Here is a 56,713-nt window from a genome sequence, read left to right on the forward strand (position 1 = left end):
TCGAATTACTGGTCCAATCGCTGGACCCCTGCGTTTCCCATGAAGTCGAGGTTTACCATGCATGAAATGTCGCTCGCGGAAGGCGTGCTTCAGGTCATCGAAGACAGCGCCCGCGCCAATGGCTTCACCCACGTGAAGACAGTGTGGCTGGAAATCGGCGCACTGGCCGGAGTGGAGGTGGAAGCGATGCGCTTTTGCTTCGATGCGGTGGTCAAGGACACGCTGGCCGACGGCACGCGCCTGGAGATCATCGAAACCGAAGGACAGGGATGGTGCATGACCTGCAACAAGACCGTTCCGATCAGCCAGCGCTACGACCCCTGCCCCGATTGCGGCGGCTACCAGGTGCAGGCGACCGGCGGCATGGAATTGAAGGTCAGGGAACTGGAAGTCGAATAGGAGATTGCTCCGCCGTCTGGCTGATGCGCCGTGCAAGCGCATAACCGGCAAGGATGAGAGTCAGCACCAATGCGCCGAAGAGCAGTTCCTTGCCGTCGGCCCAGGCATCAAACACGTCGGAAGCCAGTTTCGACACGCCGAGCCCGGCCACCAGCAGCGCGCTGGCGGCGACCAGCAGCGAGAACAGGCGGCTGGCGTTCTGCACGAAGCGTTCGCTGCGCCGGATCAGGCTCGCGACCACCAATCCGTTGAGCGTGTCGGTCAGAATCATGCCTCCGACGAAGCACAGCGCGAGAATCAGCGTCGCGCTCATTCCGTCATGGCGGCTTCCCGCGAGGCCGAACCATGCTGCCAGCGACATCGCATCAAAGGACACGGCAAACAAGGCGCCGACCAGGATGCTGCCGAAAAAGCCCTCGGGCAAGGGCAAGCGCGCAATCAGGCGCGCCAGCGGCGACGCAACCGGCGTGCTGCGTTCCGCGCGCATGACATTGCACAGGTTGACGATGCCGATCGAGCCGAGAAAGACGATGGAGATCCACGCACCGAGCGGTTCGAGCCACTGCGGCATATGGCCGACGCCCGCCCGCACGAAAATCCATGCCGCGCCCAGCACCGTCATTCCGTGCCCGAGCGAGAACAGCAATCCCGCGCTGCGTGCCAGGCGCTTGTGTCCGCGCCGCGACTGCAGCCGCGCCAGGCCGTCGATGCTGGCGAGATGATCCGCATCGAAGCCGTGTTTCAGCCCGAATAGCAAGGCGAAGGCCATCAGGCTGCTGAACGCGAGTGAAGCTTCGGGCATGCGTGTCTCCGTGTATGCATGAGATTTTTTTGGTTCTCATACAAGAAACGTGCCACTGAACTTCATCTCGACCCAGCTTGCAGCGTACGGCGGTGATGCACGTAATTCGCGGCAAATAGGGGCATGAACGAGTTACATGCTCCGGGCCGGGCCGGGTGAGACGGACAGCGGGCTTGCATCTGGCATCCAGGCTGCAAACCTCGCTTCCAGCGGCCCTGTTTCACACTCCTGTCAGGCAACGGCCCTGGCGGAAGGCGTCCGCTCCAGAATGATCTTCTTCAGCTCGGGCACGCAGGATCCGCAATTCATTCCGCACTTCAGCTTCTGCTGCACGCTGGCCAGCACCGCGTTCGGCGTGCCGGCATTGATCCAGTCCTGCTTTGCCAGCGCATCCCCGATCTGGCTTTCGGCAACGTTGAAGCAATTGCAAACGATCTTGCCGCGCGCCTTGAAGCCCTGCGGCGCCTTGGTGGACGGCATCAGCAGCAGACGTCCAAGTGCGGCGACCGGCTGCTCGCTCTCCAGGTATTCCTTCAGCCAGCGCTCGGCCGAGATATCGCCGGACAGGGACACCGCCGCCAGCTTGCCGTCGCGCACGAGGATATGCCGCGCATTGCCGCGCTTGGCATCGTCGTAGCGCAGCACATCGGCGCCCGCGATGCCGAAGCGCGTCTCGATGTCCCTGACCAGTTCCGTCGCGGCCGGATAATCATCGGCGGCGCGAAACAGCACGCCTACCTTGTCGCGCCCGAACAAGGTGCAGGAGGCATAGGCAAACTGCCGCATCGACGGCCGCAGCGCGGATTGCAGCGTTGCGACCTGCGAGGGCGCTATCCATCCGAATACCAGGAAGCGCCACGGCAGTTCGGCTTTCAGGATCTTCACCGCCGCATGCTTGAGTTCCGGCTGCCTGGAACTCGGGCAAAGCGCCGGCAAGGTCAAGGCGTTCACGCCGTAGGTGCCGTCGCCGTCGCGGCCGCGTCCGGACACGAATTCCTCGCCCCAGTGCATGCCGATGAACGCCTGCCCCGGCCGCATGTCGTCGCTGGCCGCCGCGGGCAGAATCTGCGAGCCGCGCTTGCTGGTGACATGCACCAGGTCGCCGCTGGCGATCATGCGCCTGTCCATGTCTGCCTGCGCCATCAGCACCGCCGGTTCGGGCGCGTGCGCAAAAAGCTGCGCCACCGTGCCGGTGCGGCTCATGCCGTGCCACTGGTCGCGCAGGCGGCCGGTGTTCAGGCGAAACGGGAAACGCGCATCGACCGCCTCGGCCACCGGCCGGTACACGGTGTCGGCGAACTTCGCGCGGCCGTTGGCCGTCGGATAGATGCCGTCTTCATAGAGACGTTTCCTGCCTGTCGATGCGCCTTCGGGAAAGGGCCATTGCTGCGGCCCCTGCTCTTCCAGAATCTGGTAGGACAGGCCGGTGATGTCGAGATCGCGCCCGCGCGTCGATTCGCGATGTTCGTTCCAGATCTCCTCCACGGTCGCGTAGGGAAAGATGGTCTTGTCCTTGCCCATCAGTTTTTCGAGCCGGCGCGCGAAGTCGACGACGATCTCCCAGTCGTGACGCGTTTGCGCCGGCTTGGGCAACACCGGCTTGAATCGCGTGATGCGGCGCTCGGAGTTGGTGACCGTGCCTTCCTTTTCGCTCCAGGTGGTCGCCGGCAGCAACACGTCGGCGTAATCCACCGTGGCGGTCGTCTTGTAGGCCTCCTGCACGATCACCAGGTCGGCGTGCTTCAGTGCTTCGCGCACCAGCTTCTGCTCGGGCAGCGATTGGGCCGGGTTGGTGCAGGCGATCCAGACAATCCTGATCTCGCCGGAACGCAGCGCTTCAAACATTTCTACGGCAGTTTTCCCCGGCTTGGCGGGCACCTCGTCCACGCCCCACAATGTGGCCACTTGCGCGCGATGTTCGGGATTGCCCATGTCGCGATGCGCGGACAGCAGGTTGGCCATGCCGCCGACTTCGCGACCGCCCATCGCATTCGGCTGCCCCGTCAGCGAAAACGGGCCGGCACCGGGCTTGCCGATCTGGTGCGTCGCCAGATGCAGGTTGATCAGGGCCGCGTTCTTCGCGGTGCCGTGCGAGGACTGATTCAGCCCCTGGCAGTACAGCGAGAGCGCAGCCTTCGATGCACCGAACCAGCGCGCCGCCGTAGTCAGGTCTTCCTCGCTGATGCCGCAGGTGTCGGCCACGAATTTCGGCGTGTAGTCGCGTACCGTGCGTTTCAGTTCGACGAAACCGTCGGTATGCGCTTCGATGTACGCGTTGTCGATCAGGTCTTCCCACAGGCAGATATGCAGCATGCCGTTGAACAGCGCGACGTCGGTGCCGGGCAGAATCGGAAGGAACAGATCGACGTCGCGCGCGGTGTCGGTGCGGCGCGGATCGGCGACGATCATCTTCAGGCGCGGATTCTTCTTGCGCGCGTCTTCGATGCGGCGATAGAGAATGGGATGCGCGTAAGCGGTATTGGAGCCGACGATGAAGATCACATCCGCATGATCGATATCCTCGTAGCACGCCGGCGGCGCATCGGCGCCGAGCGTCTGCTTGTAACCGGCGACCGCGCTCGACATGCACAGGCGCGAATTGGTGTCGATATTGTTGGTGCCGATCAGCCCCTTCGACAGCTTGTTGAAGACGTAATAGTCTTCGGTCAGCAACTGGCCGGAGATATAGAAGCCGACGCTGTCGGGCCCGTGGTCGCGAATCGTGGCGGCGAATTTCTTCGCGATGAAATCCAGCGTGGCATCCCATGAGGCGCGTTCACGCGGCGCTTCCCGCGTGACGCGCATCTCCGGATGCAGCGCCCGCGTCTGCATCTGCACGAGCGGGTCAGCACTCAGGTGCAGCGTGCCGCCCTTGGTGCACAGCCGCCCGAAGTTGGCCGGATGGTCGGGGTCGCCCCGCACGCCGACCACCTTCTCGCCGTCGCTCTGGACGATGACGCCGCAGCCGACGCCGCAATAGCAGCAAGTCGCTTTTGATTCGCGTATTGCAGTCATGCGGCCTTGGCCTCGATCGCCAGCGTGTTCAATTCGTCGAGGTCGAGAAAGACCTTGCCGTCCTCGACCTTGACGCTGAATTTCTGCGTGCAACCCTCGTCCGGCGCAGTGGCGCAACCCGAATCCAGCTGGATGTTCCAGTTGTGCAGCGGGCAGGCGACGCGCTCGCCGAAGACAATGCCTTGCGACAGCGGGCCGCCCTTGTGCGGACAGCGGTCGAGCAGCGCGAAGATCTTGTCTTCACTGTTGCGGAAGATCGCGACGTCCGGTTTCGCGCTGCGTGTGACGACTCGCGCGCCGAGCATCGGCACATCATTGACATTGCAGACGGCTTTCCATTGTTTCGACATGGTGTTCCCTTGATGAAGTTGATCTGTGTGGACGGATGCTTACATGTTGATCGGCTCGAACTGCCTCTTATCGACCTGTGCCTTGTCCTTCTCGTGCCACGGATCAGGCTCGCCGTCGAGCGAGAACAGCAGGCGCTCATACAAGGCCTTGCGATTTTCCGCATCCTCCAGAATCTTCTTCTTCACATAATCGAGTCCCACCCGCGCGATGTAATGCACGGTGCGTTCGAGATACCAGCCCTCTTCGCGATACAGTTGCAGGAATGCGCCGGAGTACTCCAGGACTTCCTCGTGGGTTTTCAGCTTGACGAAGAACTGCGCCACCTCGGTCTTGATGCCGCCGTTGCCGCCGACATAGATTTCCCAGCCCGAGTCGACACCGATCACGCCGACATCCTTGATGCCTGATTCGGCGCAGTTGCGCGGGCAGCCGGAAACCGCGATCTTGACCTTGTGCGGCGCGTACATGCGCCACAGCGCGCGCTCCAGTTCCTGGCCCATGCGTGTCGAATCCTGCGTGCCGAAACGGCACCATTCGGAGCCGACGCAAGTCTTCACCGTGCGCAGCGCCTTCGCATAGGCATGGCCGGACGGCATGCCGAGGTCTTGCCACACCGCCGGCAAATCTTCCTTCTTCACGCCCAGCAAATCGATGCGCTGGCCGCCGGTCACCTTCACCGTCGGAATGTGGTACTTGTCGACCACATCGGCAATGCGGCGCAGCTCGGATGCATTGGTCTCGCCGCCCCACATGCGCGGGATCACCGAGTAGGTGCCGTCCTTCTGGATGTTGGCATGCGCGCGTTCGTTGATGAAGCGTGATTGCGGATCGTCCTTCGCTTCATGCGGCCAGGTGGAGATCAGGTAGTAGTTGAGCGCCGGGCGGCAAGTCGCACAGCCGTTCGGCGTGCGCCATTCCATGAACTGCATGGTATCGGCGATGGTCAGCAGCTTGTTGACCTTGATCGCATCGCGCACTTCCTGATGCGTGCGATCGGTGCAGGAGCACAAGGGCTTGGCCTTGTTGGCGGAAGAGTAATCGCCGCCGGCGGTTGCCATGATGATCTGCTCGACCAGACCGGTGCAGGAGCCGCAGGACGCGGATGCCTTGGTGTGCTTGCGCACGTCTTCCAGCGTGAACAAGCCCTTTTCCTTGATCGACTTGACGATGGTTCCCTTGCACACGCCGTTGCAGCCGCAGACTTCCGCATCGTCGGGCATGGACGCCGCCTTGGTAAAGCCTGCATGGCCGGTATCGCCCGGACGTCCGGTGTTGGATTCGCCAAACATCAGGGTATCGCGGATGTCGCTGATGTCCTTGCCTTCGCGCAGCAACTTGAAATACCAGCTGCCGTCGACCGTGTCGCCGTACAGGCAGGCGCCGACCAGCTTGTCTTCCTTGATCACCAGCTTCTTGTACACGCCGCCGATCGGGTCGGCCAGCACGATTTCTTCCGTGCCTTCGCCGCCCATGAATTCGCCGGCGGAGAACAGGTCGATGCCGGTCACCTTCAGCTTGGTCGAGGTGACCGAACCCTGATAGCGGCCGATGCCGAAGTTCGCCAGATGGTTGGCGCACACCTTTGCCATTTCAAACAGCGGCGCGACGAGGCCATAGGCGGTGCCGCGATGGTTGACGCATTCTCCGACCGCATAGATGCGCGGATCGTAGGTTTGCATGGTGTCGTTGACGACGATGCCGCGATTGCAATACAGGCCGGCGGATTCCGCCAGCGCGGTATTGGGGCGAATGCCGACCGCCATCACGACCAGCTCCGCCGGGACTTCGAGGCCGTCGGTGAAACGGATCGCCTTCACCTGCCCGTTTTCATCGCCGACGATTTCCCTGGTGTTCTTGTCGAGCAGGAATTTCAGGCCGCGGTCTTCCAGTGACTTCTGCAGCATCTTGCCCGCAGTCGGATCGAGCTGCCGCTCCATCAGCCAGGTGGGAAGATGCACAACGCTCACGTCCATGCCGCGCTGCTTCAGGCCATTGGCCGCTTCCAGGCCGAGCAGGCCGCCGCCGATCACGATCGCGTGCTTGCGCGTCTTCGCGGCTTCGATCATGGCGTTGGTGTCGTGGATGTCGCGATAGGAGATCACTCCTTTCAGATCCTTGCCCGGCACCGGCAGCATGAAGGGCGTGGAGCCGGTCGCCAGCAGCAGCCGGTCATATTCCGCGACGGTGCCGTCTTCCGCGATCACCTGGCGCTTGACGCGATCGATGCGGGCGATCTTCTTTCCCAGGTGAAGCGTGATGCGGTTTTGCGCATACCAGTCGACATCGTTGAGCATGATGTCATTGATGGTCTGCTCGCCAGCCAGCACCGGGGACAGCAGGATGCGGTTGTAGTTCGCGTACGGCTCGGCGCCGAACACCGTGATGTCGTAGATGTCGGGGGCGATCTTGAGCAACTCTTCGAGCGTGCGCACACCCGCCATGCCATTGCCGACCATGACCAACTTCAGCTTCTTCATTAAAGCTCCTTCTTTAATCGGCTTCGTCATCAAAGCCATGAAAACAGTCCTGTCGCCATATAAGCAAGAGAGGTGCCAAACCCTGAAGCGCCAAAACGCACCGAGATGAAGACGAAATTGCACCGCCGCAGTGCAGCAGGCCTGTTCGCGTGGTGCATTGCACATGGAAGAGCAGAAGCAGCTTAATGAATGCTAAAGAATTCGATGGCACAACGCTTGCATCAGAACGTGCAATTCCAACCCAAGGCACAAAGGAACATTGTGAAAAAATCCTCGTTCTGGAAGGCGGGTCACACGCCGACCCTGCTCGCTTCCTTCTTCTATTTCGACCTGAGCTTCATGGTCTGGGTGCTGCTCGGCCCGCTCGCGGTGCAGATATCGAAAGACCTCGGATTGACTCCGGCCCAGAAAGGATTGATGGTCGCGACGCCGCTGCTGGCAGGCGCGCTGTTGCGCATCGTGATGGGCGTGCTGGTCGATCACCTGAAGCCCAAGAAAGCCGGCGCCATCGGCCAGCTGATCGTGATCGCAGGTCTGATGTGGGCCTGGCTCGGCAGCCTGAAGACTTATGAATCGATGCTCACCCTCGGCATCCTGCTCGGCGTGGCGGGCGCGGCATTCGCCGTTGCATTGCCATTGGCGTCGCGCTGGTATCCGCCCGAGCACCAGGGCACGGCGCTCGGCATCGCGGGCGCAGGCAATTCGGGCACCGCGTTCGCCGCACTGTTCGCGCCGTCACTGGCGATCGCATTCGGCTGGCAGAACGTGTTCGGCCTGTGCCTGATTCCGCTCGGCGTCGCATTTCTGGTGTACATGATCTTTGCCAAGGATTCCCCGGCCGCGCCGCCGCCGAAAGCGATGATCGAATACCTGCATGTGCTGAAGGACAAGGACGCCTGGTGGTTCATGTTCTTCTACAGCGTCACCTTCGGCGGCTTCTCCGGGCTGGCGTCTTCGCTGACGATCTACTTCAACACGCAATACGGCCTGTCGCCTGTGACCGCCGGCTATTTCACCGCCGCATGCGTGTTCGCCGGCTCGCTGGTGCGCCCGATGGGCGGCATCATCGCCGACCGCATCGGCGGGATCAAGACCCTGTCCTTCATGTATATCGTCGCTGCGCTGTTCCTGTTCATCGCCAGCCTCGGCCTGCAGTCCTATGCCCTGGCACTGCCGGTATTCGTGGTGGCGATGCTGGCGCTGGGCACCGGAAACGGTGCGGTGTTCCAGCTGGTGCCGCAGCGCTTTCGCAAGGAGATCGGCGTGATGACCGGGCTGGTCGGCATGGCAGGCGGCATCGGCGGTTTTTATCTGGCATCCAGCCTCGGCTATTCGAAGCAGATCACCGGAAGCTACCAGTTCGGCCTCACCGTCTTCGCCTCCCTGGCCATCGCCGCACTGCTCGGCTTGAGCGCGGTCAAGGAACGCTGGCGTACTACCTGGGGCAGCGCCGCAATGACGACCGCCAGGATCTAAATCTGTTTAAAATCAGCTACGGCGGCTGCGACGAAAATTCGACGCAGCCGCCGTAGTCATATCCATCCCACATATCGGGTGACATCCACCATGCCCCTGTCCATCAGCATCGGTCATGCGACGCGCGCCGGCCCGCGCGAGCGCAACGAGGATTTCGTGGGCATGGTCACGCCCAATGAACCGGAACTGTCGACCAAGGGATTCATCGCGGCGATTGCCGATGGCGTGTCGGGCAACGATGGCGGACGCGAAGCCTCGGAATACACCGTGCGCGGCCTGCTCGCCGACTACTATGCGACACCCGATACCTGGCCGGTGACGCAATCGCTCGACCGCGTCATCAAGGCGATCAACAGCTGGGTGCAGAAGCAGGGATCGGCGCGCGCGGAATTGTCGGGCATGGCAACCACGCTCACGGCGGTGGTGCTGCGCGGCGGCTACTACTATTTTTCGCATATCGGCGACACGCGGCTGTACCTGCTGCGCGGCGGTGCCCTGACCCGCCTGACCACCGATCATGTGTGGGATCGCGCGGAAATGCGTCACGTCCTGACGCGCGCCATCGGCCTCGATTCCCATGTCGCGCTCGACCACGGCATGGGCGAGCTGCAGGAACGCGACGTGTTCCTGCTGGTGTCGGACGGTGTATGGGCGTGGACGACCGAATACGACATGACGCATCATCTGTCGCAGCTCGCACTGGGACAGCTCGACGCCGGCGACACGGCGGACATGCTCGTCGATAATGCGCTGGCCGCGGGCTCGGTCGACAACTGCAGCGCCCTGGTCCTGAGAATCGACGCCTTGCCTGAAGTGAACCTGCGCGATGCCCTGTCGGCGTCGCAGCAATTGCCGGTCCCGCCGAAGCTGAAACCGGGACAGAGCATCGACGGCCTGGAGGTGGAGGCCATCGTTCACTCCTCGCAGGCGACCGTGCTGTACCGCGTGTTCGACCCGAAATCGCAGCGCCAGCTGGTGCTGAAGACCTTGCAGGCCGACCGTGCCAGCGACCCGCACGAGCGATCCGCGTTTGCGCAGGAGGAATGGCTGGCCAAGCGCGTGGTCGCACGCTTCTTTCCGCAAGTGATCACACCGGAACACAAGAACTACCTGTATTACCTGACCACCTGGCACGACGGCCAGACGCTGCAGCAGGCACTGGACAAGGGCGCGCATTTCACCGCACCGGAAGCCGTGGCAATCGGCGAAAAACTGGCGCGCGCGGTCGGCGCCCTGCATCGCCGCAACATCATTCATCGCGATATCAAGCCGGCCAATGTGCATCTCGGCACGGACGGCGAGCTGCGGCTGCTCGATCTGGGCGTCGCTCTCTCCGGCGCCGAAGAAGACCATCCCATCGAAGCCCCGCAGGCGGGCACCCCGTCCTTCCTCGCGCCCGAACAGTTCGACGGCGCACCGCCTTCGCCCCAGACCGATATTTACGCGGCGGGCGTGACGCTGTATCGCATGCTCACGCGCCATTATCCCTATGGCGAGATCGAACCGTTCCAGCGGCCACGATTCGGCGAACCGACGCCGCCCGGGCGTTATCGTCCGGATGTTCCGATCTGGCTGGAAAACGTCTTGCTGAAGGCGGTGGCGCGCGATCCCGCCGACCGCTTCGAAACGGCCGAGGAATTGCTGGTTGCGCTCGGGCGCGGCGCCAGCAATCCACCGGCGCCGCGCGTCGCCGCACCGCTCGCCAAGCGCGATCCGGTTGCACTATGGCGAGCGGTGGCAGTGATCTCGATCGTGATCAATCTCTTGCTAATCTATCTGATCGCCGCACGCTAGCTGCCTCCCGACGTCAGGCCGCTGCCGGGTGCGCCTGCCGGTGATACAGGAACTCCAGCACCGAAGTACGGTACTCGATGTAAAGCGGATCAAGCGCCAGCGCAACGCGGTCGCGCGGGCGAGGCAGGCGCACCTGGACGATGTCGCCGATGGTCGCCGCAGGACCGTTGGTCATCATGACGATGCGGTCCGACAGCAGCACCGCTTCATCCACGTCATGCGTGACCATCACCACGGTTGATCCGGTCTTGCCGACGATCTTCATCAATTCGTCCTGGAGATGCGCGCGGGTCAGCGCATCGAGCGCGCCGAAGGGCTCGTCCATCAGCAAGACCTTCGGCTCCATCGACAGTGCACGCGCAATGCCGACGCGCTGCTTCATGCCGCCGGAGATTTCATGCGGGCGCTTCTGCGCGGCATGACTCAGGTCGACCAGCGCAAGCGCGGCCATGGTGCGTTGCTTCAGCTCCGCCCTGTTTTCGGTTGTGCCGAAAACGCGTTCGACCGCCAGATAGACATTTTCATAGCAGCTCAGCCAGGGCAGCAGCGAATGATTCTGGAACACGACAGCCCGTTCCGGCGACGGCCCGGCGATTTCCCGATTGGCGCAGATCAGCGTACCGCCCGTCGCGTCCAGCAGTCCGGCGATCAGGTTCAGCAGCGTCGACTTGCCGCAACCGGAGTGACCGATCAGCGTGACGAACTCGCCTTTTCTGACGCTCAGGTCGATGTCCTTCAAGGCCGGAAAGATCCCGTTCCTGGTGGAGAAGCTCATTTCCGCGTGTTGAATCTCGATGAATTTGCCTGCCTTGTCCATGATGCTTTCCTTTCCGATCAACTGCGCACCTCTTCGTAGGTAAATGCCCTGGCAAGCGCGACCAGCGCCTGCTCCAGCAACAAGCCAACGACACCGATCACGACGATGGCGATGATGATGTGCGGCACGTTCAGGTTGTTCCATTCGTCCCAGACCCAGAAGCCGATGCCCACGCCGCCGGTCAGCATTTCCGCGGCGACGATGACCAGCCAGGCAGTGCCGATCGCCAGGCGCACGCCGGTCAGCATGTACGGCAGCACCGAAGGGAACAGGATCTTGGTGACGATCTTCCACTCGGACAGGTTGAGCACCTTCGCCACGTTCATGTAGTCCTGCGGCACGCGCTGCACGCCGATGGCGGTGTTGATGATCATCGGCCAGATCGAGCAGATGAAGATGCCCCAGATCGCAGCCGGGTTGGCGGCCTGGAACACCAGCAGGCCTATCGGCAGCCATGCCAGCGGCGACACTGGCTTCAACAGGCTCACGATCGGACTGAACATGCCGGACAGGAAGCGAAAGCGCCCGATCAGAAAGCCGAGCGGGATGCCGACCGCGGCCGCCATGCCGAAGCCGGTCGCGACGCGCTTGAGCGAGGCCAGCAGGTTCCAGCCTATGCCCTGGTCGTTGGGTCCTCGCTGATAAAAGGGATCGGAGAAGACGACGATGGCTTCCCGCAGGGTGAGCAGCGGCGAGGGAAAGCCCTTGCTGCTCGCGGCCACGATTTCCCATGCCAGCACAAGGAGCGCCATGCCGAGAACGGGCGGCAATACGGCCAGGAAGAAGGGTTTCAGTGAAACCTGTTTCCTGGCAAGGGCTACCGTGCGCTTCCTGCTTCTTGTTGGGGCTTCCCTGGTGCCGGCTCTCTTCGATGCGGATCCTGCAAGCGGCTCAAATTCCTTTTCCAATACTGCGCTCATGATGCGTCCTTACGCTTTGATCTTGAATGAACCGGCATACAGCTTCGGATTCCTGCCGTCCCACACCGCGCCGTCGATGAGTTTCGACGAACGCATGACGTCCTTCGGCACGCTGACCTTCGCCATGCCCGCAGCGTCCTTGTACAGATCGATGCGATTGATCTGTCGCGCCACGGCGAGGTAATCGATGTCTTCCTTCAGCAAACCCCAGCGCCGATGCTGTGTCAGGAACCACATGCCGTCGGACAGATAGGGAAAGTTCACATAACCGTCGTTGTAGAACTTCATGTGGTTCGGATCGTCCCAGGTCTTGCCGAGGCCGTTCTGGTAGCGGCCGAGGATGCGCTGGTTGATCGCATCGACGCCGGTATTGACATAGGACTTGCCGGCGACCGTCTCCGCCATCTTCATCTTGTTCTGCAAGCCGGCATCGATCCACCTGCCGGCTTCCAGAACCGCCGCGGTCATGGCGCGCGCGGTGTTCGGATATTTCGCCACCCACTCGGCGGTGGTGCCGAGAATCTTTTCCGGATGATCCTTCCAGATATCCTGCGTGGTGACGGCCGTCATGCCGATGCCATCCATGATTGCGCGATGGCCCCAGGGCTCGCCGACGCAGAAGCCGTCCATGTTGCCGACGCGCATATTGGCCACCATTTGCGGCGGCGGCACGGTGACGATCTTCGCATCCTTCATGGGATCGATGCCGTTGGCGGCCAGCCAGTAATACAGCCACATCGCATGCGTGCCGGTGGGGAAGGTCTGCGCAAAGCTGTATTCGCGCTTGTCGGACTTCATCAGCTTCGCCAGCGATGCGCCGTCGACCGCGCCCTTGTCGGCCAGCTTCTTCGACAGCGTGATCGCCTGTCCGTTATGGTTGAGCGTCATCAGCATGGCCATGTCTTTTTTCGGACCGCTGATGCCGAGATGGACACCGTACACCAGGCCATACAGCACATGTGCCGCATCGAGTTCGCCGTTGACCAGCTTGTCGCGCACGCCGGCCCAGGACGCTTCCTTGCTCGGCACGATCTTGATGCCGTATTTCTTGTCGAAGCCGAGCACGGAGGCCATCACCACCGAAGCGCAGTCGGTCAGCGGAATGAAGCCGACCTTCACCTCCTCCTTTTCCGGCTTGTCCGAGCCGGCCGCCCACACACCTTGCGTGGCCAATCCGCCGAGAGTACCGGCAGCCGCGGCGGCGCCCGCCTTGATGATGCGGCGGCGGGTCAAGTTCGTTGTCGTGTCTTTTGCTGTCATGAGGTCCCCATGCTGAATATCGAAAAGGCCAAAAAGAAAGGCGTCCGAACCGCCCCGAGTTTCACTCAGGGGATTCGGACGCCTTTGTCCTGTTGTCCCGACCTGCACTGGTCAGAACGGCATTGCTGATCCTTGCGCCTTCATTGGCACTTGCCTGCTATTTGCAATTGGCATGCCAGCACGCTTTGCTTGCATTTGACCCGAAAATGAACCGGAAACGCGCACTGAATTTGTGCGGCTCCTCAAAAAAGGGCGCACTCACAGCAACAGATCGGCCACATCGATCATGCGCTGCGCCACTTCGGACAGCTTCAGGTTCTTGTCCATCGCGAGACGACGCAGCTTGCGATAGGCCTCGTCCTCGGAATAGTGATGGCGCTCCATCAGCAGGCCCTTCGCACGCTCGATGACCTTGCGTTCGGCCAGCCGGAGTTTCGTCTCGGACAGTTCATGACGCAGCTTCTGATCCACCTCGAAGCGCGCCAGCGCGACATCAAGCACCGCCTTCACGCGCTCGGCCGACAGGCCGGCGACAACATAGGCAGACACGCCTGCCTCGATCGCCGCATGCATCGAGTCCTTGTCCTTGTTCTCCGTAAAACACACGATCGGTCGCCGCTGGTTGGCGGTGGCGGCGACCACCTTCCTCAATGCGGCATCGGACTGTTCGTCCACGATGATCAGGTCCGGCTGCAATTGCGCAATCTGCTTTGCCAGATCCGCGTCCGGCGGCAACGCGGCCAGGATGTTGTAGCCGCCCTGCAGCAGGCCGATGCGCAGTGCGCGCGCCCGTTCCGCCTGCACCTGCGCCGCGCGATCGGCGCCCTCCGGCGCGACCAGGGAATTGATGACAACGATCTTGAGTTGTTTGGAATCGGTCATGATGATATAAGCGCTGATATAGGCGAATTGCGCTTTCCTTTAAAATGGAGCTTTGCAAAAAGCTTGCCATCATGATTGTTCTCGGCGTCGAATCCTCCTGCGATGAAACCGGCCTGGCCTTGTATGACACACAACACGGCCTGCTGGCGCATGCGCTCCACTCCCAGGTCGCGATGCACGAGGAATACGGCGGCGTGGTGCCGGAGCTCGCCTCGCGCGACCATATCCGGCGCGCGATTCCCTTGCTGGAACAGGTGTTGCACCAGGCCGGCGTGCCGCGTTCGGCCGTCGACGCCATCGCCTACACGCAGGGGCCGGGGCTGGCCGGTGCACTGCTGGTCGGCGCATCGATTGCCTGCGGGCTCGGACTGTCGCTCGACAAGCCGGTGCTGGGCGTGCATCACCTTGAAGGACATCTGTTGTCGCCGTTGCTGTCGCGCGACCCGCCGGTTTTTCCGTTTGTCGCCCTGCTCATCTCCGGCGGCCACACGCAACTGATGCGCGTGGACGGCGTCGGCCAGTACACCTTGCTGGGCGAAACGATGGACGACGCGGCGGGTGAAGCATTCGACAAGTCGGCCAAGCTGCTCGGCCTCGGCTATCCGGGCGGCCCGGCGATTTCCCGCCTGGCGGACTTCGGCGATCCCGGCGTCTATGAATTGCCGCGTCCGATGCTGCATTCCAAGGACCTGAACTTCAGCTTTTCCGGTTTGAAGACGGCGGTACTGACGCTGGTGAAGAATCGCATTGCCAACATTTGCGAACAGGACAAGGCGAACGTCGCGCGTGCCTTCGTCGATGCAATTGTCGATGTGCTGGTGGCGAAATGCCTCACCGCGCTCAAGCAGACCGGCATGAAGCGACTGGTGATCGCGGGCGGCGTCGGCGCCAACCGGCAGTTGCGCGACGCGCTCAACGCGGCGGCGCAGAAGCGACGCTTTCGCGTGTACTACCCGGAACTGGAATTCTGCACCGACAACGGCGCAATGATCGCGTTCGCCGGTGCAATGCGCCTGCAAATCAATCCCGATGCAGCAAAGCGCGACTACGCGTTCAATGTGCGGCCGCGCTGGCCGCTGGATGAAATCAAGACGATCTGACGCAAACGCGTTGAGCGCGGCGCGGGAACCTTGGAGCGGGTTGCCGTACTAAAGAAGCGAGCGGGAGCTTGAATGAAAGCAATTTCATCAACAAGCCCGCGCCCTCTCCTTGAGCGTCCAACAACATGCATTGCAAACCTCCGCTCATCAGATTGCTTTTCACCCGATCGCTCCTGGCGCTGGCCGTCGCGTGCGGGCTGTCGCCTGTCCTGTGCCACGCCGGCGACCTCGATCATGACGAAGATGACATCGCGCAGAGTCTGCCGGAACTGCCTGGCGGCGATCATGCGGCGCCCGGCTATTTCGATCTGGCCAGGGAAAGCGCCGCTGTCGGATATGAAACGCGCTTCGAAACACTGAACGCGACGCTCGACCAGTACTTCGGCCTTGCGCCTTCCGTCACGCTCGATTACGGCCTGCAGCTCGCCGACAAGGTCGGCGCGGGCGGTATCTATCGACGCGACAGCACGCAATCGGAGCTGGTACTCAACGGAATCTATGCGCCCAAGCGCAATCTCCGCTTCCGGCTCACCGGCGCGCAATTGCGCAGCGTCGGCCAATCCTTCGACGGCGAATCGGAAACGGTCTTTCAAACCAGTTACCTGGTCGGCGCAAAAAAATACTGGAACAGCTACCGCTATCTTTCCGACATCGGCATCGCGACCTATGTCGTCAGGGCGAATGCCGCGCCAGAGCCGATAACGACCGATGCGGAGTCGATCGATGGCAGCGACATGCCGGCCGGCCCTCTCCCGCTCGGCGATCTGCGTGGCTACCGGCTGGATCTCGGCATGCAGCCCGGCCCACAGTCACGCATCGAATGGCGTCGCGAAATCGGACGCCTGACTTACTTTTCCGACGGCGACCGGATCGATGCATCGATCGTCTCCAATCGTGTCCGGTATTCGCATCACCTCGGCGATTGCACGAAACTGCAAGGCGCGTACAACACGAATTCCGCTGCGGATCACATGGATCTGAAGCTCGCCAGGAATAGCTGGTCGCTGGGCGTTTCGCAGGAGATGGAAGGCGCGCGCGCTACCGCGATCAGCTTCAGCTATGCGATACCGCTCGGCACCTCCGCACATCATCAGGACAATTGCAACGATGCCGTCGAGGGCCCGCCACGCTTCGCTCCCCTGCTGGATGCTGCGATACAGCGGCCGCCGCAATTGCCGGAAGAACCCTTGACGACCATCGTCGCGCCTTGATGCTGGGAATTTAGTCGACGTCCGGCTGCGACAACATGAACGACAGTGGTTGCATGCCGGAGGCATCGTCGCCTTGCTCGATCACATCGAGCAAGGCCTGCAAACCCTTGTCCAGTTCCGACAACCCGCCCTGGTCGAGTTTGCCCAAGGCTTCGGCCAGCAGGCCGCGCGCCGGCTTCGGCGCTTTTGTGAGCAAGTCGCCGCCCTTCTTCGACAGCATCAGCTTGACCACCCGTTGATCCTGCGGGTCGCGCGTCTTTTGCACGTATCCGTTCTTCACGAGGACATCCAGCAGATTGCTGGCAGTGGTCTGGTGGATCGCGAGCTTGCCTGCAATTTCACCAACGCGCAGCCCCGGAGAATCATGCAATTCCTGCAACATCCAAAGCTGCGCGCCGCTGATACCGCATTGTTTTTCTATCCATGCCGAATGCCTCTGTGCGGCACGAATGACAATGCGCAGCTTTTTCAATACTTGCATATGCGTCATCTCCGCATTTTCGGATGTTGTGGCGCAAGTTTTACTCTTTGTATTTCTTGTTGCCATTCGGACTGCTCCAGATGTATATTTCCCCGGGTATATATTTGGGGAAATATATTAACTGGATCGATTGTAATGTTTTTATGGAATGTCGACTTGGCGGCCAGACAGCTGGTTCCTGACGACGGCACCTCCACCCTCAAGGCAAGTGCTCCCATTTCATTTCTTTCGCTTGCCGCAACGCGGCAGGCTCGATTCATTCTCAACCATTTCAACAATCCGATAAGGGGAATTGCATGCATCACATCAAATTGAAAGCATTGATCGCATTTGGCACTATCGCACTGGCAGCCTGCTCGTCGACTCCGGTCAACACGCCTGCCGACAGCAGCGCAGCAAAGCCGGCAGCCGCCGCACAAGCCGACACGCGCCAGGTGGCGACCGTTGATGCTACCAAGGATCCTTTGAACGACCCGAACGGCCCCTTGGCAAAGCGCAGCGTGTATTTCGACTATGACAGCTACCTGCTGAAAGACAACGCCAAGCCGGTCGTCGAAACGCACGCGAAGTATTTGAGCTCGAACAAGGCACGCAAGGTTGTCATCCAGGGCAATACCGATGAACGCGGTGGCGCCGAGTACAATCTGGCCCTGGGCCAGAAGCGTGCGGAAGCCGTTCGCAAGTCCCTCGGCGTGCTGGGCGTGCCGGATTCGCAGATGGAAGCCGTTTCCTTCGGCAAGGAAAAGCCCAAGGCAGCTGGCCACGATGAAGCTTCGTGGGCCGAGAACCGCCGCGCAGACATCGTCTACCGTTAATCGCGGCATCGTCGACGCCGGCCGGCGTCGGCAAGTGTCGTGACCGTCCGGATTGCTGCACGCATTACATCGTCAATGAGGTAAGCATGGGAAGCAGTCTTCACGCCGCCGCGTTCGCGCGGCATGTCGCACGAGGGTCACGACACTGTTGCATGGCCGTCGCACTGGTATTGCTCAGTGCCTGCGCCACGCGACAACCCATCCCAAGGACTGCACCAAAGCCAGTCAGCCCACCGGTTGCCACGCCGACACAACCCGTTCCCGCAGCACCGCCTGCTGCACCTGTTGCACCTGCCGTACCTGCGACGCCGCCTGTATTATCAGCACCCCAACCCGCATTGCCCCCTGCCGCAGCACCGTCACCGGCGCCGCCCGACAAGGCCGTCGCATTGCAAGCCTGGGTCGATCAACAAGAGCGCCTCTATCGCGTAGCCGGCCCTTTGCTGATCAACAATACCGAGCTGTGCCCGCGTCATGTCCGCAATCTGCTCGGCTTTACCGCGAAAAACCAGTATTCATACACGGATGATCTGACCGCTGTCGCCCATTCCGCACTCGGCCTCGATGCGCGCTTGCGCGTGATGAGCGTGCTGCCCGGCAGCGGTGCCGAACAAGCCGGCCTGCGCAAGGGAGACATCCTGCTTGCCAGCGGGGTCGACCCCTTGCCGGAAGGACCGAACGCGGAACATGAAGCAGCCTCGCTCATCCGCGCGGAAATGCAGGGCCGTTCCAGCATCGACCTGAGCATCCTGCGAGACGGCGAACGGGTGGCGCTGGAAGTGCCGCTGACCTCCGCCTGCGCCATGTCAGTCGATACCGGCAATTCCGGCCAGGTCAACAGCTATGCGGACGGCAATCGCGTGCTGGTCACGCAAGGCATGCTGAAGTTCGTGCTGTCCGATGAAGATCTGGCGTATGTGCTGGCAAAGGAAATCGCGCACAACATCCTGGATCCCTTGGAGCGGGCGGATATGGCGGCGGTCATCGACCGCTTGAAGGTGCCGGCATTCGACGGCGCAAGCCCGCCTGTTGTGAATGAAGTCCGCCCCTATCCGGCGACGCTCGATGCCGACGCCGACAGACTGGCGCTTTATCTGCTCGCGCGCGCGGGAGTCGACATCGAGCATGCGCCGGCATTCTGGAAGCGGCTTGCAGACACCTATCCGGAAACCGTTTCCGGCAGCTACACCGCGCTGCATCCCGCAACGGCCGAGCGCCTGTCGGTCATGACGGAAACCATCCGGGCCATCAAGGACAAGCAGGCGCAGAACCTTCCCTTGCTGCCGGCAGACGCGGAATCCGGCGCCACATCCGGAGTTACGCAGCGCTGAGAGCGCGGCGGTGCTTGTCCACCCAGTAGGCCCACAGCACCAGCAGCCACTGCGCCTGGCCAACCCAGGCAATTGCCATTGCGCTCGGCGGAGGATCGCCGAACAGATTGCCGGCGTGGATGGCCAGCATGAACAGCACCAGCGACCACAGCGCCCACTTGCCAGTCGCATCGATCGCCCTGGTCTTGCGCGCGTAGAGCCAGACGCCGATAGCAAAAAGCGGCATTTCGACGGCGAGCGTTTTCGGCAGAGAAGCCCAGAGATTCATGCCCACCATCGTCGCGCTTCCCGGAAACAGCGGGAGATCCGGCCGATGGACGATGGCGTCGAGCAACCAGTGGCTCAGAACAAGCATCGCTATCACTAGCGCGCTGCGGGTTTCCCGCCGTATCAGCCAGTAGATCAATGCGACGCCGACAGCCCATGCCGATGCGCCGAGCAGGCTGTGCGAGATCGGGTAGTGCTCGAATACGAGCGGGGTCAAGCCTTGTTCGTGCGGCGCGATGCGCACCGTTTCCAGGCCGAGCAGCAACAGTGTCGGCCACAGCAGATCGAGAAACTGCGCGGCGAGAAACAGCGCGCCAAGCGAGATGCGGGGCGCAGCCGCCTTGGCGCCGAAGCCGACACCAAAGTGACCGATGAACATTATTTCTTCTTGCTGCCGATGCGGCTTTCCTTGCCGGCCATCAGATTCGCGATGTTCTGGCGGTGGCGGAAAATCAGCAGGCCGCTCATCACCAGGATCGCCAGCAGAATGGCGTCAAAGCCGAACAGCAAGCCGTAATAAAACGGTGCGAAGATGCTGGCGATCAGCGCGGCCAACGACGAATAGCGGAAGGCATAGGCGATCACCAGCCAGGTGATCATGCTTGCCAGGCCCAGCCAGCCGTTGATGCCGAGGAGTACGCCGAGCATGGTCGCCACGCCCTTGCCGCCAACGAACCTGAAGAACACCGGCCACAGGTGGCCGAGAAACGCCGCCACCGCGACGAGTGCAAGGCCGGTATCGTCCACGCCGAATTGCGGCCCGTAGTGCTGCGCAATCCACACGGCGAACCAGCCTTTCGCGCCATCGCCCAGCAGCGTCAATGCCGCAGCCGCCTTCTTGCCGCTGCGCAGGACGTTGGTGGCACCCGGATTCTTGGACCCATAGGTGCGCGGGTCGGACAGGCCGAACAACTTGCTGACCACGACAGCAAAGGAAATCGACCCGATCAGATAGGCGCCGATCACAAACAACACTGTATTCATTCTCTCCCTCTCACAATTTGCGCGGCTGCACCCGCGTGTCAGTCTTCCAACGCGCAGTTGACCGGCTTGGCGGGCAAGACCCTGGGCAGGATCGCCGGGTCGATGCCGACCAGGAATCCTCGCCGGCCGCCGTTGATATAGATCTTGTCGAGCGCAAGGATACTCTCTTCGACATACACCGGCATCGCCTTCCGGGTCCCGAAAGGCGAGGTGCCGCCGACCAGATAGCCGGAATGCCGGTTTGCCACTTCCGGTTTGCAGGGCTCGACCGACTTGCAGCCGATCTGCCGCGCCAGGTTCTTGGTCGACACCTTGCGATCGCCGTGCATCAGCACGATCAGCGGCTTGGCCGCCTCATCCTGCATGACCAGGGTCTTGACCACATGATGCTCGTCAACACCCAGTTCGCGCGCGGAAACGGCGGTGCCGCCGTGCTCCTCGTAGGTGTACGGATGCTCGGAAAACGCAATGCCGTGCTTGCGCAAAAACTGCGTCGCCGGCGTTTCGGAAACGTGCTCTTTCTTTGCCATTGCTTCACTCGAAAATTGCTGCACATTATGCAGCAAGATGGCTTGTTTCGGAGAGCTTGCAGTGGGTGTTGTGGACAAATCAAGCCGCCGGCAATATCGACGGCCGCCGCAGCAATTCGGCGAACTCCTCCGCCGTCACCGGCTTGCTGTAGTAATAACCTTGCGCCAGCACGCATTGATTGGCGCGCAGGAAAGCCGCCTGCTCTGCCGTCTCCACGCCTTCCGCGATGACGTTCAGGTTCAGGCTGCGCGCCATCGCGATGATGGCGCTGATGATGGCTGAGTCGTTCTGCCCGTGGCCGATGCCGCGCACGAATGATTGATCGATTTTCAATGCGTCGATCGGGAAACGCTTCAGGTAGGACAGGCTGGAATACCCCGTGCCGAAATCGTCCACCCACAACTGCACGCCCATGTCGCTCAGGAGCGTCAGCGGCGCGAGATTTTCCTCGCTCGGCTGCATCAGCATGCTTTCGGTAATCTCGAGTTCGAGCGCGGTCGGCGGCACGCCGGATTCCTCCAGCGCGCGCGCGACCATGTCCGCAAAGCCCGGCTGCAGCAACTGGCGTGCCGACAGATTGACGGCGATGCCCAGATCCACACATCCCGCATCGCGCCAGCGCCGCAACTGCGCGCAGGCTTCGCGCAGGACCCACTCGCCGATCGGCTGGATCAGCCCTGTCTCTTCGGCGATCGGAATGAATTCAATCGGAGGAATCGTGCCGCGCTCCGGCTGATGCCAGCGCAGCAAGGCCTCGGCCGAGCAAATCACGCCGCGCTCCATGTCGACCTGCGGCTGAAAGGCCAGGCTGAATTCGCCGCGCGCGATGGCCTGGCGCAGCTGGTTGGCGATGATCAGGCGATGCTGTACCGCCGCGTTCAGGCTCTCGGTGTAGAACTGATAATTGCCGCGCCCTTTCGCCTTGGCGTGATACATCGCGGTGTCGGCGGCGCGCATCAGGCCGTCGGCATCCTCGCCATCGGTCGGATACAGGCTGATGCCGATGCTGGCGCTCACATGCAGTTCGTGAACACCCACATGGAAGTCCGTCTTCAGTTCGTCCAGGATCTTTTGCGCCACGACTGCGGCCGCATGATCGTTCTCCGTATCCGGCAGAATCAGCAGAAACTCGTCGCCGCCCAGGCGCGCCAGGCTGTCGCCCTTGCGCAGGCATGCTTGCAGTCGCTCGGCGACCATCTGCAGCAATTGATCGCCGATCTGGTGGCCGAGCGAATCGTTGATGTGCTTGAAATAGTCGAGGTCGATGAACATCACCGCGACCGACTTGCCGGTGCGCTGGACCTGCACCACGGACTGTTTCAGGCGGTCCTGCAGCAATGCACGATTGGGCAGGCCGGTGAGTGCGTCGTGATGCGCCATGTAGCTGATGCGTTCTTCGGCCTGCTTGCGCTCGATTGCAATGCCGGCGATGCGGGCGGCGATATCGGCCAGGCGCAATTCCGCCGGCGCCGGCTCCGACACGACCGGGTAGTACATGCCGAACGCGCCGAGCACCGTTCCGTTCTGCGACACGATGGGCGTCGACCAACAGGCACGCAGGCCGTGGCTCAATGCCAGGGCGCAATAATCCTTCCACAGCGGATCGTTTTCGATGTCGGTGACGATGACGCGCTCGCGGCGGTACATCGCCGTGCCGCAGGAGCCGACCTGCGGACCGATCGCCAGCCCCTCTAGGCTCGCGGAATAGCTCTCCGGCAGACTCGGCGCGGCGCCCATGCGCACATGCACGCCATCCTCGTCGAGCAGCATGATGAAGCCGCGCATGTCTTCCGCCTGCGACTCGATCATCAGCACCAGGCTGGCGAGCACATCGCACAGCGGCGCACCGGTGGCAATCATTTCCAGCACACGAGCCTGTCCGACATGCAGGGCTTCCGCCTGCTTGCGCTCCGTGATTTCCTTGCCGGTGCCGCGATAGCCCTTGAATACGCCATCCTCGTCGAACACCGGTTCGCCGCTGACGCTGTGCCAATGCCAGCGCCCGTCCGAGGCGCGCACCTTGTACTCCATGTTGAAGAAAGGCTGGTGCGCGTTGAGGGTCTGCGCATGCGTCTCCCGCAGCGCGGAATCCATGGACGACAACTCCGTCAGCAAGTCCTGGCGCCTCTTTCCGATCACGTATTCCGGCGCGATGCCGCCGACCCGCCGCACGCCTTCCGACAACATGGTGTAACGGAAATTCTCGTCCTGCTCCCAGTACCAGTCCGACGACAGGCTGGTCAGGCTGCGGAAGCGCTCCTCGCTCTTGACCAGCGCCTGCTCGGCGCGCTTGCGCTCGATGAACTGGCCGATCTGGCTGCCGAGGATCAGCATCATGTCGATGGTTTCCGGATCGGGGCCGCGCACCTGCCTGGTGAAAAACGCCATCATGCTGTTCACCTTGCCGCCGGTCAGGATGGGAAACGCGAAATTGCCGCGCAAGCCGATCTCGACCGCTTCCCGCGCGCGCCGGAAACCGGGTTCGCCGGTGACGTCGGATACCCAGATCGGACGCCGCGTCTGCATCACGCGACCGGGCAATCCGGTCGAGGGCGACACCAGCTTCTTCCATCCCGCGGCGACAAATTTCGACGGTGCCACCGACGGCACTTCCCAGCATTCCGCCAGCCGCAACACGTCGGCTTTCTCGTGTACCTGCCACACCTCTCCGATCTCCCAGCCGAACTGCTCGCAAATCACTTGCAGAACTTGCGCCGCCGCGTCGTTGAACGAGGCAGCGTCGGCCAGTACGCGCGTGACGGCGAACTGCAAGGCCTGGCGCTGCTCGCTTCGTTTGCGGTCGGTAATGTCGCGGATATTGCACTGCACGACCCGCACCTCATCCACGCTGTAGGCGCTGCAAACGAATTCGGCATCGATCACGCGCCCGCCCCGGGTGCTGAGCGGCAGCGAGTCGCAACGCACCGCGTCCTTGCTCTGCATTTCGCCGAACACCGCGCGGTAGACCGTCAGCTCCGCGAAGGAGCCGATCTCCCACAGTTTCTTGCCGACGAATTCTTCGTAGCGATAGCCCAGCATGTCCAGCAGATACGAATTCGCATCCGTGACGACGCCCGAGTCGGAACGCAACAGCAGGATGCCGTCCTTCGCCGTTTCGAACAGGCGGCGGTAGTGCGCCTCCGACAGTTGCAGCTCATGCTCCATGCGGCGGCGCACGGCATTTTCATCCTGAAGGCTGGCATAGAGACGGGCATTCTCGAGCGAGATGGCGGCCTGCGCCGACAGCAGTTCAAGCACGCCGAGCGCATCGGGCGAAAAGGCGCCGGCAAGCAAGCTGTTTTCCAGGTACAGCAAGCCGACCAGTTCCGCCTGCTTGAAAATCGGCTGGCACAGCACTGACTTCGGCTGATGCTGGGCAAGGTAGGGATCGGATGCGAAACGGGTATCGGCGGCCAGGTTCTCGAGCAGCAGTGTCTGGCGTGTGCGCCAGACATAATGGACCACCGAGATCGGCAGCAGACCGGATGAGGCGATCTCGTGGTAATGCAGCCGCTTGACTTCCACCGCGCCGTTCGCATCGAGCTGCGCCTCTGCCTCGATCGCCAAGCGATCTTCATGCTGGAGAAGAACAAAGCCTTTTTGCGCGCCGGCCTGCTCCATCACGGTCTGCAGCAGCTTGCCCAGCAGCCTGTCGAAAGTGATTTCGCCGGACAATGCCTGCGACGCCTTGATCACCGCCAGCGCATCCAGTTGCACGCTGCTCTTCAATGAAGTCTGATCGGCTGCGCCTCCATCCCGTACCTGCAGATGCGGATACAGCGATTCCAGCTGCCTGACCTTGCCCATCGCTCCCCAGCGCATGTAGCAGGCATGGGCATGACGCAGATAGGTTTCTGCGCTGCGGCCGGAGCCGCGTGCGCGATAGAAATAGGACGCCAGTTCGTTGGCCAGCGCCTCGTCATGCACAAAACCGTTCTTGCCGGCGAGCCGGATCGCGTCCTCGTATTGCCGCATCGCCTCCGTATCGCGGCCCTCGATGCGGGCAAGCTCCGCTGCGATCAGCAGGTAGCGGTCCTGGAAATTTGCCGGGCAGTTCTCCGCCCACTGTTTGAAATTCGCCAGATGCGCCTTCAGCGTCTGCCGGAACTTCAACTGCTGCTCGGCCGTCACTTGCGTGAACAAGGCGGTCAGCGTCAGCGCATGATAGAAGTGGTGCGTGACCTCGATCGGCATGGATACCATCACATCCAGCATCAATGCCGCCTGGTTCGCCGCGTCCATCGCGTCGCCATAGCGGCGATAGATGAATGAAGACGACTGCTTCATGACATGGTAGAACGCGATGCCCGAACGAAAGCGCGCATGCTTGAACACTTCGAAGCATTCCGTCTCGTCGAAGTCCTCGCTGCTGAAGCTGGACTGGTCCTGCGTGGCACCTTGCAGGCTGGCGATGAATTGCTGCTCAAGCCGAATGGTGCGCGAGGCGATGTCGTTGCGCCCCTGCTGTGCGAACGCCGCGAAGCGCTGCGCGGCCTTTTGCACTTCCGGCAGCGAATCACCTTTTTCCAGCAATTGCCATACGCAGCGGTATGCCGCGTAACCGGCCCAGGACAGGTCGCCGACTTCGAGGCAGGCCCTGAACGCCGCTTCCATGACTGGTATGTTCACGGCGAACGGCTGACGCCAGAAATTGAAATAGTTGCCGTGCATGAAAAGCACCGGTCCCTTCATCCGGGGATCGTTGAACTTGTCATTGAGCCGCAGCGCGAGCCGGGAAAACGCGTGTCCGGTTTCGGGCTGGCCGAGCCGCGACGTCAGCAGCATCGCGTAGCCACTGTAGGCGATGCTGGACTTCTCGGTATTGCCATGCTCGATGGAGAGGTTGATCGCTTTGTACATGAAGAGCTGGTACAGCTCGGTGCGCGCAACGAAGGTACACGGCAGCAGGTCGACCAGCAGGCCGATGCTCGCCATGATGATCGGATCACTGGCCGGCGGCGCATCGCAGAGATCCTCCGGCTGGCGCTTGCCCAGTGCGGCCAGGACGCGGTTGTGTTCTTGCCGCTCCATCTCGGCGATCCCGGCGGCCGTCTGCGGGAAGTGCATGCCGAACCGGGCCAGCCCCTCCAGCCCGGCGTTCACCCCATCGAAAAACCGGCCCGAGGTCTGGCACAGATTGATGCGCATGCCGTAGACCCTGGCGCGATCCAGGTTCGAGCGGGCCTTTTCCAGGATCAACTGGAACAATTGTTCGGCTCTTTCCGGATGGCCGAGCAGGTGTTCGCATTCCGACAAGGCCACATGCAGCGCCAGGGTGTCGTCGTAATCCGATTCCCATGCATCCGATCCGGACAATGTCAGGGCACGGGTGAAATAATTGCGCGCCGCCGCGTACGCGGTTGCGGCCTTCGCTCGCATGCCGGCGCGGAAGTTGAGACGACGTGCCCGGCCTTTCTCGTCCGTGTCGCTGATCAGGTCAAGGCCCTGGTTGATCTGGTTGACGACGTCGAACACCTGTTCTTCCAGATCCTCAACGGACATGCGGTCCATCAGGCGCCGCCCGATCCGCAGATGCTCGGCCGGCCGCGAGGCGGGGGTCACCAGCGAATAGGCAGCTTCCTGAACGCGGTCATGCATGAACTTGTAACGCTCGCCGAGGCGAAATACCACGCCTGCGCGCACCGCTTCCGCCATTGCCGCGTGGGTATCGTTTTCCGAGCGGTCCAGCGCCAGGGCGAGCAGTGCGGTCTTCGCGCTTGCCCCGAGGCAGGCCAATTGCTGCACGGCCTGCAACGCGTTGGCGGGGAGCCGCTTCAGCCGTTCGATCATGAAGTCGGCGACATTGTCGGTGAAGCCGTGCGCGCGGATGCGCTCGATGTCCCAGTCCCATCCCGGTATGCCGCGATCGAAATGCAGCAGATTCTGGTCATGCAACTCGGACAGGAACTGAATGGCAAAAAACGGGTTGCCGTCGGTCTTGTCTTTCACCAGTTCGACCAGCGGCACCACGTCGTAACGGCTGCGGTACAAGGCGTCGCTGATGAGCGCATTCAGCGCGTCGTCGGACAGCGGACCGAGCACCACGTTCGACACCGGCGTGCCGTACTTGCGCATCGTATCCAGGCCGAGATGGAAAGGATGACCGGCGTCCACCTCGTTGTCGCGATAGGCGCAAATCGGCAGGAAATAGCGCGACTCGGGATCGGTCAGCAGCAGTTCCAGCAGAGCCAGGCTGGCCGCATCCGCCCATTGCAGATCGTCGAGGAACAACACCAGCGGATGCTCGCGTTGCGCGAACACGGTGATGAAGTTGCGGAACACCATGCTGAAGCGGTTGCGCGCTTCGCTGGCCGGCACTTCCGGCACCGGCGCTTGCGGCCCGATGATCAGCTCGACCGGCGGGATCACTTCCACGATCAGCTGCGCATTCATTCCCAGGGCCTGCAGCAGCTTTTCGCGCCACACGGCGATGCGCTCCTCGCTTTCGGCGAGCAGTTCCAGCACCAATTCGGTCAAGGCTTGCACAATGGTCGCATGCGGAATGTCGTGCTTGTACTGATCGAACTTGCCGGCAGCGAAGAAGCCGCGCTCATGGATGATCGGCTTGTACAGTTCGTTGACCAGCGACGATTTGCCGATGCCGGAATAACCGGACACCAGCACCAGTTCCGGCTTGCCGGTGTGAAGCACGCGATCGAAGGCTTCGCGCAACAGAGCGATTTCCTGTTCCCGGCCATATAATTTCTGCGGCAACAGGAAATGTTCCGGCACATCGCTGCGCGCCAGGCCGAAGCTGTTGATCGAGCCATGCGCGCGCCATTGGGCGAGGCATTTCCGCAAGTCGCGCAGCAAGCCGTCCGCGCTCTGGTAACGGTCCTCGGGCTCCTTCGACAGCAGCTTCATGACCAGCTCGGACAAGATCGACGGCAGCGCGGCTTCCAGTACTGCGGGAGGCACGGGCTGACGCGCGATATGGCAATAGGTCCATTCCAGCGCATCCGAGGCTTCGAATGGCAGTTTGCCGGTCAGCATGCGGTAGAAAATCACGCCGAGCGAATACAGATCGCTGCGCCGGTCCGGCGCGCGGTTCATGCGCCCGGTCTGTTCGGGCGAGATATAGGGTCGCGCGTCTTCCATGTCGAGCGCGCTGCCGATGTCCTGCTGCGCACTCGGCAACAAGGTGGCGCTGCCGAAGTCGGCAATGCGCACCTCGTCATTGGCGCGGTCGAGCAGGATGCAGCCGGGATCGAGCGCCTGATGCGCGACATTGCAACGATGGATGTCGGACAGCGCAGACGTAATGCGGATCGCGAGTTCCAGGAAGCGATCGACCGCAAGAGGGCCGTCAAGCTGATGCTCCAGCGGCACGCCGGAAAAGTCTTCCATTACAAGGGCCGGGCGGCCCTGGCAGGCGTCCAGCGCCAGCAGGCGCGACACGGCGTCGAGATCGAGCGAGGTGCAGATATGAAAGTCATTGCGCAAGCGCTCCACGTGTGCCGCGCGGTATTGCTCGGGCACGACCTTGAGCAATACCGGCAGTCCGTCGGCACTGCGCACGCCGCGACATAACATTCCTCTGCTACCGGTATGCAGTATTTCACTGACTGTGTACATCCCGTTCCCGATGAGTGTTTCGCCCGCGCTGCGTTGCCGCGCCCTCGCCTCTTCACATATGTTGTCGCTTCCGCAACGCGCTATCAATGCGCGTCCGGCTATATTTCATTGCTTATCGGCACTTTACGACAAGAAAATTAGATTGCGACATATTTTTCGTGTCGATACCTCGGTTTTTCTCCGATTGAGCGAGATCAATGAACTTATCGTTCGTCCTTGGCTCCCAAGCTAAGCGGCGAAGGCTTATGTTAAAAACAAGACAGCGCCAAAGTCGGCATGCAAAGCCGATGGTGCCGCTTCACCAGTAGTCCCCGTCCGGAGCAGATGCTTGATTGCACCCAAACATCGCAGCCCTTATGCCAACAGATTTTCAAGGTGTTTTGTGCACCGCACAAAATATCTCTTGACTTCACTAATTTCATCTGTAGAATTGAAATTGTTGCAGCGCACAATACGCTGCGCTCACTGATCGACATCACGCATTTATTCCAAGGAGCAATTCATGTTTAACATTCCCGAACAGTTTTCCAGCGTCGCCAAGGCCAACCTGGAAGCGCAACTGTCACTGATTACCAGCCTGACCACCAAGGCTTTCGAAAGCATAGAAAAGGTCGTGGATCTGAACCTGAATGTGGCCAAGGCCTCGCTGGAAGATTCATCGATCGCCGCCAAACAACTGTTGTCGGCGAAGGATCCGCAGGAATTCTTCTCGCTGAGCGCAGCGCAGGCGCAACCGACCGCAGCCAAGGCAATTGCCTATGGCCGTCACCTGGCTGGAATCGCCACCAGTGCGCAAGCGGAACTGACCCGCGCCACCGAAGAGCAGATTGCTGAAGCCGGCCGCAAGGTATCGGCCCTCGTCGAAGACGTTTCGAAGAATGCGCCTGCCGGTTCGGAAAACGTGATCGCGATCGTCAAGTCGGCCATCGGCAATGCCAACGCAGGCTACGAGCAATTCACACGCAGCACCAAGCAGGCAGTGGAAGTCATGGAAGCCAACATGAACTCGGCGGTCAGCCAGTTCACCCAGGCTGCCGAAAAGACCGCCAACCGCGCACGGAAGTAATTCCTCGCCGGGTTGGGAAGAACGGGCCGCATGCGGCCCGTTTTTTTTCGACCATATTTCCCGCGAAGACCTTAGTTCGGTGCAATCCGAATGCAATTACGTCCCGCATTCTTTGCCTCATACAGCGCCGTGTCGGCGCGGTTGAGCACCTGCCCGGTGGATTCCCCCCATCGCCACGCGGCGACTCCGGCTGATACCGTCACCGCCAGCCCCGGCGCGATGCGCTGCCAGTCGTGCCTCTCGACCGCTTCGCGCATGCGCTCCATCGCCACCGGCAAGGCATTCTCGTTGTAATCCACAAGCACGAAGGTAAATTCCTCGCCGCCGAATCGCGCCACCCGATCCGTCGCGCGCATCGAGTTCTGCAACAGCGCGGCAAGCGCCTTCAACACGACATCGCCGACGCCATGACCAAAGCGGTCGTTGACTGTCTTGAAGTGATCGACGTCGACAATCGCAACGCAAAATCCCGATCCGGTCCGCTCGGCGCGCATGCGCTCTTCCTGCAACAAATCCATGAACTTGCGCCGATTCCAGATCCCCGTCAGCTCGTCGTGCGTGGCAAGCTCGGCCAGCCTTGCGGTAGCGTCGGCCAGATTCTTGTTCTTGACATGCAGCCGCTCGCGCAGGCGCGAAACTTCCGCATTGATGGCGATGAACCGCGCGAACACCAGCACCAGCGAGCCCATCAGGATGGTCTGTTCGGCTCTTGTGGAAACGGCAATACCGACCTCTGCCCCGAGCAGCCACAGTACGCTGCACCAGGCGACGGACAGCAGTACCCAGGCGACCAGGAACGCACGCCGGCTGAAGTGCAGCACTGCATAGGCCAGCGGCACGAAAATATTGGCGATGAACATGTATGTCACCTGCGGCGCCATCAGGACGCCGACCAGGTTGATGCCGCAGGCGGCCGTCACCTGCATGCCGGTGAGCGAGGGGTCGCGGCAATGGCGCGTGCTGCCGGAAGCGATTGCTGCGAGAAAGATCGTGTTGAAAATGAGGCCGGCCAGCAGAATCTTCAGCGGCACGGCATAGGAGATGGTGCCTACCGCCGCATAGGCGAACAGGCTCAGTATGCCGACGACGTAGTCAATCCCCGCCAGGGCGGTCGTGCGAAGTCGGATGCGTGTCTTGGGATCTAACACGTTACACGCCGGTATGTGAGTACGCAGGACGAAAGCGAACGCTTTCGCCTCCCTTTGCAGACAGCAACGTACAAGGAAAGCAACTGCGGAACTTCAGTCACGCACGAGCGGAATGCGACCCCCATCTACATATTGGAAACCCAATAGGTCGCCGCGAAGGTCGCAATCACCAGAACAATATAAGAAATCGTACGCAAGGTTTCCATGACGCCCATCTTGAAAAAACACGCTACATGCAATGTAGCAAGAGATGTCCCGGCCAAAATTGAGATTAAGCAGGTGTTTACTGCCTTGATTTTCATCAAGGAAATAATTTCCTTATATTTCATGGACATACGGAAGCTTATCCCGCCTTATCCACAGAATTGACCACAGCTTTTGTGGGTAAGATGCGCTACTTCACCATTGCGGCGGCGCCACAACCGTCTCGTAGTGGGCGGAAGTCGCATCGAAGCGCGACAGCACCGCCCGCGCCTTCGGCGGAACCACGGCGAGTTCGTAGTGATCCCCGGCAAACGCTTTCACCGCATCGATCGAATCGAACCACATGAGGGTCGCGAACTCAACCTCGTTGTCCAGCTCGCGCCTGACCAGCGAAATGCCGCGGTAGCCCGGCACATTACGGGCGGCGATGCCGGGAAAGATTTCATTCAGCAAGAGGTCTTGGTAAATCGGTGCGTTGTGCATCGTTGTCCAGCCGCGCCAGATACGTGTAATCATTCGTCAACTCCTTCAACTCCTCCTGGATCGATTGTCTTCATGCGCAGAATCAGCAAGGTGACGCCGATGCCGATGGCAATCAGGAGTCCCTTCAGCATCAAGGGCTTGACCGTCGCGATCGAATATCCCATCGACACCCACAACAAGAGCAGCGTCATGATCTTGGCCTTGCGCGGCATGCCTTTCTTTTCTTCGATATTGCGCAGGTATTCGCCGAACATCGGATTGGTCTGCAACCAGCGGTGCAGGCGCTGCGAGCCGCGCATGTAGCAGGCCGAGGCGAGCAGCAGGAAGGGCGTGGTGGGCAGCAGCGGCAGGAAGACGCCGAGTATCGCCAGCACGACCGCGATGCTTCCGATAATGTTCAATGCTATTTTCATGCGCCCTGCCCCCCTGCCTTGCTCTCATCGAATCGGATCGAGACATCAACCGCGCGGGTGGTGCTCCGCATGCAGCTTCTTCAGACGTTCACGCGCGACATGGGTGTAGATCTGCGTGGTTGATATATCGGCATGTCCCAGCAACAACTGCACGACGCGCAAATCGGCGCCATGGTTCAGCAAATGCGTCGCAAACGCATGCCGCAGCGTGTGCGGCGACAAGGGCGCGTTGACCTGCGCCTGGAATGCGTATTTCTTGATCAGCGTCCAGAACATCTGGCGCGTCATCGCGGCGCCACGCGCCGTCACGAACAAGGCGTCGTCGACCTGGCCATTCAGGATCGCCGGCCTGCCCTGCTTCAGGTATCGCTCGATCCATGCGCGCGCCTCTTCGCCGAACGGCACCAGGCGCGTCTTGCTGCCCTTGCCGGTAATACGCAGAACGCCTTCATTCATGCCCAGTTCGATAGACTTCAGCAATACCAGTTCGGACACGCGCAAGCCGCTTGCATACATCAGTTCCAGCATGGTGCGATCGCGCAAGCCGAGCGGCGTAGTCACATCGGGCGCCGCCAGCAATGCCTCGACTTGCGCTTCGGACAAGGTTTTCGGCGTGCGAGGCGGCTGCTTCGCAGATTTCATCTTCAGGCACGGATCGGTACCGATCTTGTTCTGCCGCAGCGCAAGCTGATAAAAGCGCCGCAGCACCGCGAGGCGACGGTTCGCCGATGTCGCCTTGGTTTCGGCATGCTTCGCCGCGAAGTAGGCGTTGATGTCATCGCCTTGCGCGGCGTACAAGGCCTTGCCGCGTTCCGCCTGCAACCATGTTCCAAACAGGGCCATGTCACGGCGATAGGCATCGAGCGAATTCTTCGCCAAACCGTCTTCCAGCCACAAGGTGTCGCAAAATTCGTCGATTGCCGCCTGGTTTGCTGACAGCGCGTCGCTCATCGATAACCTTCGACTCCCTCGTGCGCGAGCAGCCAGCGCTTGACGCCGACATGAAAGCCGGTTTCCTCGTCGTGATTGGAAAAGCCGCCCAGACCGCCGGAAGCGGTGACCCGATGGCAGGGAATGATGAGCGGGAACCAGTTGGCGCCGCAAGCCTGACCGACTGCGCGCGGCGCGGAACGAATCTGCTTGGCGATCTGCCCGTACGTGACAACATCGCCGCGCGGAATGGCAGAAATGGCTTGCCAGACGCGATGCTGGAATGCCGTGCCGACTTCCGCCAGCGGCAGATCGAATTGAAAATCCGGGTCCTCCAGATATTGCTCGACCTGGCGCGCCACCTGCTCGGAAAGCGCGTCCGTCGGCGCTTTTTCGTGGAAGCTTTTCGGCAGGTAAACCAGCTCGCGCAGGACGCCCGGCTCGGTACGCACGCCGATCGCGCCGAATGGCGCTTCGACGATGGCGGAGAATATATCGGTGGTTTGGGACGGCTTCATACCGATAGCATAAATCAAATCGGCGAGACGTTCTGCCGAAAAAAGTGCGGCAGGCGGCGAGACCGGCTGCCCGTCCGCAGTCGATCAAGGCATTACTTGACCAGCAACACCGGCACGTCCGACAGGGACACGATTTTCGACGATACCGAACCCAGGAACAGGTTGGCAATGGCCGTATGGCCTTGCGTACCGACGGCGATTTCGTCGCACCCCCATTCCCTGGCGCAACGCACCACGGTGGATGCCGGGTCGCCGACGAACAGATGATATTGATGCGTGATTCCCGCCTCTTCCAGCATGGTGCGCGCCTTGGCGATCGCTTTCATGCCTTCGTCGTGGTGATATTGCTTGACCTGTGCGGTACCGACAAAGGCACTGATATCGCCGTGCAAGGGATGTTGCACATTCAACAGTTGCACCTCATGCGCATCTTTTGCGGCGGACGCCCGCTTGATGACATAGGCCGCGGCGCGCAAGGAATTCTCCGAGCCATCGACTGCCAATAGGATTTTCAGCATGTTATTCCTCCTGCAACAATGTCAGCCATGACCGCCCTTGCGTGAATCGGGCGCCTTTATTTCGTCTTGCGTTCCGTTTTGCGTGACGTCCTCCATTCTGCCCTCGCGCGCGGCCTCGTCGCGGGCGGAAAGCCACTTGCCGACGACGACCACAATGCACGCGCCCACCACCGGCGCAAGCCAGTGCGAAGCGGGAAAGGCCTGTTCGGCCCAGTCGCCGATCGCGATATCGCTGACCACCATGCCGCCGGCCAGCCAGCCCAGCAGCGCGCCGCCGCCCGTCACCACAATGGGGAAGCGGTCCATCAGCTTCATCACCAGCTGACTGCCGAGCATGATGATCGGCACGCTCACGATCAGGCCGAAGATGACCAGCAACTGGCTGTCGCGCGCCGCGGCGGCGATCGCAACCACGTTGTCCAGGCTCATCACCACGTCGGCGATGATGATGGTCTTGACCGCATCCCACAAGGTGTCGCCGGCCTCGATATTGCTGTCACCCTCGTCTTCCGGGCGCAAAAGCTTGATGCCGATCCACATCAGCAGCGCGCCGCCAACCACTTTCAGGTAAGGAACGGCCATCAGCGCGACCGCGAAAAAGATCAGGACCACGCGCAACGCGATCGCGCCGCCCATGCCCCAGAGAATGCCCAGCTTGCGCTGGCGCTCCGGAAGCCTGCGGCATGCCAGGCCGATCACCACCGCATTGTCTCCACTCAAGACAATGTCGATAAGGATGATCTGCAGGATGGCGATCCCGATATGTGCAACACCTGATTCCATAACGATCCTGATGAATTGAATGAATTTCCCCGGCCGAAACGCAACGGCGATCCCGCCGCTCAGCCAAAGGGAATGGGAACAACAAGGCAGGCGAAAGTGCCGCGACCGGCACAGGCTGATCGGCATATTGTCATCCACAGCATGGATTATTGCCTCTTTGCTCAGACCCGGCAATCATGCAAGAACTCATCGCGGAAAAGAGGCGCGCCGTCAGCGGCCGTTTGCATGCCGAAGCTTACCCGACCGGGCTTTCAATATGCTGTCAATGAGAAAGGCCGCCGGCATGCAGTCTTGCTGATGGCGGCGGCCTGCGCTTGGCATGCTGTTGTTCAGCTGTTTGCGCATGAATCGAAACTGCTCAGAACTCCTCCCACTCGTCGCTGCCGCGCACTTGCGCGATCGCGTGGTTCGGCTTCACGATGGGTCTCGCCAGCGTCTTCTGCCGCGTCGGCAGCGCCGCAGCAGGTTGTGCCGCGCCGAGTCGAGCGGCCGTGCTTGCACCGGCTTCCAGCTTGAACACCGAGACGGCATGCGCCAGCTTGGTCGCCTGTTCCTGCATGCTGTGCGCGGCGGCGGCGGCCTGCTCCACCAATGCTGCGTTCTGCTGCGTCATTTCATCCATCTGGCCGATGGCGCGATTGACCTCTTCAATGCCGCCGCTTTGCTCCTGGCTGGCCGCAGTGATTTCGCTCATGATGTCGGCCACGTGCTTGACCGAGTTGACGATCTCGCCCATGGTATGGCCGGCCTGGTCCACCAGCTTGCTGCCGGCATCGACTTTTTCCACCGAGTCGCCGATCAGCTCCTTGATCTCCTTGGCGGCCGCCGCCGAGCGCTGTGCCAGCGTGCGCACTTCCGCCGCCACCACGGCAAAGCCGCGCCCCTGCTCGCCGGCGCGCGCCGCCTCGACGGCCGCATTCAGCGCAAGAATATTGGTCTGGAACGCGATGCCGTCAATCACGCCGATGATATCGACGATCTTGCGCGAGCTGTCCTTGATCGAGCCCATGGTATCGACCACCTGGCCAACCACCTGCCCGCCGCGCATCGCCACCTCCGACGCCGACAAGACCAGTTGATTGGCCTGGCGCGCATTCTCCGCATTCTGCTTGACCGTGGTGGTCAGCTCTTCCATCGACGATGCGGTTTCTTCCAGCGAACTCGCTTGCGACTCGGTGCGCGCGGACAGATCTGCGTTGCCGGTGGCGATTTCCCGCGAACCGGTGTCGATCATGGATGCGCTGTCGCGCACGTTGGCAATCATGGAGGACAGATGTCCCTTCATCTCGCCGACCTGGTGCAGGATCGCTCCCAGCTCATCCTTCGAACGCACTTCCGGATCCGGGCCGAGGTCGCCGCCATGCATGCGCTTTACCGATGCTTCCAGCATGCCGAGGTTGGCGCGGAACGCGGTATAGAAAGCCAGCATGAAATAGGCCGCAAGCAGCGCAATCAGGACGATGGGCACCAGCGCAATGATTTGCCGCCGGCGCAGGTCGCTTTGACGCGCTTCGAGCAAGGTATCGAGGCTGGATGATGCCTGTGCCGCGAGCTTGAACAAGGCGTCGGTGGCCTGCGCGGTCTTGTCGAGATAATCGCGCGGTGACAACTGAAAGATCGGGCTGTTCGACAGATCGCCAGAGTGCGAGGTCAGCATTTCCTGCAGTGCGTCCAGGCGCTTGCGTGCATCGCCCAGGCTTTTTTCGAGCAACGCATTCTTCGCCATCGCCTCGTCGATGTCGCCCGCGGCGTCGGCGATCGAGCGCTTGGCAAGCACGCCGAGCTCCGACACCTTGCGCGCCTCCTGCAACGTGATTTCCTTGCGCGCGATGGCGCCCGCAGTGAGGCTGCGAATATCGTCCAGATCGGCGGCCAGCGTGACCAGCGAGGAGGTGACGGCATTCATCAGGTAAAAGGAATCGACGTCCGGATCCATCGCCAGATTCGAATGCGTGGCAGCCTGCTTGATGTGCTTCTGCAGTTCAGCCACCAGTTTCCGGTACGCGTCATCGGCGGCTTCGCCCGTGGCTTTCTCGGCCTGCTCCCACTGCCGCTTGACTGCCTGCCATTCCTTCGACAGCTCCAGGTCATCTGCGACGCCGGCCATGGCATCGATCTTCTTGACCTGTTCACCGGTCCGGTTGCGCATGTCGGCATAAGCCGTGCGCAATGCAGCGTCATTGCCATCCTGCGCCGCATTGGCGAATGCCCTTGCATTCTCGGCAAGCTGGGTCAGTTGCAGCAGTTGCTGCACATAAGTCACGCCGACGCGCTCCCTGGCCGCGAAGTCGGCGTTGGACATCAGCTCGCGCTGCAGCATGAAGAACAGCACCAGCAGCGGAATCACGCCCATCGACGACATCAGCAAGGTTTTCGGGAGGAATCGCATGCTGTTCAGCAGGCCGATCGCCGGCCGCAACAGGCCCTCTCGCGTTGTCCGATCGATACTCATTTGACGCTCCCCTTGAAAGGAATTATTCCAGAATCCCCACCGCTGATTCGTCGGTCTGTTCTTCTTGTATGGAGGTACATGAAATCTCTTCTGATCATAATCTCGTTGCCGGGCGACATCCATTGTGTATTTCACTTAGCACTTGATCCAGCAAAAAAAGCACTCGAAAAAAACAACAGAGCTGACAGGATTTCAATAAAAAAGGCGCGTCCGCAGACGCGCCCCATTCACCGCGAAACGATCCGCGGAAAATCTAGAACAGCAAGTTAGGCAACCACAGGGAAATCTGCGGCACATAAGTGATCAGCAGCAGGAATCCCAGCATGGTCAGCAGCCATGGCATCACGGCCACCGTCAGCTCTGAGATACCCATCTTGGTGATGCCCGATGCCACATACAGGTTCAGGCCGACAGGCGGATGGCACATGCCCACTTCCATGTTCACCGTCATGATGATGCCGAAGTGCACAGGATCGATGCCCAGCGTCGTCGCGACCGGGAACAGGATAGGCGCCATGATCAGCACGATCGAGGACGGCTCCATCACGTTACCCGCGAGCAGCAGCAGAACGTTCACCACCAGCAGGAAGCTGATCTGGCCGAAGCCCTTGTCCATGATCCAGCCCGCCATCGCCTGCGGAATGTTTTCGCTGGTCATCAGGAACGAGAACAGTACGGCGTTGGTGATGATGTACAGCAGCATCGCCGACATCGAGGCCGAGTCCAGCAAGACCTTCGGCACCTGCTTCAGGCCCATGTCCTTGTAGACAAACACGGCAATGAAGAACGCATACACGGCCGACATGGCTGCTGCTTCGGTCGGCGTGAAGATTCCGGTGTAGATACCGCCCATCACGATCACGATCAGCAGCAGGCCCCAGACACTCTTGCGGAATGCCAGGAAACGTTCGGCCCAGGTTGCCTTCTTCATGCGCGGGTAGTCATTCTTCTTGGCCAGCACCCAGGTGGTCAGGCCGAGGAAGGACGCCAGCAGCAAGCCGGGAATGACGCCGGCCATGAACAGTTTGCCTACCGAGGTATTGGTCGAGACCGAATACATCACCATCACGATCGATGGCGGGATCAGGATGCCGAGCGCGCCCGAGGTCGTGATCACGCCGGCACCGAAGCCTTTCGGATAACCCTGACGCACCATGGCCGGCATGATGATCGAACCGATCGCCACCACCGTCGCTGGCGACGAACCGGACACCGCGGCGAACAGTGCGCATGCCACCACGCCTGCCAGCGCGAGGCCGCCATGCCAGTGACCGACCATCGAGGTTGCGAAGTTGATCATGCGTCTCGCGACACCCCCGTGGGTAAGGAAATTACCCGCAAGGATGAAGAACGGGATCGCCATGATCTCGAACTTCTCGATACCGGTGAACAGTTTCAGTGCGACCGATTCGATCGGCACTTGCGTCATCGTGAACAGGAAGGTAAGAACCGTCAGACCGAGCGAAATCGAGATCGGCATGCCGGTCAGCATCAGCACCAGCAGAAGGACGAAGATAATGGCTGCGTTCATGCTTTTGCTCCGTGGATTTCTTCTTCGAGTCCTTCAACATGCGCGTGGTCGTGCTTCGGCAATTCGCCGGTCTTGATAAATGACCAGGTCACTTGCAGGAAGCGGAAGCACATCAGATACGATCCGAGCGGCACAGCCGAGTAGACCATCCACATCGGCAGTTCCAGCACTTCGGAAGTACTGCTCGTATGGCTCAATTCCCACACGAAGCTGGCACCCAGCGTACCGACGATACCGGTAAACGTTGCGCCCGCGAGCAAGCCGAAAATGACAAACTTGTTGCGCCATGGGGTGTCCAGGCGGTTGATCAAGACATCGACGCCGACGTGGATACCGGTGCGCACACCGTACGCGGCGCCGAACTTGGCCATCCACACGAACATGTAAATGGTCAGTTCCTGCGCCCAACTGGTATTGAGCGTGATGAGCCAATCCTGCAAGCCGGGAATCGCCAGGCCGGATGCATAGCGATGCAACACCGCAATAAAGATCACGATGGTTGCCGCGCCCATCAGAAAGGCGATGAACCACTCCTCCAGATGATCGAGAAACTTCATAAATTCTCCTGTTTGGCAGAGAGGCTGCACAGGCAGCCTCTCGAACCTTTATTTACGCCATGCGAGCCCGCCCTCAAGCGCGCGGACCCGCATCATTGCTGCCCTTGATTACTTGAAGCCAAGTGCTGCAGCTTCCTTGTTGACCGCCTGGATCAGATCCTTGCCGATGCGGCCTTCCATATCCTTCTGCACCGGCTTCAGCGCATTGCGCCATTCCGTCTTCTCTGCATCGGTCAACGTGTAGATGGTCGACTTGCCGGACTTCTTCACGGCTTCCATCGCGTTATCGTTTTCCTGCTGCGCGATCGCGTTGGCGTACTTGGTCGCATCCTTCATCGCGCCTTCCAGTGCGGTGCGGATGTCAGCCGGCAGGCCGTCCCAGAACTTCTTGTTGACGATGACTGCATAGCCCAGGTAACCATGGTTGGACGCCGTGACGTGCTTTTGCACTTCATGCATCTTCTGCGTATAGAGGTTGGACCAAGGGTTCTCGGTGCCGTCGACCACGCCGGTCTGCAGCGCCTGATACACCTCGGAGAAGGCCATCACCTGCGGGTTGGCACCGAGCGCGCGCATCTGGGCGTCCAGCACCTTGGAGGACTGGATGCGCATCTTCAGGCCCTTGAAGTCAGCCGGATGGTGCAGCGGCTTGTTGGCCGACATAATCTTGAAGCCATTGTCCCAGTAGGCCAGGCCGGTGATGCCCTTGGGTTCGAGTTTCTTGAACAGATCCTTGCCGATCTGGCCTTCGGTCACGCGATACAGCACGTCCTTGCTCGGGAAGATGTACGGAATGTCGAACACTTCGAATTCCTTCACGCCCAGCGGGCCGAACTTGGCCAGCGACGGGGCCAGCATCTGCACCGCGCCGAGTTGCAGCGCTTCCAGCTCTTCCTTATCCTTGTACAGCGTGCTGTTCGGGTATACCTCCACCTTCACACGGCCCTTGGTTGCCTTTTCGGCAAGTTCCTTGAAACGGTCCGCAGCCTTGCCCTTGGGGGTGTCGTTTGCCACCACATGGCTGAACTTGATGACGATCGGCGCTTGTGCGTATGCATTGCCGCTGATGATGGCTGCGGCGGACAGGGCGAAAACCAGGGTTTTTAGCTTCATGAATGTCTCCATTTGGATGGGGGGAACAAGACCTTTTCGGATCTGCAACGGTATTGTCACCAGCCTTGCCAAGGGTCACAACTGTGGATAACCACAACTGCACCACACCTGCGTCAAGCTTTCCGTGGATTACACTAGGCTCATGTTCAGCCGCAAATTCCGCCAGAAATTCAACTTTGTCTTTCCGTCACGCCGCCAGGCGTGGCGCTGGCTGCTGCCCATCCTGCTGGTATTCCTGTTCCTGTCCACGCTCTTGTGGCTGCCCTGGCAGACGCAGCGCATGGAAGCCAACGAGCGGCAGGAGCAACTGATCGCCGATACCTTGTGGGTGGAGCAGACCATTCGCTTCCAGCTCGCGCGCAACGAGGAAACCCTGCACCTGATTGCGGCAGACATCGCCGCCGGCGATACGCCCGAACAGCGGGTGCGCGACCGAATCATGGCATTGACGAGGAATAACCACGAGCTGTCGCGCATCGCGCAGTTCGACGCGGATGGTGACCTGGTGATATCTACCGACGACACGCCGGCGTCGCTCAGCGACTTGCCGCCCCAGTCACTGGTGGCTGCGGAGGATGCGCGCAATTCCAGATCCCCTCACTACAGCCATCCGGCGCCGCCGCCCAACATGTCCGGTCCGATGCTGCTCGACTACCATGTACCCTTGTACAAGGGCGACGAATACATCGGCGATCTGGTCGCAAGCTACTCCCTGTCCAGCATCCTGAGCGAGATGGTCCCCTGGTGGTTTGCGCAGGACAACGAGATTGCGATTGTCGACCAGGACGACGTCGTGCTCGACCGGCGCGCAGCCGGTGGTCCGGGACGTGGCGTGTATACACACCATCGCCCGCTCGAGCTGGAGGGCATCACCCTGTCGCTGCGCACCAACAGCGTCAAGGGCGAGCCGAAACTGCTGCCCAGCCTGCTGGTCGGCTCGGTGATCGCGTTGTCGCTCGGCTTGTTGTGGAGCCTGTATGCGCTATGGCGCGACATCAACCGGCGCCTCGCAGCCGAAGGCGCGCTGCGCCAGCAGGTGGCATTCCGTACCGCGATGGAAAATTCGCTGATGACCGGCCTGCGCGCACGCGACCTGAACGGCCGCATCACCTATGTCAACCCGGCTTTTTGCGAGATGGTCGGCATTCCGGCCGAGGAACTGGTCGGCAAGTCGCCACCCATGCCCTACTGGGCGCCGGAAGCCATGAACGAATACCAGCAGCGCTTCAGCCAGGTGCTGGCCGGAAGAGTGACACCGCAGTTCGAGACGGTCTTCCAGCGCTCCAACGGCGAACGCTTTCCGGTATTGATTTTCGAATCACCGCTGGTCGATGACACAGGCAAGCAAACCGGGTGGATGGGCTCCATCCTCGACATCTCCGACCGCAAGCAGGTGGAAGACCTGAATCGCCGCCAGCAGGAAAAGCTGCAGGCCAGCGCACGCCTTGCCACCATGGGCGAAATCGCATCGACGCTCGCGCATGAACTCAACCAGCCTCTCGCCGCCATCTCCAGCTACACCACCGGCGCGCTCAACATGATTGACAGTCATGCTTCAAAGCCCGGCAGCCTCGATCTGGAGGTCCTCAAGCCGGCGCTGGAAAAAGCCGGCATCCAGGCGCAACGCGCGGGACACATCATCCGCAGCGTGCACACCTTCGTGAAGCGGCGCGAGCCGAGCCGCGAACCGATCACCGTGCCTGAGCTGATCGACAGCGTGATCCCCTTGATCGAACTGCAGGCGCATCAGTTCTTCGTCGCCATCAATACGCGCATCGATTCCAATCTGCCGGGCGTGCTGGCCGACCGGGTGATGCTGGAACAAGTGCTGCTCAACCTGACCCGCAACGCGATCGAAGCGATGCATGATGTCGATCCGGCACGCCGCATCCTGCGCATCGTTGCCGAACGCGACGCCGCACAACCGCAGAACGTTGTCATCTCCGTCATCGACAACGGTTATGGCATCTCGGCCGAAGTGGCGGAGCGTTTGTTTTCGCCCTTCTTCTCCACCAAGGCCGAAGGCATGGGCATGGGCCTGAACATCTGCCGCACCGCCGTCGAATTTCACGGAGGCACTTTGACCCATGCCGACAACCCGGATGGCGGGACGATCTTCCGCTTCTCCTTGCCGGGATTGAGCGACACATTCGTGCCATTCGATCCAGATTCAGCGATAATCAATGGAAACTAGCGGTTCGCCGCAAATGCCTGACTGCCAGGACAGCGATCAGAAGAAAAGCACGAAACTTCCGGATCGAAACCTTGGCAATTTCGGCAACATTGAGGAGACTGAATGCTGCACATTGTCGATGACGAAGAAGTCATTCGTGATTCGCTCACGTGGCTCGCGCGTTCGCGTTCGATCCCGGCTACCGGCTATGAAAGCGGCACGGCATTCCTGTCCGCGCTGGATCGCGCCGCCGGCTTCGATCCGCAAGGCGAGTGCGTGCTGCTCGACGTGCGCATGCCCGACATCAGCGGCGCAGCCCTGTTCGACACACTCACGGCGCGCGGCCTGACCAAACGAATGCCGGTAATCTTTCTGACCGGACACGGCGATGTGCCGATGGCGGTCGACACCTTGAAACGCGGCGCCTTCGATTTCTTCGAAAAACCCTTCAACGACAACAAGCTGATGGATCGCGTGCAGGAAGCGCTCGCCGCATCCATGGAGGCCGGCGCCGCCGACGAAATCCAGTCGCGCCTCGCAACGCTGTCGATCCGCGAACGCGAAGTCCTCGACCTGATCCTGGCCGGCAAGATGAACAAGGTCATCGCGGATGAGCTCGGCATCAGCATGCGCACGGTCGAAGTGCACCGCGCGCACATCTTCGACAAGATGAATGTGAAGACGGCGGTGGAGCTGGCGCGGCTGCTGAAATAAGCGAACACGCCGTTCACCGAAATTCTGAGGGACGCGGCACAACCTACGGCCGCTCTACGAGTTATCACTTACGGCAACAAATGGCGAACCCCGGTACCATGGCGTTTTTCCGTGGTCTCCTGCGTGCCGCTTCATGTCGATTGTAACGATCCTCTTCCCTGATTTCGCGCTGATCCTGCTCGGCTTCCTGCTGATGCGCTTCACCAATTGGGGACCGCAGTTCTGGAGCGGCCTCGAAAAGCTGATCTACTTTTTCCTGTTCCCCGCGCTGTTGTTCTATTCCACCGCGCGCACGCCTTTCGATTTCGGCAGCACCGGAAAGATGCTTCAGGTCGCGCTGATTTCCGTCGTTTGCGGCATCGCCCTGGGCTGGCTCGCCAAACCGCTGTTCCGCAGCCCGCCGATGATGTTCGAATCCGGCGTGCAAACTGCATTTCGTTTCAATTCCTACATCGCGCTCGCCATCGCCTCGCGCCTGGCCGGCGAACAGGGCACCTCGCTGATGGCGCTGATCATCGGTTTCGCGGTCCCGATCTGCAACATGGCGGCGGTCCATGCACTGGTCCACAAGAGCGGCGGCCTGCTGCTGGAACTGGCGAAAAATCCGCTGCTCATCGCCACCGCCTCCGGCATGGCATTCAATCTGCTGGGCTTGCCGCTGCCCGAAGTCATCGGTGCCACGCTGTCGCGCATGTCCAACGCCTCGATCGCGGTCGGCCTGATCACGGTCGGCGCAGGCTTGCGTCTGTCGGGACTGCATGAAGCAAAAGGACTGGCTTCCTATTTCCTCGCCGTCAAACTGCTCGCGCTGCCCGCCATCAGTTACGCATTGGGACGCTGGATGGGTCTGCCGCCCCTGCAACTGCAAATCGCAGTCATGTTCTGCGCCTTGCCGACCGCATCCAGCGCCTACGTGCTGGCCGCGCGCATGGGCGGCAACGGCCCTTTCGTCGCTTTCCTGATTTCCGCCGGCACCGCTCTGTCGGTCCTGACCCTACCGATCTGGCTGAGCCTGGCCCGCTGACGCCGCCGCGTGCTGCGCGAGCGCCCAGGCAACATGCTCGCGCACCAGTTCGGAGGGGTGATTTGCGCGCGACTGCAAGGCGGCGACAATCGGCGCGGCGTTCGGCGTCTGACGCAATGCGTTACCCAAGCCCACCGCGATATTTCTCAGCCAGCGCTCATGCCCGATGCGTCGTATCGGGCTGCCTTCCAGCCTGCGGTTGAAGTCGTCCTCTTCCCAGGCGAACAGCTCGACCAGCGTCGCATTGTCCAGCCCGTTGCGCACGTCGAAATCAGGCAGGCTGGCGCGCTCGGCGAACTTGTTCCAGGGGCAGACCAGTTGGCAGTCGTCGCAGCCGTACACGCGATTGCCGATCAGCGGCCGTAGCTCCTCCGGAATACTACCCTTCAGTTCAATCGTGAGATAGGAAATGCAACGCCGCGCATCCAAACGGTAAGGACCGAGGATGGCCTGCGTCGGACAGACATCGATGCAGGCGCGGCATTGTCCGCAATGCGCGCCTCCCGGCTCATCCACCGGCAGCGGCAGGTCGGTATACAGTTCGCCGAGAAAAAACATGGATCCGGCCTGGCGATTGAGCAGCAAGGTATGCTTTCCGCGCCAGCCGATGCCGGATTTCTGCGCCAGCTCGACCTCCAGCACCGGTGCCGAATCCGTGAATACGCGAAAACCGAAGTCGCCGATTTCGCCGCGAATGCGATCGGCAAGCTGCTGCAGCCGCGCGCGCAAGACCTTGTGGTAATCCCGGCCACGTGCGTAGACCGAAATGGCGGCATTCTGCGGGTCGGCATTGCGCGCCTCTTCCCGGTCGCGCCACCCATCGCCCGCATCCTGCGGCAGATAATTCATGCGCGCGGTGATGATGCGTATCGTGCCCGGCACAAGTTCCGGCGGCCGGGCGCGCTTCATGCCGTGCGCTGCCATATAATCCATGTCGCCATGATGACCTGCAGCCAGCCAGGCTTGCAGACCCGGCTCCGCATGCGACAGATCGACATCCGCTATCCCGATTTCCGCAAAGCCCAGTTCGCGGCCCCACGCCTTGATCGCCAGCGCGAGAGTAGATAAATTGCTATCGGGGAAAGTCATGACAAAACTCTTTGCGGTGCGCGCGACATCATGGTGCCGCGCCCGCACCTGACAGGATAAAGAACCCATTTTACGAGATGCAGCACTTTCAGACTCACCTGCATGACGAAGAAGGCACGGCTGCGCTGGGCGCCGCGATGGCGCGTGCGCTGGCGCCGGGCCTCACCATCTACCTGCATGGCGACCTCGGTGCCGGCAAGACCGCGCTGACGCGCGCCATGCTGCACGCCGCCGGTCACGCCGGCCACGTCAAAAGCCCGACCTACACCCTGGCCGAGCCCTACGCCGTCCTGCTCGGCGGCCGCCAGGTCGAGGTTATTCACTTCGACTTGTACCGCTTGGCCGGCCCCGAAGAATTTCTGGACGCCGGATTTCGCGAATACTTCAATGAAAACACTGTCTGCGTGATCGAATGGCCGGAAAAAGCGGCCGGTGTGTTGCCCGCGCCAGACATCGAGGTGCATTTGAGCATCTCCGGCGACGGACGTGATATAGAATTACAAGGCTTGTCCGATCAAGGTTGTCAATGTCTCGACCGTCTGAAATTCGCACCGAACCTGTGAAGTCCGCTGCGACGTCCAGGACGCGCCGCACCGTTCTCAAGGCCGGCGGAACGCTGCTTCTTTCCGTTTTTGCTCCGCTGCCCGCGCGTGCCGCGCAAATCCTCGCAGTCCGCGTCTGGCCGGCGGAGGACTACACGCGCGTCACGCTGGAGAACGACAGCAATCTCAAGACCAGCCACTTCATCGTCAAGGATCCGGAACGGCTGGTGGTCGACATCGAGGGCCTGGAGCTCAATCCAACCCTCAAGCAACTGGTCGCCAAGATCGAACCCAACGATCCCTACATCAAGCAAGTGCGCGTCGGCCAGAACCGGCCCAATGTGGTCCGCCTGGTGTTCGACCTGAAGGAAGAAATCAACCCGCAAGTCTTCACGCTGGCACCCATCGGCGAATACAAGCACCGGCTGATTTTCGATCTGTACCCGGTCAATCCGCCGGACCCGATCGCCGCGCTGATCGCCAAGGGCGAGTGGGCCGGCGAACAGTCGGCCGAACCCATTCCGCCCGCACCCGATCTCAAGGCCGAGCAGAAACCTGCCGCGCCCAAAGTGCCGCAAGCGGACATCCAGACCGCCAAAATCGATCCCCGCGATGACAAGCCGGCGATATTGACGCGCATGATCACCATCGCACTCGACCCCGGCCACGGCGGCGAAGATCCGGGAGCGATCGGCCGCGCAGGCAGCCGCGAAAAGGATGTGGTGCTGTCGATCGCCAAGCGCCTCAAGAACAAGATCGAAGGCCAGGCCAATATGCGCGTCATGCTCACGCGCGACGCCGACTATTTCGTGCCCTTGCACGTGCGGGTGCAGAAGGCGCGCAAGGTGCAGGCCGACCTGTTCGTATCGATCCACGCCGACGCCTGGATCGAGTCGACCGCGCGCGGCTCATCGGTATTCGTCTTGTCCGAAAAAGGCGCATCGTCCACCGCCGCGCGCTGGCTGGCGAACAAGGAGAACGCGGCCGACCTGATCGGCGGCGTCAATATCAAGGGGCATGACCGGCAGCTCGCCAGCGTCCTGCTGGACCTGTCCACGACCGCGCAGATCAACGACAGCCTCAAGCTGGCCAAGGCCGTGCTCGGGGAAATCGGCGGCATCAACCGCCTGCACAAGGCAGGGGTCGAGCAGGCCGGTTTTGCCGTTCTGAAGGCGCCGGACATCCCCAGCATCCTGATCGAGACCGCGTTCATCTCCAATCCGGAAGAGGAAGCCAAGCTGAGCGACGACGCCTATCAGGACCAAATGGCGGATGCCGTGCTGAAGGGAATCAGAAAGTACTTTGCCAAGAATCCGCCGCTGGCGAAGAACCGGATGATGTAATCGGACGGCGCCTTTGCGCCTGAACCGGAAATTTGTGCACTGCCGCAACGACCACGGTCGATGCAACACGATATCGCATTCCGGCAAAGACTCTGCTACTCTTTTATTGCGGGCCGGAAATTATTTATTCGGTTCCGGGTTTCCCCTGCGCGTCTGTGGAAAGCCAGGCACCAGACCAATCTCGACAAGGACAAGCGACATGACGCAAACCACAACGGCCAATACCGCAACGAATATCCTGGAGAACGATCTCTCCACCAACGAATTCCTCGCCTTCACCCTCGGCCGGGAGGAATACGGCATCCATATCCTGAAGGTGCAGGAATTGCGCGGTTACGAAGAACCGACCCGCATCGCCAACGCGCCGGAATTCATCAAGGGCGTTGTCAATCTGCGCGGCATCATCGTGCCGATCATCGACATGCGCATCAAGTTCAATCTGGGGACGCCGACCTACGACCAGTTCACGGTCGTCATCATCCTTAACATTGGCGGACGCATCGTCGGCATGGTGGTTGACAGCGTATCGGACGTGATCACGCTGTCGCCCGAGCAGGTGAAACCGGCCCCGGAAATGGGGACGGCGCTCAATACCGACTATCTCATCGGACTGGGAACGGTCGATCAGCGCATGCTGATCCTGGTTGACATCGACAAGCTCATGTCCAGCGCGGAAATGGGCCTGATCGACAAGATTTCTTCCTGAGCGATACAGCCGCAAGAAAAGCCGTCCCGGCGGACAGCCTTCGCTTGTCCGCCGACAGTCTCAGGCCCTTACTTCCACACCCTTCGCGACAGCTTCCACAGTCCTCCCAGCGCGACCGGAATGACTGCGGCACCAACGCCGATCAACACGATGGTGTTCAGATGATCCCGAATGATCGGGATGTTGCCGAAGAAGTAGCCGGCAGCCACCAGCCCGACCACCCATGCTGCAGCGCCGACAATATTGAAGAACTGGAATCTGGCGAAGGTCATCTCCGACACGCCGGCCACAAACGGTGCGAAGGTGCGCACCACCGGAATGAAGCGCGCCAGGATGATCGTCTTGCCGCCGTGATTTTCGTAGAACGCGTGTGTCTTGCGCAGGGCATCCTTGTCGAGCCATCGGTAATCGTGCGTAAACACCTTGTGCCCGATGGCGCTGCCGACCCAGTAGTTGACCGTATTGCCGCTCACCGCCGCGATAATCAACAACAGCATCAAGACCCACTCGTTCATTGCGCCGGTCGCGCAAAACGCACCGCCGATGAATAGCAGGGAATCGCCCGGCAGGAAAGGCAGCACCACCAGTCCCGTCTCGCAAAATACGATGGCAAACAACATGGCATAGACCATCGTGCCGTACTGCGCGATGACCTGGCCGAGATATTTATCGACATGCAAGATCATGTCGAAGAATTGCATGAAGTCCATTGACGCTCCGATGAAAGATGGCCCGCATCATACACCGGCGCTTTGCCGGACATAAAGAGATGGAACAAAGTCTTGCACAATTCCGCAATCCGCTCGCGCCGGTGCATCGTTAGGGCGTGTCCGCGCAGCGTTATAATCCTTCCATGAACGCCCCGCACCTGCCCGCCCGCCCGATCCAGGCACTTTCCGACCAGCTCATTTCGCAAATCGCCGCCGGCGAAGTTGTCGATCGTCCGTCCGCCGTGGTGAAGGAATTGCTCGAGAACGCGCTCGATGCCGGCGCAACCCAGATCACGGTGCGACTGGAAGAAGGCGGCGTCAAGCGCATCGCAATTACCGACAACGGACGCGGCATCCCGCCGGAACAGATGCCGCTCGCGCTGGCGCGGCACGCGACCTCCAAGATCGCATCGCTGAATGACCTTGAAAACGTCAACACCCTCGGGTTCCGCGGTGAAGCACTGGCATCGATCGCCTCCGTCGCGCAATTGACGCTGACCTCCCGCACCGCCACTGCGGCGCATGCATGGGAAATCTCCGGCAGCCAGACCGGCCAGGTCGTCCCCTCTTCCGGCGCGCAAGGCACCACGGTCGACGTGCGCGATCTGTATTTCAACACGCCTGCACGCCGCAAGTTCCTGAAGTCGGAGCAAACCGAATTCGGGCATTGCGCCGAAGTCGTGCGCCGCATCGCCTTGTCGCGCCCCGACGTCGCGTTTTCGCTGTCGCATAATGGCAAGACAGTCGACCACTGGAATGTCAGCGAAGTGGACAGGCGCAGCGCGCATATTCTCGGCAACGAATTCGCGAACGCGCGGCTGCCACTGGAGGAGGCCGCCGGCCCCCTGCGCCTGTACGGCTTTGTCGGCCTGCCGACCGCCTCCAAGGCGCGCGCCGACGCCCAGTATTTCTATGTCAACGGCCGCTTCGTGCGCGACAAGCTGCTCACCCACGCGGTGCGCGCCGCCTATCAGGATGTGCTGCACGGCGACCGCTATCCGTCCTACGTGTTGAGCCTCGATCTCGATCCCGCCCTTGTCGACGTCAACGTGCACCCCTCGAAAATCGAAGTGCGCTTTCGCGACAGTCGCGGTATACATCAATTCGTATTCCATGCGGTCAGCCGCGTGCTGGCGCAGACTTCGGCAACCGCGGCAGGCTCGGCACCCGCGCCCGTGACCGCCCCCTCCGGGACCATCGCATGGATACGCGAACAGCAGCAAACCCGGTTTCCGTCGCAGTTCTCCTCCGATCTCGGTGTCGCGCAAACTACTGCCAGCTACGGCGCATTGTTTGCCGCTTCAAGCACCGAAGAAGTCGCGCCCGCTCCCCTTGCGCAGGTGTTTTCCCCGGCGATGCAAGCACTTCCGGACGACGACTATCCGCTCGGTTTCGCGCTCGCGCAATTGCACGGCATCTACGTGCTGGCGCAAAACCGGAAAGGATTGGTGCTGGTCGACATGCACGCGGCACATGAACGCATTCTCTATGAGCAGTTGAAGAACGCGCTCGACGAAAATGCCATGCATGTGCAGCCGCTGCTCATTCCGGTCACCTTCTATGCCGACCCGGTCGAAGTCGGCACGGCGCAGGAAAACCAGGACGCCTTGCAGGCACTCGGTTTCGACATCAGCGCACTGTCGCCGACCACGCTCGCGGTGCGCGCCATTCCGGCATTGCTGAAGAACGCCGACGCACAAACGCTGGCGCGCGACGTATTGCGCGACGTGCGCGAATTCGGCGGCTCGCGCGTGCTGGTCGAGCGCCGCAACGAACTGCTTGGCACCTTGGCATGCCACACCGCCGTGCGCGCCAACCGTGCACTGACGCTGCCTGAAATGAATGCGCTGCTGCGCCAGATGGAAGCGACCGAACGCGCGGACCAATGCAACCACGGCCGTCCGACCTGGGTGCAACTTGCATTGTCCGATCTCGACAAGCTCTTCCTGCGCGGACAATGAGCTCCACGCAAAAACCGCTCGCAATAGCGATCATGGGACCGACCGCGTCCGGCAAGACCGCCGCTGCCATGGAAATTGCGCGGCACATTCCCGCGGAAGTGATCTCGGTCGATTCCGCGCTGGTATACCGCGGCATGGATATCGGCACCGCCAAACCGACTCCCGCCGAGCGGGCGGAAGTACCGCACCACCTGATCGACATCCTCGATCCGCTCGACGCCTACTCCGCAATGCAATTCCGCGAAGATGCGCTGCGGCTGGTTGCCGATATTGCACTACGCGGCAAATTACCGCTGCTGGTCGGCGGCACCATGTTGTATTTCAAGGTTCTGCGCGAGGGACTCGACGTGCTGCCGCAGGCCGACCCGGAAGTGCGTGCCCGTCTCGACGCCGAAGCCGCCCGGATAGGCATGCCTGCGATGCACGCCAGACTCGCGGCCCTCGATCCCGCAACCGCGGAACGCTTGAAACCGAACGACGCGCAGCGCATTCAGCGCGCACTGGAAATCATCGAATTGACTGGACGCCCGATGTCTGCACTGTTGGCGAAGGCACCGAAAACCGAATTGCCTTTCCAGTTGCTCCCCTTATCGATGGAGCCGTCGGATCGCAGCGTGCTCCACGCACGCATTGCGGCCCGATTCGATGCAATGCTTAACGCTTCCGACGGCGGTTTGCTGGAAGAAGTCCGCTCCCTGCGTGCGCGCGGCGACTTGCATCTAGGCCTGCCGTCGATGCGCTGCGTCGGCTACCGGCAGGCATGGGAATACCTCGACGGCGCGTACGATATGAGCAGTCTGCGCGAAAAAGGAATCGCCGCGACCAGACAGCTGGCAAAGCGTCAACTGACCTGGCTGCGCGCCATGCAAGACCGGATCGTCGTCGACTGCATCGCGCCCGACGCTGCCGGACAAGTACTTCGGCATGTCTGCCGCGCACTAAACCGCGAATGATGTGCGGACCGGCAAAAAACCGGCTTAAGCCATCTTGACAGCCGTTACTGAACACAGCATAATTTAGGGCTATTTTGGTGATATAGCTCAGCTGGTTAGAGCACAGCACTCATAATGCTGGGGTCGGTGGTTCAAGTCCACCTATCACCACCAAATACATGTTTTTGGGAATCCAAGGACATCCAAAAACCCGCATCTCTCCCAGTGAGAATGCGGGTTTTTCGTTTTTCTACGTCCAGTCAAGTTCGTTGACATCCGGTATTTTTGGGGGCAGGCTTGGGGTCATGCCCTTAAAAACAAGAACAGGATGCCCCCAAAATGCCGAAACTGGTCGCGCCCCTGACTGACGCCCAAATCAAGAACGCAAAATCTAAGGCTACCTCTTACAAGCTATCGGATGGCGGCGGCCTGTATCTAGAAGTGATGCCGACCGGCGCAAAACTCTGGCGCTTGAAATTCAAACGGTTGAACGGCAAGGAAAGTCGCCTTGCACTTGGCCGATATCCCGAAGTTTCCCTTACTGAGGCAAGAGAAAAGCGCTTGGCAGCGCGTAAGCTGGCAGGCGAAGGCATTGACCTTGCCGACCATCGAGACGCCCAAAAGGCAGCAAAGGCGACTCAAGCGGCGAACAATTTTGAAGCTGTCGCGCGCGAATGGCTTGCCAATAACAAGGACGGATGGGCGGCAAGCCATCATGACAAGATTTTGGGCCGATTTGAGAACGACGTATTTCCATACTTGGGCGACAAGCCAATTGCGACGATCACCGCGCCCGAACTGCTGACCGTAATACGGCGGATCGAAGGCCGGGGCGTTCTGGAAACCGCACACCGCGCGCTGGCGAACTGCGGTCAGGTATTCCGGTATGCAGTTGCAACAGGCCGTGCCGAACGCGATCCTTCGCGCGATCTCAGGGGAGCGCTCCCATCGGTCAAGAGCCGCCGAACTCATTTCGCGGCGGTCACAGACCCCAAACAGGTCGGCACACTCTTGCGCGCGCTTGATGGCTATCGAGGCACGCCTACCGTGCAAGCCGCCCTGAAACTCGCACCTTTGATCTTTGTGCGCCCCGGCGAACTTCGCAAAGCCGAGTGGGCCGACATTGACCTTGACGCGGCGGAGTGGCGCTACACCGTTACCAAGACCAAGACCCCGCACGTCGTCCCCCTGTCACAGCAAGCGGTCGCGGTTCTGCGAGAGCTATATCCACTGACCGGACGAGGCCGCTACGTTTTTCCAAGTCCGCAATCCGGCGAACGCCCAATGAGTGACAACGCCGTCCTATCTGCAATGCGGCGTATGGGAATTGGCAATGACGAAATGAGCGGGCATGGCTTTAGGGCAATGGCTCGCACCATTCTCGGCGAGGAACTTGGTTTCCGGCCTGACTTTATCGAACACCAACTCGCGCACGCTGTGAAAGACCCAAATGGACGTGCATACAACCGCACTTCGCACCTTGCAGAGCGGCGCAAGATGATGCAAGCGTGGGCGGACTATTTGGACATTCTCAAATCAGCCGGTAACGTGGTTGCGGCCAATTTCGGGAAAGCAGCATGAGCAATAGCGACAAGGCAGCGAAGGAAATAGCAATTGATTTGGACAAACTCCGTCACATTGCTGAGAAAGCAAAGCTCAAATATCGCTACGACGAGAAAATCGAGCAACTTGAAGATGCATTGACCGCTGAAATACGTCGCCGCAACCACGAAAAAGCGCAGCATGACCGTGAAATTGAATTGATAACGAGAGTAAAGGAGTCGCCGTTACCCTCGGCCTTGCCAGTTATTGGTAAGCGTATCGGAAGAGACGCTCTTGACGCCGTCATCGACACTGCACTTCGGCATGCGGTCGAGCCGACCAATTATCACAGCGTCTTCGCAGAGATGGGCAAATTAGCGGCCGCTTCGAATAGACCGGCACCATTGCTTGGCCCCGCCTCCCGAGCGGGCATACCCTACCAAAAGGCAAATGGCGTGAGGGAGATTTTCACCCCTCGCGCACTAAAAGGGCGACTTCAAACCCGACTGAAACATCGACCGTAGCCGACGGACGGCGACCGACCGCGTCCAATTCATTGGTCTATTGAACAGACCTCGTTACCTTTCACTCATTGTCGAATTCACGAACGGCAATGAACTTTTTTGAAAGGCAATGAACAATGAACGATGACGCAGTATTGCAGTTTCCTACGACCAGTTGCACCGTCCTTCGTCTTCCTCGGGTCAAAGATCGGACAGGACTGAGCCGCTCTGGCATCTATGACGGGGTGAAAAAAGGAACTTTTCCTGCACCAATCAAGTTGGGAGAGCGCGCCGTAGGCTGGCTTTCGATTGACATCGACAGATGGCTGGAAGATCGCGTCGTGGCATCGCGCAGGGAGGCAGCATGATTTGCAACCGTGCTTGGCTCTCGCTCGAAAACTTCTACGCGGTCGATGCGGAAACCGTCCGCCAAACGCTCGCAGAATCCGAAATCTCGCACTCCATTGCCCTCGCTGACCGCGTCGTAGCCCATCATGGCATGCGCTTCCGCGAACCCATCGTCATCGTTGAAATTATCGACCAGCGCGCCGACGAACTGTCTGCAGTTTGGTATGGCGAGGGGAGCAAGCAATGACAATCCAGTTTTCCGACCTCGACGCGCTTCAGAAGCGGATGATTCATCGTCTTGCCGGTGAGGCTGAAGCGATCACATCGACAATCACGGCATCGGCCAAAAACCCCGGCGAGCTGTGGGAGGCAGTCGCGTTCTTTCGTCATCATCAGAGAGGAACGACAGAACATGCACAACTCGCCGCACGTCTGCGAATGGGACGAACGAGCAGCGAAAGCATCCTGGACGCAATCCAGCGCATTTCGCCCGACTATCGGACGCTCGGACAGCGCATCCTGGACGATGCTCATTCGCCCGCGGAAAACGACGTTGCAAATCGGTGATGCGTTATTCTTCCTCTGCACCTATCGAGGATAGCGGAGAGGGGTTTCGCGCCCTCTCCGCAGTATTCGAAGCGGCATCAGCAGCGACTATCGAAGCCGTCCGGCAGCGATTGGAGTCGATGGGTCGCGAGCATTTGCTCGAACGCTTTCAGGCCGAATTTTTCAATGGTCGAAGGCTTGCGGCATACTTGCTCGCCGATGAATTGATCTCGCGCGAAATTCCTCCATGGGTCTGGCTTGACGGCCAGCCCGAAGGCAAGCACACCCTAGTTCAGCGATGCGATCTAATGCTATTCGATCTGCGATGGTTGAGCCATTGGCACCGAGAACACATTGCCAATTGCAGATACCAACGCTATCGACAGCTCACGTTTTGGACAGAAAAGCGCTTCCTGACTACCGCTGAGTGGATCATTCACAAGGGAAAGCGCCCGGCGTGGAAGATCGTGCGTGCGTTGAGCTTGGCGGACGCACAGCAACTTGATTGCACGCTTTTGCGATCTGCACCAATCAACAGGCGAGCAGCAGCAACTGCTGCAATGAGGGGTCAAGTTTTCCGTGCGCTACAAGATGATGTGGCGTCGATTCGACGAACGAGAACCTTCACCAGCAACGACGCTTTGATCACGCTCTCTCGTCGCCGAAACTTGTGGCTCTGCTCGCGCATGTCGAATAGTCCAACCGAAGTCGCGCGCCGGTATCGTCAACTGACCGGCGAGGAAATCACAAGACAGGTAGCGGCGAAGCAGCTGGCAAAGGTTGACGAGGTGCTGCGTCAAATCAGGATGATTCATGATGCAGAACGGCGATGAAAATGGGGTGACGTATGGCCTTTTCGGGAGCATAGCTCCCGATTGTCTCTGTCACCCCCGCCAAGCCTCATCCCTTAACGATTTTGAGGGGTGACGGGACGAGATGAAATTGGGCAAACTTCCCTTGGAACCTCGTCACCCCTCAACCTTTCAGCGCCTGTCACCCCGTGGCCCATACTTTGCGGACCTAATGCTCAAAAAATGCTGTCAGTTTTCTGGAAAAGCGCAGCATCCAGAGGTTATCCTTGCCATGAGCATGATTACTCGTCCATTGCCGACTAATGCCCAAAACAGAAGGAGCAAAACCGTGTCAATGAAGTGTATTGATCCAAGCTCTCAAGCGCGCCTGTATCACTATCAGTCTTACACGCCCGCGACGCGTGACCGCCTTGAAGAAACCCTCAGGAGTCGGACCATCTACCTCTCGTCCCCAGCTGCATTTAACGACCCTTGGGACTGCCGCCCATGGTTCGACCTCGAAGCCTTAGAAGATCCAAAAATACGAGATCAAACCATCGATTGGTTTATGAAAATTGGAATAAGGACAAAGGCGGCCGACGCACACGAAATGCGGCAAAAGCCGTCGCTCCTGCGCAGTATCGTTGAACAATGTGCGGAGGGAATATGGAACGACATTGATGAGAAATATCGTGTCTACTGCCTCACACCAAAGGACGACGATCTATTAATGTGGTCGCACTATGCGGACAGCCATAGAGGAATTTGTCTTCAATTTGACACTCACCCCTATCCAATATGCAGCGCTTTTGAGGTTTCATATAACGATACTCTTCCTGTCAGCCATATCTCGGAAAGTAGCGAAGATTTCGGATTTAAAGCTCTCCTCGTTAAGGCGATCGCGTGGAAATATGAGAACGAATTTCGAGTGATTGCGCTCGATGCATCTCGTCAAGTGAAGGACTTACCTGTAACCCAGAATAATCGTCTGCATATCGGTGATGACTCACTCGTTGGCATTATCGTCGGATGCCAATGTCCTTACGCAGATGAGATTATTGATATAGTTGGGCGTTACCAACCATCTGTCAAAGTCATTCAAGCCAAGCGGCATCCGCATCGATATGGGATTGGATACGAAACACGTTATCCCGGCCGGTAACAGGTCAATAACCGTTCTTTGACGTTACAGTGACGAATCGCCCAGCTACGCGCGACGCCACAGGCATCTGCAAAGTCTTCTGGCGAAATCCCTGCCTCGCGCCGAAGCACCTTTACTCGTTCGCCAATTTTTTCCCGTAGCGCTTTCACGCCCAAGAATTTGGATCATTGTATGCTGAGTAAACGCGCTCTAATCGTGACGTTTGTGGGAGCGAAGTCTTAGAAAAATGGTCGGTCGTCGATGGCGTAGCGCTATTCAACTATGGCCGCAATTTTGCGAAACCTTATAGATTGGCGCATTTTGTAGGCAAGGTGCATGACCAGCAGGCGGCATTCCAGTTCGGCATTGAAGTAGCCCCCTGAATCTCCGGACCATTGGTATTCCTTAAAATTACGACTAGGAATACTTCTATGGATATGCCTA

The 56,713-nt window shown here is 60.4% G+C and carries 51 protein-coding genes and 1 tRNA gene (1 of these 52 cut by a window edge); 25 read left to right on the top strand and 27 right to left on the bottom strand.

All coding sequences use genetic code 11. The features are described from left to right. Positions 1 to 65, top strand: partial view of a nickel-dependent hydrogenase large subunit gene (locus E6W33_RS12775; RefSeq protein WP_136417697.1) — the final stretch only. The gene continues 1,057 nt to the left of window position 1, outside the view; the window shows 65 of its 1,122 coding nt (coding positions 1,058–1,122); the start codon falls outside the window, past its left edge; the stop codon is at positions 63 to 65. Continuing rightward, entirely contained in the window at positions 40 to 399 is a 360-nt protein-coding gene (hypA, locus tag E6W33_RS12780; RefSeq protein WP_247869632.1) for a hydrogenase maturation nickel metallochaperone HypA, read from the top strand. The genes E6W33_RS12775 and hypA overlap by 26 nt, the downstream gene beginning before the upstream one ends. Here hypA and E6W33_RS12785 read toward each other — a convergent pair. The 4 genes from E6W33_RS12785 to nirB all read right to left on the bottom strand — a co-directional run bounded on the left by E6W33_RS12785 (position 377) and on the right by nirB (position 7,044). Beyond that, positions 377 to 1,201: a nickel transporter gene (locus E6W33_RS12785; RefSeq protein WP_136417698.1), complete on the bottom strand. Its 825-nt coding sequence runs from the start codon at positions 1,199 to 1,201 to the stop codon at positions 377 to 379. The genes hypA and E6W33_RS12785 overlap by 23 nt on opposite strands. 231 nt (positions 1,202 to 1,432) lie before the next feature. Next, complete coding sequence (locus tag E6W33_RS12790; RefSeq protein ID WP_168798632.1) at positions 1,433 to 4,216, bottom strand: nitrate reductase; 2,784 nt, start codon at positions 4,214 to 4,216, stop codon at positions 1,433 to 1,435. Then, entirely contained in the window at positions 4,213 to 4,566 is a 354-nt protein-coding gene (gene nirD / locus E6W33_RS12795; RefSeq protein WP_136417699.1) for a nitrite reductase small subunit NirD, read from the bottom strand. Before nirD ends, E6W33_RS12790 begins: the two co-directional genes overlap by 4 nt. Before the next feature lie 39 nt (positions 4,567 to 4,605). Continuing rightward, complete coding sequence (gene nirB / locus E6W33_RS12800; RefSeq protein WP_136417700.1) at positions 4,606 to 7,044, bottom strand: nitrite reductase large subunit NirB; 2,439 nt, start codon at positions 7,042 to 7,044, stop codon at positions 4,606 to 4,608. 189 nt (positions 7,045 to 7,233) lie between these two features. Here nirB and E6W33_RS12805 point away from each other — a divergent pair, with 189 nt between their 5' ends. Then, positions 7,234 to 8,520, top strand: coding sequence for a nitrate/nitrite transporter (locus E6W33_RS12805; RefSeq protein ID WP_247869633.1), 1,287 nt, complete (start codon positions 7,234 to 7,236; stop codon positions 8,518 to 8,520). Positions 8,521 to 8,610: 90 nt separating this feature from the next. Next, positions 8,611 to 10,314, top strand: a complete 1,704-nt coding sequence (locus E6W33_RS12810) for a bifunctional protein-serine/threonine kinase/phosphatase (protein ID WP_136417701.1) — start codon at positions 8,611 to 8,613, stop codon at positions 10,312 to 10,314. 13 nt (positions 10,315 to 10,327) lie between these two features. On the opposite strand, the gene E6W33_RS12815 is transcribed toward E6W33_RS12810, so the two are convergent. From E6W33_RS12815 to E6W33_RS12830, 4 genes are all read right to left on the bottom strand, one after another. After that, positions 10,328 to 11,131 (bottom strand): ABC transporter ATP-binding protein, encoded by an 804-nt coding sequence (locus E6W33_RS12815; protein ID WP_136417702.1) that lies wholly within the window; start codon positions 11,129 to 11,131, stop codon positions 10,328 to 10,330. Positions 11,132 to 11,148: 17 nt separating this feature from the next. After that, a complete protein-coding gene (gene ntrB, locus E6W33_RS12820) occupies positions 11,149 to 12,051 on the bottom strand; it encodes a nitrate ABC transporter permease (protein ID WP_136417703.1) in 903 nt (300 codons plus the stop codon). 9 nt (positions 12,052 to 12,060) lie between these two features. Then, positions 12,061 to 13,311, bottom strand: coding sequence for a CmpA/NrtA family ABC transporter substrate-binding protein (locus tag E6W33_RS12825; protein ID WP_136417704.1), 1,251 nt, complete (start codon positions 13,309 to 13,311; stop codon positions 12,061 to 12,063). 258 nt (positions 13,312 to 13,569) lie between these two features. Then, positions 13,570 to 14,193: an ANTAR domain-containing protein gene (locus tag E6W33_RS12830; RefSeq protein ID WP_136417705.1), complete on the bottom strand. Its 624-nt coding sequence runs from the start codon at positions 14,191 to 14,193 to the stop codon at positions 13,570 to 13,572. A 71-nt stretch (positions 14,194 to 14,264) separates the two neighbouring features. Between E6W33_RS12830 and tsaD the strand changes: the two genes are divergently transcribed. Both tsaD and E6W33_RS12840 read left to right on the top strand, forming a co-directional pair. Next, positions 14,265 to 15,293 (top strand): tRNA (adenosine(37)-N6)-threonylcarbamoyltransferase complex transferase subunit TsaD, encoded by a 1,029-nt coding sequence (gene tsaD / locus E6W33_RS12835; RefSeq protein ID WP_136417706.1) that lies wholly within the window; start codon positions 14,265 to 14,267, stop codon positions 15,291 to 15,293. A gap of 125 nt (positions 15,294 to 15,418) precedes the next feature. Continuing rightward, positions 15,419 to 16,504 carry a hypothetical protein gene (locus E6W33_RS12840; protein WP_136417707.1) on the top strand — a complete coding sequence of 362 codons (1,086 nt, stop codon included), beginning with the start codon at positions 15,419 to 15,421 and terminating at the stop codon, positions 16,502 to 16,504. Positions 16,505 to 16,514: 10 nt separating this feature from the next. Here the strand turns inward: E6W33_RS12840 and E6W33_RS12845 are convergent, their stop codons facing one another. After that, positions 16,515 to 16,985, bottom strand: a complete 471-nt coding sequence (locus tag E6W33_RS12845; RefSeq protein ID WP_247869634.1) for a MarR family winged helix-turn-helix transcriptional regulator — start codon at positions 16,983 to 16,985, stop codon at positions 16,515 to 16,517. Between the two features lie 296 nt (positions 16,986 to 17,281). On the opposite strand from E6W33_RS12845, the gene pal reads away from it, so the two are divergent. Together pal and E6W33_RS12860 are read left to right on the top strand one after the other, a co-directional pair. After that, positions 17,282 to 17,800, top strand: a complete 519-nt coding sequence (gene pal / locus E6W33_RS12850) for a peptidoglycan-associated lipoprotein Pal (protein ID WP_136417709.1) — start codon at positions 17,282 to 17,284, stop codon at positions 17,798 to 17,800. A gap of 338 nt (positions 17,801 to 18,138) precedes the next feature. After that, positions 18,139 to 19,131 (top strand): M48 family metallopeptidase, encoded by a 993-nt coding sequence (locus E6W33_RS12860; protein WP_168798633.1) that lies wholly within the window; start codon positions 18,139 to 18,141, stop codon positions 19,129 to 19,131. Here the strand turns inward: E6W33_RS12860 and E6W33_RS12865 are convergent. The 4 genes from E6W33_RS12865 to E6W33_RS12880 form a co-directional block, all read right to left on the bottom strand. After that, positions 19,118 to 19,777, bottom strand: a complete 660-nt coding sequence (locus tag E6W33_RS12865; protein WP_136417712.1) for a metal-dependent hydrolase — start codon at positions 19,775 to 19,777, stop codon at positions 19,118 to 19,120. The genes E6W33_RS12860 and E6W33_RS12865 overlap by 14 nt on opposite strands. Next, a complete protein-coding gene (gene plsY / locus E6W33_RS12870; RefSeq protein WP_136417713.1) occupies positions 19,777 to 20,382 on the bottom strand; it encodes a glycerol-3-phosphate 1-O-acyltransferase PlsY in 606 nt (201 codons plus the stop codon). Before plsY ends, E6W33_RS12865 begins: the two co-directional genes overlap by 1 nt. Positions 20,383 to 20,420: 38 nt before the next feature. After that, entirely contained in the window at positions 20,421 to 20,912 is a 492-nt protein-coding gene (ybaK, locus tag E6W33_RS12875) for a Cys-tRNA(Pro) deacylase (protein ID WP_136417714.1), read from the bottom strand. 79 nt (positions 20,913 to 20,991) lie between these two features. Continuing rightward, complete coding sequence (locus E6W33_RS12880) at positions 20,992 to 28,488, bottom strand: EAL domain-containing protein (protein ID WP_136417715.1); 7,497 nt, start codon at positions 28,486 to 28,488, stop codon at positions 20,992 to 20,994. Between the two features lie 502 nt (positions 28,489 to 28,990). On the opposite strand from E6W33_RS12880, the gene E6W33_RS12885 reads away from it, so the two are divergent. Continuing rightward, positions 28,991 to 29,554 carry a phasin family protein gene (locus E6W33_RS12885; RefSeq protein ID WP_136417716.1) on the top strand — a complete coding sequence of 188 codons (564 nt, stop codon included), beginning with the start codon at positions 28,991 to 28,993 and terminating at the stop codon, positions 29,552 to 29,554. 71 nt (positions 29,555 to 29,625) lie between these two features. On the opposite strand, the gene E6W33_RS12890 is transcribed toward E6W33_RS12885, so the two are convergent. From E6W33_RS12890 to E6W33_RS12945, 12 genes are all read right to left on the bottom strand, one after another. After that, positions 29,626 to 30,702, bottom strand: a complete 1,077-nt coding sequence (locus tag E6W33_RS12890) for a sensor domain-containing diguanylate cyclase (protein ID WP_136417717.1) — start codon at positions 30,700 to 30,702, stop codon at positions 29,626 to 29,628. A gap of 125 nt (positions 30,703 to 30,827) precedes the next feature. Then, on the bottom strand, positions 30,828 to 31,007 hold the full coding sequence (locus tag E6W33_RS27040; RefSeq protein WP_211097324.1) for a hypothetical protein: 180 nt from the start codon (positions 31,005 to 31,007) through the stop codon (positions 30,828 to 30,830). Between the two features lie 94 nt (positions 31,008 to 31,101). After that, the gene (locus tag E6W33_RS12895; protein ID WP_136417718.1) at positions 31,102 to 31,422 is read right to left on the bottom strand and encodes an antibiotic biosynthesis monooxygenase; all 321 of its coding nucleotides are present in this window, start codon (positions 31,420 to 31,422) and stop codon (positions 31,102 to 31,104) included. Then, on the bottom strand, positions 31,419 to 31,802 hold the full coding sequence (locus E6W33_RS12900; protein WP_136417719.1) for a YbaN family protein: 384 nt from the start codon (positions 31,800 to 31,802) through the stop codon (positions 31,419 to 31,421). Before E6W33_RS12900 ends, E6W33_RS12895 begins: the two co-directional genes overlap by 4 nt. 45 nt (positions 31,803 to 31,847) lie before the next feature. Next, a complete protein-coding gene (xerD, locus tag E6W33_RS12905) occupies positions 31,848 to 32,753 on the bottom strand; it encodes a site-specific tyrosine recombinase XerD (RefSeq protein WP_136417720.1) in 906 nt (301 codons plus the stop codon). After that, the gene (locus E6W33_RS12910) at positions 32,750 to 33,250 is read right to left on the bottom strand and encodes a methylated-DNA--[protein]-cysteine S-methyltransferase (protein WP_136417721.1); all 501 of its coding nucleotides are present in this window, start codon (positions 33,248 to 33,250) and stop codon (positions 32,750 to 32,752) included. The genes xerD and E6W33_RS12910 overlap by 4 nt, the downstream gene beginning before the upstream one ends. A 92-nt stretch (positions 33,251 to 33,342) precedes the next feature. Continuing rightward, on the bottom strand, positions 33,343 to 33,768 hold the full coding sequence (locus E6W33_RS12915) for a universal stress protein (RefSeq protein WP_136417722.1): 426 nt from the start codon (positions 33,766 to 33,768) through the stop codon (positions 33,343 to 33,345). Positions 33,769 to 33,789: 21 nt separating this feature from the next. Then, entirely contained in the window at positions 33,790 to 34,551 is a 762-nt protein-coding gene (locus E6W33_RS12920; protein ID WP_136417723.1) for a TerC family protein, read from the bottom strand. A gap of 358 nt (positions 34,552 to 34,909) precedes the next feature. Beyond that, positions 34,910 to 37,003, bottom strand: coding sequence for a methyl-accepting chemotaxis protein (locus E6W33_RS27840; protein ID WP_282183696.1), 2,094 nt, complete (start codon positions 37,001 to 37,003; stop codon positions 34,910 to 34,912). A 253-nt stretch (positions 37,004 to 37,256) separates the two neighbouring features. Further along, a complete protein-coding gene (locus tag E6W33_RS12935; protein ID WP_136417724.1) occupies positions 37,257 to 38,534 on the bottom strand; it encodes a TRAP transporter large permease subunit in 1,278 nt (425 codons plus the stop codon). After that, entirely contained in the window at positions 38,531 to 39,091 is a 561-nt protein-coding gene (locus E6W33_RS12940; RefSeq protein WP_136417725.1) for a TRAP transporter small permease, read from the bottom strand. The genes E6W33_RS12935 and E6W33_RS12940 overlap by 4 nt, the downstream gene beginning before the upstream one ends. Positions 39,092 to 39,199: 108 nt before the next feature. Beyond that, a complete protein-coding gene (locus E6W33_RS12945; RefSeq protein WP_136417726.1) occupies positions 39,200 to 40,204 on the bottom strand; it encodes a TRAP transporter substrate-binding protein in 1,005 nt (334 codons plus the stop codon). Positions 40,205 to 40,346: 142 nt separating this feature from the next. Between E6W33_RS12945 and E6W33_RS12950 the strand changes: the two genes are divergently transcribed. The 3 genes from E6W33_RS12950 (at position 40,347) to E6W33_RS12960 (ending at position 44,115) form a co-directional block, all read left to right on the top strand. Then, positions 40,347 to 42,398: a PAS domain-containing sensor histidine kinase gene (locus E6W33_RS12950; protein WP_136417727.1), complete on the top strand. Its 2,052-nt coding sequence runs from the start codon at positions 40,347 to 40,349 to the stop codon at positions 42,396 to 42,398. Between the two features lie 102 nt (positions 42,399 to 42,500). Beyond that, complete coding sequence (locus E6W33_RS12955) at positions 42,501 to 43,091, top strand: response regulator (protein ID WP_136417728.1); 591 nt, start codon at positions 42,501 to 42,503, stop codon at positions 43,089 to 43,091. Between the two features lie 133 nt (positions 43,092 to 43,224). Then, positions 43,225 to 44,115, top strand: a complete 891-nt coding sequence (locus tag E6W33_RS12960; protein ID WP_136417729.1) for an AEC family transporter — start codon at positions 43,225 to 43,227, stop codon at positions 44,113 to 44,115. On the opposite strand, the gene queG is transcribed toward E6W33_RS12960, so the two are convergent. Then, complete coding sequence (gene queG, locus E6W33_RS12965) at positions 44,086 to 45,204, bottom strand: tRNA epoxyqueuosine(34) reductase QueG (RefSeq protein WP_136417730.1); 1,119 nt, start codon at positions 45,202 to 45,204, stop codon at positions 44,086 to 44,088. The genes E6W33_RS12960 and queG overlap by 30 nt on opposite strands. A gap of 77 nt (positions 45,205 to 45,281) precedes the next feature. Between queG and tsaE the strand changes: the two genes are divergently transcribed. The 3 genes from tsaE (at position 45,282) to E6W33_RS12980 (ending at position 47,795) form a co-directional block, all read left to right on the top strand. After that, positions 45,282 to 45,767, top strand: coding sequence for a tRNA (adenosine(37)-N6)-threonylcarbamoyltransferase complex ATPase subunit type 1 TsaE (gene tsaE / locus E6W33_RS12970; protein ID WP_136417731.1), 486 nt, complete (start codon positions 45,282 to 45,284; stop codon positions 45,765 to 45,767). Then, complete coding sequence (locus E6W33_RS12975) at positions 45,731 to 47,089, top strand: N-acetylmuramoyl-L-alanine amidase (protein ID WP_136417732.1); 1,359 nt, start codon at positions 45,731 to 45,733, stop codon at positions 47,087 to 47,089. The genes tsaE and E6W33_RS12975 overlap by 37 nt, the downstream gene beginning before the upstream one ends. Positions 47,090 to 47,288: 199 nt before the next feature. Then, a complete protein-coding gene (locus tag E6W33_RS12980) occupies positions 47,289 to 47,795 on the top strand; it encodes a chemotaxis protein CheW (RefSeq protein WP_136417733.1) in 507 nt (168 codons plus the stop codon). A gap of 68 nt (positions 47,796 to 47,863) precedes the next feature. Here E6W33_RS12980 and E6W33_RS12985 read toward each other — a convergent pair whose 3' ends face one another. Then, positions 47,864 to 48,505 carry a VTT domain-containing protein gene (locus E6W33_RS12985; RefSeq protein WP_136417734.1) on the bottom strand — a complete coding sequence of 214 codons (642 nt, stop codon included), beginning with the start codon at positions 48,503 to 48,505 and terminating at the stop codon, positions 47,864 to 47,866. A gap of 143 nt (positions 48,506 to 48,648) precedes the next feature. On the opposite strand from E6W33_RS12985, the gene mutL reads away from it, so the two are divergent. The 10 genes from mutL (at position 48,649) to E6W33_RS13035 (ending at position 56,290) form a co-directional block, all read left to right on the top strand. Further along, the gene (gene mutL, locus E6W33_RS12990) at positions 48,649 to 50,466 is read left to right on the top strand and encodes a DNA mismatch repair endonuclease MutL (RefSeq protein WP_136417735.1); all 1,818 of its coding nucleotides are present in this window, start codon (positions 48,649 to 48,651) and stop codon (positions 50,464 to 50,466) included. After that, positions 50,463 to 51,419, top strand: a complete 957-nt coding sequence (miaA, locus tag E6W33_RS12995) for a tRNA (adenosine(37)-N6)-dimethylallyltransferase MiaA (protein WP_136417736.1) — start codon at positions 50,463 to 50,465, stop codon at positions 51,417 to 51,419. The genes mutL and miaA overlap by 4 nt, the downstream gene beginning before the upstream one ends. Positions 51,420 to 51,495: 76 nt before the next feature. Continuing rightward, positions 51,496 to 51,572: transfer RNA gene (locus E6W33_RS13000), tRNA-Met, on the top strand. A 165-nt stretch (positions 51,573 to 51,737) separates the two neighbouring features. Further along, complete coding sequence (locus E6W33_RS13005; protein WP_136417737.1) at positions 51,738 to 52,979, top strand: integrase arm-type DNA-binding domain-containing protein; 1,242 nt, start codon at positions 51,738 to 51,740, stop codon at positions 52,977 to 52,979. Beyond that, positions 52,976 to 53,464 carry a hypothetical protein gene (locus E6W33_RS13010; RefSeq protein WP_136417738.1) on the top strand — a complete coding sequence of 163 codons (489 nt, stop codon included), beginning with the start codon at positions 52,976 to 52,978 and terminating at the stop codon, positions 53,462 to 53,464. Before E6W33_RS13005 ends, E6W33_RS13010 begins: the two co-directional genes overlap by 4 nt. Positions 53,465 to 53,580: 116 nt before the next feature. Then, a complete protein-coding gene (locus tag E6W33_RS13015) occupies positions 53,581 to 53,811 on the top strand; it encodes an AlpA family transcriptional regulator (RefSeq protein WP_136417739.1) in 231 nt (76 codons plus the stop codon). Beyond that, positions 53,808 to 54,038, top strand: a complete 231-nt coding sequence (locus E6W33_RS13020) for a hypothetical protein (RefSeq protein WP_136417740.1) — start codon at positions 53,808 to 53,810, stop codon at positions 54,036 to 54,038. The genes E6W33_RS13015 and E6W33_RS13020 overlap by 4 nt, the downstream gene beginning before the upstream one ends. After that, positions 54,035 to 54,358: a hypothetical protein gene (locus E6W33_RS13025; protein ID WP_136417741.1), complete on the top strand. Its 324-nt coding sequence runs from the start codon at positions 54,035 to 54,037 to the stop codon at positions 54,356 to 54,358. Before E6W33_RS13020 ends, E6W33_RS13025 begins: the two co-directional genes overlap by 4 nt. Beyond that, the gene (locus tag E6W33_RS13030) at positions 54,358 to 55,170 is read left to right on the top strand and encodes a hypothetical protein (protein WP_136417742.1); all 813 of its coding nucleotides are present in this window, start codon (positions 54,358 to 54,360) and stop codon (positions 55,168 to 55,170) included. Before E6W33_RS13025 ends, E6W33_RS13030 begins: the two co-directional genes overlap by 1 nt. A gap of 109 nt (positions 55,171 to 55,279) precedes the next feature. After that, positions 55,280 to 56,290, top strand: a complete 1,011-nt coding sequence (locus E6W33_RS13035; protein WP_168798636.1) for a DUF2971 domain-containing protein — start codon at positions 55,280 to 55,282, stop codon at positions 56,288 to 56,290. Positions 56,291 to 56,713: the final 423 nt, after the last annotated feature.

This window comes from Herbaspirillum sp. ST 5-3 (genome assembly GCF_004804275.1).
Classification (GTDB): domain Bacteria; phylum Pseudomonadota; class Gammaproteobacteria; order Burkholderiales; family Burkholderiaceae_D; genus Noviherbaspirillum.

Bases quoted from the DNA above. Each gene is read 5' to 3' on its own strand.
- E6W33_RS12910 (WP_136417721.1), bottom strand. From the start codon at position 33,250: ATGAAGCCGTCCCAAACCACCGATATATTCTCCGCCATCGTCGAAGCG.
- tsaD (WP_136417706.1), top strand. From the start codon at position 14,265: ATGATTGTTCTCGGCGTCGAATCCTCCTGCGATGAAACCGGCCTGGCC.
- E6W33_RS12920 (WP_136417723.1), bottom strand. From the start codon at position 34,551: ATGGAATCAGGTGTTGCACATATCGGGATCGCCATCCTGCAGATCATC.
- ybaK (WP_136417714.1), bottom strand. From the start codon at position 20,912: ATGGCAAAGAAAGAGCACGTTTCCGAAACGCCGGCGACGCAGTTTTTG.
- tsaE (WP_136417731.1), top strand. From the start codon at position 45,282: ATGCAGCACTTTCAGACTCACCTGCATGACGAAGAAGGCACGGCTGCG.
- E6W33_RS12840 (WP_136417707.1), top strand. From the start codon at position 15,419: ATGCATTGCAAACCTCCGCTCATCAGATTGCTTTTCACCCGATCGCTC.
- E6W33_RS12960 (WP_136417729.1), top strand. From the start codon at position 43,225: ATGTCGATTGTAACGATCCTCTTCCCTGATTTCGCGCTGATCCTGCTC.
- E6W33_RS12900 (WP_136417719.1), bottom strand. From the start codon at position 31,802: ATGAAAATAGCATTGAACATTATCGGAAGCATCGCGGTCGTGCTGGCG.
- E6W33_RS12950 (WP_136417727.1), top strand. From the start codon at position 40,347: ATGTTCAGCCGCAAATTCCGCCAGAAATTCAACTTTGTCTTTCCGTCA.
- plsY (WP_136417713.1), bottom strand. From the start codon at position 20,382: ATGAATACAGTGTTGTTTGTGATCGGCGCCTATCTGATCGGGTCGATT.
- nirD (WP_136417699.1), bottom strand. From the start codon at position 4,566: ATGTCGAAACAATGGAAAGCCGTCTGCAATGTCAATGATGTGCCGATG.
- E6W33_RS12955 (WP_136417728.1), top strand. From the start codon at position 42,501: ATGCTGCACATTGTCGATGACGAAGAAGTCATTCGTGATTCGCTCACG.
- E6W33_RS12845 (WP_247869634.1), bottom strand. From the start codon at position 16,985: ATGCAAGTATTGAAAAAGCTGCGCATTGTCATTCGTGCCGCACAGAGG.
- E6W33_RS13025 (WP_136417741.1), top strand. From the start codon at position 54,035: ATGACAATCCAGTTTTCCGACCTCGACGCGCTTCAGAAGCGGATGATT.
- E6W33_RS12895 (WP_136417718.1), bottom strand. From the start codon at position 31,422: ATGATTACACGTATCTGGCGCGGCTGGACAACGATGCACAACGCACCG.
- E6W33_RS13015 (WP_136417739.1), top strand. From the start codon at position 53,581: ATGAACGATGACGCAGTATTGCAGTTTCCTACGACCAGTTGCACCGTC.
- E6W33_RS12985 (WP_136417734.1), bottom strand. From the start codon at position 48,505: ATGGACTTCATGCAATTCTTCGACATGATCTTGCATGTCGATAAATAT.
- E6W33_RS12805 (WP_247869633.1), top strand. From the start codon at position 7,234: ATGCTAAAGAATTCGATGGCACAACGCTTGCATCAGAACGTGCAATTC.
- hypA (WP_247869632.1), top strand. From the start codon at position 40: ATGAAGTCGAGGTTTACCATGCATGAAATGTCGCTCGCGGAAGGCGTG.
- E6W33_RS12980 (WP_136417733.1), top strand. From the start codon at position 47,289: ATGACGCAAACCACAACGGCCAATACCGCAACGAATATCCTGGAGAAC.
- E6W33_RS13030 (WP_136417742.1), top strand. From the start codon at position 54,358: ATGCGTTATTCTTCCTCTGCACCTATCGAGGATAGCGGAGAGGGGTTT.
- E6W33_RS12940 (WP_136417725.1), bottom strand. From the start codon at position 39,091: ATGAAGTTTCTCGATCATCTGGAGGAGTGGTTCATCGCCTTTCTGATG.
- E6W33_RS12945 (WP_136417726.1), bottom strand. From the start codon at position 40,204: ATGAAGCTAAAAACCCTGGTTTTCGCCCTGTCCGCCGCAGCCATCATC.
- pal (WP_136417709.1), top strand. From the start codon at position 17,282: ATGCATCACATCAAATTGAAAGCATTGATCGCATTTGGCACTATCGCA.
- E6W33_RS12975 (WP_136417732.1), top strand. From the start codon at position 45,731: ATGTCTCGACCGTCTGAAATTCGCACCGAACCTGTGAAGTCCGCTGCG.
- E6W33_RS27840 (WP_282183696.1), bottom strand. From the start codon at position 37,003: ATGAGTATCGATCGGACAACGCGAGAGGGCCTGTTGCGGCCGGCGATC.
- nirB (WP_136417700.1), bottom strand. From the start codon at position 7,044: ATGAAGAAGCTGAAGTTGGTCATGGTCGGCAATGGCATGGCGGGTGTG.
- E6W33_RS12865 (WP_136417712.1), bottom strand. From the start codon at position 19,777: ATGTTCATCGGTCACTTTGGTGTCGGCTTCGGCGCCAAGGCGGCTGCG.
- E6W33_RS12790 (WP_168798632.1), bottom strand. From the start codon at position 4,216: ATGACTGCAATACGCGAATCAAAAGCGACTTGCTGCTATTGCGGCGTC.
- mutL (WP_136417735.1), top strand. From the start codon at position 48,649: ATGAACGCCCCGCACCTGCCCGCCCGCCCGATCCAGGCACTTTCCGAC.
- E6W33_RS13010 (WP_136417738.1), top strand. From the start codon at position 52,976: ATGAGCAATAGCGACAAGGCAGCGAAGGAAATAGCAATTGATTTGGAC.
- E6W33_RS12915 (WP_136417722.1), bottom strand. From the start codon at position 33,768: ATGCTGAAAATCCTATTGGCAGTCGATGGCTCGGAGAATTCCTTGCGC.
- E6W33_RS12810 (WP_136417701.1), top strand. From the start codon at position 8,611: ATGCCCCTGTCCATCAGCATCGGTCATGCGACGCGCGCCGGCCCGCGC.
- E6W33_RS13020 (WP_136417740.1), top strand. From the start codon at position 53,808: ATGATTTGCAACCGTGCTTGGCTCTCGCTCGAAAACTTCTACGCGGTC.
- E6W33_RS12830 (WP_136417705.1), bottom strand. From the start codon at position 14,193: ATGACCGATTCCAAACAACTCAAGATCGTTGTCATCAATTCCCTGGTC.
- queG (WP_136417730.1), bottom strand. From the start codon at position 45,204: ATGACTTTCCCCGATAGCAATTTATCTACTCTCGCGCTGGCGATCAAG.
- E6W33_RS12885 (WP_136417716.1), top strand. From the start codon at position 28,991: ATGTTTAACATTCCCGAACAGTTTTCCAGCGTCGCCAAGGCCAACCTG.
- E6W33_RS12815 (WP_136417702.1), bottom strand. From the start codon at position 11,131: ATGGACAAGGCAGGCAAATTCATCGAGATTCAACACGCGGAAATGAGC.
- miaA (WP_136417736.1), top strand. From the start codon at position 50,463: ATGAGCTCCACGCAAAAACCGCTCGCAATAGCGATCATGGGACCGACC.
- E6W33_RS12785 (WP_136417698.1), bottom strand. From the start codon at position 1,201: ATGCCCGAAGCTTCACTCGCGTTCAGCAGCCTGATGGCCTTCGCCTTG.
- xerD (WP_136417720.1), bottom strand. From the start codon at position 32,753: ATGAGCGACGCGCTGTCAGCAAACCAGGCGGCAATCGACGAATTTTGC.
- E6W33_RS12825 (WP_136417704.1), bottom strand. From the start codon at position 13,311: ATGACAGCAAAAGACACGACAACGAACTTGACCCGCCGCCGCATCATC.
- E6W33_RS13005 (WP_136417737.1), top strand. From the start codon at position 51,738: ATGCCGAAACTGGTCGCGCCCCTGACTGACGCCCAAATCAAGAACGCA.
- E6W33_RS12880 (WP_136417715.1), bottom strand. From the start codon at position 28,488: ATGTACACAGTCAGTGAAATACTGCATACCGGTAGCAGAGGAATGTTA.
- E6W33_RS12935 (WP_136417724.1), bottom strand. From the start codon at position 38,534: ATGAACGCAGCCATTATCTTCGTCCTTCTGCTGGTGCTGATGCTGACC.
- ntrB (WP_136417703.1), bottom strand. From the start codon at position 12,051: ATGAGCGCAGTATTGGAAAAGGAATTTGAGCCGCTTGCAGGATCCGCA.